The following is a 56497-nucleotide window of genomic DNA, read 5'->3' on the forward strand; positions in this document are numbered from 1 at the left end:
GTCGCCAGCGCCGACACCATCCTGGAACCGGATTCCGACACCATCGACGACCAGCTCGCCGACTTCCTCGACAGACCCGGCGAGAACGACACCACCATCATTTTCGTCGCCGGTCACGGCATCAACATCGACGAAGACTATTATTTCATCCCCACGGACGGCCGCAAACAGGATCCCGACCGCTGGAAGCGCTCCTCGCTGGTCGACTGGGGCGACATCCAGAAATCGGTTGAGCGGGCCAAGGGCATGCGCTTCATGCTGCTCGACACCTGCCACGCCGCCAACGCCTTCAACCCGCGCTTGGAAAAAGACGCGCAGGACGCACGCATCGTCGTCTTCTCGGCCACCGCTGCCAACAACACCGCCGCCGAACTGCCCGACCTCGGCCATGGCGTCTTCACCTATTCGATCCTCGAAGGCCTGCGCGGCCGGGCCAAGACCTCCGACGACGGCGTGACGCTGTTCGGCCTCGCCGACTACATCTCGCGCGAAGTGCTGCGGCTGACCGCGTCCAAGCAGAAGCCGTTCTACTATGTCGGCGGCGTGGAGAACATTGTGCTGGCTGAGCCGTGAGGGGTTTGCGCCAAGACACCCCCCTCTGCCCTGCCGGGCATCTCCCCCTCAAGGGGGGAGATTGGCAGCTTCTTTGGCGACGCCTTTTTCTTCACCGTTGGAGATTCGCGAAAACCGCAAAACAGCTAATCTCCCCCCTTGAGGGGGAGATGTCCGGCAGGACAGCGGGGGGTGCCTGGGCACGGACCAGCATTCTGATCTTTGCCACCGCCTTGCTTATCCTCTCAGTGCTTCAAGCGTCTGCCGCCCCCATCACCTGCCCGCCCGGCGACACAAACTTCCCGTCCTTCTACTCCGACCCCACACTCTTCACCGACGCCATCGCCGCCGTCGCCAGAATCGAGCCGTCCAACCAACGCCTCACCGGCATCACAGTCCCCCACCACCTGCTCGTCGCAGATCTCGTCGCACTCGGTTTCCACGCCGCGTCCGGCTTCCGCTACAAGCGCATCGTCATCCTGTCGCCGGACCATTTCCATAAGACGCAGAAACTCTTCGCCACCACGACGCGCGGCTTCGACACTGTGCTTGGCCCGGTCCTGGCCGACACGGCAGCCCTGCGCCTTATCCAGGCGAACAGCGACATGGTCGAGGACTCCTGCCTCTTCGCCAAGGAGCACGGCGTTCAAGCCATGCTGCCCTTCCTGCATCATTATTTTCCCGAGGCAACCATCGTGCCGGTGGCGATGTCGGTCAAGGCGAAGCGCGGCGACTGGGACCGGCTGGCGCAGGCGCTGAAAGCGATCGTCGACAAGGACACGCTGATCGTCGAATCCACCGATTTCTCACATTATCTGCCGCAGCACGAAGCCAGGCGTTTCGACCAGCAGACGCTGAACATGCTCGCCGCCGGTTCGCTCGACGGCATCGCGGCGCTGCGCCAGCCGGATCACGCCGATTCGGTCGGTGCGCTCTATATCCAGACCAGGCTGCAGCGCGAACTGTTCGGTGCTGCGCCGCTGGTCGTCGCCAACGAGAACTCGCAGGCGCATTCAAGCGACTATGTCGAGCGCACCACCAGCTATGTCGTGGCGCTGTTCGGCGCCTTCGGCCCCGGCTTCAATAATCCTGCCCGTCCCGACGACAAGCTCTACTATTTCGCGGGCGACGTGAATTTCGGCCGCGCCATGAAGAAGATCCTGGTCCGCGACGGTGTTGCCGAGAAGATCGTCGAAAGCGTGCTGGCCCTGACCCGCTCGCGGCCGCTGATCGTCAATCTCGAAGGCGTGATCCTGCCCAACGTCCCTGAAGCGATCGACGACATGACGCTGGCCATGCCCGCAGACCTCGCCATCGACATGCTCAAGAAATTGCATGTCGCCGCTGTCAGCCTGGCCAACAATCACGCCTACGACCTCGGCCCGTCAGGCTATGCCGAGACGCTGGCCGCACTCGATGCGGCCGGCATCGCCCATTTCGGGCAGGGCGAGACGCTGGCGCTTGCCGATCTCGACCTGGTCGGGCTGACCGACATCGATACCAACGGCTCCAGGAACACCGACCTTCTGACGCCTGCTTTGCTCGACCGGCTGCTGCACGACAATGCCGAGCGGCCGGTGATTGCCTTCGTCCATTGGGGCCGCGAGTACAAGACGGAGCCGTCGCCGCGCGAGGAGATGCTTGCCGACCAGATGCGGCTGCGCGGTGTCACGGCAATCGTCGGCGGTCATCCACATGTATCGAGCGAGGCGATCCTGCCGCTCGGCGGCGGCGATGTTGCGGAGATCTATTCGCTCGGCAATTTCCTGTTCGACCAGAAAGCCGAACGATCGTCCGGGTCGATGCTGGAACTCAGGGTGTTCAGCCAGGACACGATCTTTGCCCGGCTGATCCCGCTGCCCAATTTTTTCGAGATGGGCTCGAAATGACGCGATTCCCGAAAGGACGTGACAGGACCTCAACAGCCTTGCAGATCTTCCGGCAGATAGCAGACCGCCGGCTTGGTGCTGGTTTCGAACAGCGACTGCTTCGGCCTGAAATAGAAGAACGTGGCCGGCTTGCTCTCGCGTGTGCTGCCATCGGCGAAATGGGCGGCGATGCTGAAGCGATGGATCGACGACATTGACGACCACATTTTCAGCCGTGCCGTGTAGGCGCTGAGATTCTTGTTGCCGCGCACCGGCATGGGGATGCTGTAATCGGTCTTGCCGATCGGAAATTCGATGTTCTGGTAGCGCAGCGCTTCGGGCGACGCGCCGCCGCCATCGCCGCATTCGGCGAGCGATTCTGGGACCTCGATGCTGACCAGCGAGACGATGACGCGAAACGGCTCGCTCTGCTGGTAGACAGCGCCCTGATCGTCCGCCCAGGAATAATCGAGCTTGCCAATCCCGGTCACGCTCATTTTCTCGACGCTGCCGCTGATGTAATCGGCAACGTCGCCGAACTTGACCTTGTTGGCCACCTGGGCGCGGCAGACATCCAGGCTGTCCCTTGACGGGCAGGTGAAGCGCTCGGTCTCGAGCGTGGTTGTGTCGACGCCGGCTTCAATCAGCACGTCCTTGATCGAGACGTCCACGCCATCGCCGAAAGTGCCGATGTCCTTCGTGAACATGCGGCTCGGCTCGCCGGTCGCGTTGTCCTCCTCGTCGGTCCTGGTGAACTGGATCGACATCTTCATGTCTTTCACGTCGCCCCAGCCATTGTTGACGATCGAGAAGTCGGGGCGGAAGCCGACGCAGCCATAATGCTCGCTGATCGACAGCATCGGCTTGCGGTAGGCCTCGCTCGCGGCCACCTTCATTTCCAGGCTGTCGATCTTGACCCTCGACCGGTCGGTGGTCTTGAGGTCGACTTCGGCGAAGGCCGGCGCCGTCTCCCAGTCCATGCCTTCATAGACATTGCCGGTACGAATCTCTCCGGTGCCGTTCCAGGCATCGTTGTACTGGTCCGACACCGGATAGATCGCGATGTCTTCGTCGCGCACGAGATGCTGGTACTGCATGTCGGCCTGCTGCGTCATGCGCTGGTCGACGGCAATGCCGATCTCGACCTTGTCGGCGGAACCGCCGCCGGTCTGCGCCTTGAGCAACCCGCCCACTCGGGCATCGGCCAGCACATCGGGGCGCGCACCGCCGATCTCCTTGCCCATCGCCCATTGCGACCAGTAGACGGTGCCGCCGGCCAACCGGGTGCGGCCCTTGCCGTCCTTCAGCCCATCGGCAAAAGAGCCGACGAATATCTTGCCTGTCTTCGTCTCCAGCCTGCCCTCGCCATTCGGCACACCGGCCCTGAATTGCCCTTCATAGCGATTGCCGTCGGCATCGACATGGATCGCATGGCCGTCGAGCTGGCCGGCGACCCAACGGCCGTCGAGAATCTCGCCTGAACGCAGCTCCAGCCGGCCTTGTCCATCGGGGCGGCCATTCCTGATCTCGCCGAAATAGCTGGAATAGATCGTCTTGGGGTCGTAGCTCGCCGAGCCGCGTACGCGCCAGACCAGCCTGCCCTTGCCGTTGACGGTGCCGTCGGCTGCGACGGTGCGGTCCGGCGACACGCCGGCTGCCGGCTCCCAGGTGAAATCAAGACCCAATTCCGGGTGGGAATCCCAGACCCGTACATTCTTGCGCAGCACCGAACGTGTTTCGCTTTTATAGAGGATTTGCACCCGCTCGGCCCAGGCGCCATCGGGTGTGGCACCGCCTTGATCGGCCATAGCGGAAAAGCATGTCAGTGCGGCCAGCATGGATGCAGCCGCCATCGCTTTGACCCCGAAGATCATTCTTGCCCGCGCCATCTTACCCAACCCCTTGGATCGCCTAGCGTAAGCACCGCTGCAACACAGTGCAAGGGAGGTGTTTCGATACAAAAAACCGGCGGCAGGAACGTCCCGCCGCCGGTTTGCTAATGCTGGTTCTCGCCGCTGTTTGCCGGCGAAAGATCGGGCCTTATTTGTACAGGCTGTTGATCCACGCCACGTTGGCAGCGTTCAGGCGCACCGCAGTGTTGGCGTTGGGGCTTTCGGCCACGTTCACACCGGTGACGACGCGCTGCTTGGCGCCATTGTCATAGGCGTAGACCGAGCTGCCGCTCGACCCCGGATAGGTGTCGCAGTCGTACTGGAAATACTCCGCGCCGATGTTTTCGGCTTTCACTTCGCAGGTCGCCTTCCACATCGTACCCATCGGCTTGTCGCCGGGGTAGCCAACGATGTTGGCGGTGAAATCGCCGAGGTTCTCATAGTTGGCATAACCCAGCCAGCCGAGATTGGTGCCGACATCCTGCTTCAGCGTGATGATGCCGAGGTCCCACGGAATGACCGAGCCGTAGTAACCCTGATAATTGTCGATGAAGCCCTGCAGGATATAGACGCTCTCGTAGCTGAAAGCGCCAAACGGTGCATCGTCGGCGGTGTTGCCGTTGAGCGACGGCACGAAGATGACGTCGTCGAGCCAAGCCTTGTCTTCATTGCTGTAGAGGCAATGCGCGGCGGTGAGCACCGTGCGCGGACCGATCAGGGTTCCCGAGCAGCTGCCATAACCGCTCTTGGCTTTGCCTTCGATATAGCCGATCGCGGTGAACGGGTAGGTCTTGGTGTTCTTGATCTGCTCGCGATCGTCGGCCCCGAACACCTGGCGGCCGGCTTCGTCGCCGCCCGTCAATCCGGTCTTGTTGGCCGCTGGTGCGTTAGCGGGCGCGTTCAATTCCTTGATGACAAGGTCCTTCAGCGTCTCGCCTGCATCGATCTTGATGTCCTTGCCATCGGCGGAACGTCCGACGATGCCATAGGATTTGACCGCCGTGCCCTCGTCGGTCAGCGGCGCTGCCCGGCTGGCTTCATCTTCGGTCAGTTTCGGCGGAGCGATCGGCTTTGCACGGCCGGGCTGGTAGTCGCCCGTTCCGAGATCGCGCATGCTTTCGCCATTGCCGGCATTCGCTGAGCCGGGATCGGCGGCGAAGGCAGGCATCGTCCACAGTGCGGTGGATAGCAGTGCGGACGCAATGATAGTGCTTGTCAGTTTCGTCATGGTGAGACTCTCCCAAAAGTCAGCAAGGAGTGGAGCAAAATACAGAAATATTGTCGAGATCGTGGTGGAGTTAAAAAATTAGTTTGGTTACCCGCCCGTATCGGATCATCGGTCCGGGCGGCCTCGTTAAAGCCCTCCGCCAAACGCACCCGCGTCGATATACTGCCTAAAATAATCCAACATTGGCAATGACAAATCGCTTCCACGTAGCCCGTGGGGGGCTATAGGGTTTGGGTGGGCTCTGCCCGATGGGGCACGATTAGCAAAAGTGGTATTTCGGTTTTATGACCGCGCGGATGTCGTTCGTTCTGGCAGAAGGCGATCGAGGTACCGCTACCGCTTCTGTTGGTTATGCGTCATGGCGGCATGGCTCGGCAATTTTCATCTCAGGAGGGTTTCAAGGTGAACATTATCCATCGGTTCAGGCCGCTTGCCGCTGCATCGCTGCTCGGCATCGCGGCCGCTTTCCCCGCCGTCAACGCGCTCTATGCAGCCGACGACGCCGTCAGGCCGGAAGCGGCGGTCTCGCCGATGCAGCGCGTTGCCGAAGCCCGGGACAAGGCCAAGGCCGAGAACCCCGACGGCGCCGACCGCGTCTATGGCGGCAAGGAAGCCGACAAAGGGGCCTATCCGTTCCAGGTGGCGCTGCTGACCAGCGCCCGGCTGGATCCCAGCCCGGCCTCGCAGCCAAACGCGCAATTCTGCGGCGGCAGCCTGATCGCGCCGCAATGGGTGCTGACGGCGGCGCACTGCCTCAACGACAAGGGCCGACCGATTTCGCCCGATACGGTGACCGTGCTGACCGGCGCCACCGATCTTACCGAAGGCAAGCGCTACAAGGTGGTCGAGGTTATCGTCAACGAGGGCTACAGCGAACAGACGCTGGACAATGATCTCGGCCTGCTCCGGCTGGCGGAGCCCGCCGATGCGCCGGTCATCAAGATCACCAATGAGCCGACGCCAGACAGCGGCAAGACCACGGTCATCGGCTGGGGCAAGATGCAGGACGGCACCTTCCCGACCGCGCTGATGGTGGCCGATCTCGATCTCGAGCCGAGCGCTGCCTGCAACAGCGGCATCAAGTCGATCTATGCGCATGACCTGAAGGCGGCACTTGGAGATCTCTCCCACCGGATGCGTTATTCGGAAAAGGGCATCGATGCCGCCGCCAATGCGATCGCCGCCGATATGTCGGATCCGCTGACCAAGAACATGATCTGCGCCGGCACCGACAGCGGCGAACGCGACGCCTGCAACGGCGACAGCGGCGGTCCGCTGTTCATGACCGGCGCCAGCGGTCCGGTCCAGGTCGGCGTCGTCTCCTGGGGCGAAGGTCCGTCCGACGGCACCGCCGCTTGCGGCCACAAGAATGCCTATGGCATCTACACGCGATTGGCCAACTATACCGGTTGGATCGAAGCCAAGATGAAGACCCCGGCTCCGGCAGCCGCGGCGGCCCCCAAGGCCGGTCTCGGCACGGCCAAGAAGCCCTGAACGAGCCCGAAGCTTGATTAACGCAAAACGGCGGGATCTTTCCCGCCGTTTTGATTCATGTCCGGTGCCGGCTGTTCCGCTTACTTCCGTGGCGGTCCCTTGCGCTCGGCCGACGCCGCCCACAGATTGATGTCGGACTCGCGTGCGTAAGTGTCGATTTCGGCGAGCTCGGCATCGCTGAACTCGAGCACCTTGAGCGCGCCGACGCAGTCCTCGACCTGTTCGGGCCGGCTGGCGCCGATCAGCGCCGAGGTCACCCGGCCCTTGCGCAGCACCCAGGCCAGCGCCATCTGCGCCAGCGTCTGGCCACGCTTGCCGGCGATCGCGTTCAGCGCCTGGATGTTAGCGATGGTCTTTTCGTTGATGAAGGCGGGCCGCAGCGACTTGCCTTGGCTGGCGCGGCTACCCTCGGGGATGCCGCCGAGATATTTGTCGGTCAGCATGCCTTGCGCCAGCGGCGAGAACACGATCGATCCGACACCGAGCCCTTCCAGCGTATCGAGCAGTCCGTCCTCTTCGACCCAGCGGTTGAGCATCGAATAGCTCGGCTGATGGATGATGCAGGGCGTACCGAGCTGCTTCAATATGTCGGCGGCCTCGCGCGTGCGCTGCGAATTGTAGGACGAGATGCCGGCATAGAGCGCCTTGCCGGAACGCACCGCATGGTCGAGAGCGCCCATCGTTTCCTCAAGCGGCGTATCCGGATCGAAGCGGTGCGAATAGAAGATGTCGACATAGTCGAGCCCCATCCGCTTCAGGCTCTGGTCGAGGCTCGCCAGCACATATTTGCGGCTGCCCCATTCGCCATAAGGCCCTGCCCACATCTCATAGCCCGCCTTGGTCGAGATGATCAGCTCGTCCCGATAGCCGGCGAAGTCGGTGCGCAATATCTCGCCGAAGGCGATCTCGGCCGAGCCGGGCGGCGGGCCGTAATTGTTGGCGAGATCGAAATGGGTGATGCCGAGATCGAAGGCCTTGCGCGCGATCGCCTGCTTGGTGTTGTGCGGCGTGTCGTTGCCGAAATTGTGCCACAGGCCGAGCGAGATCGCCGGCAGTTTCAGGCCGGATCGCCCACATCTGTTGTAGAGCATTTTCTCATAGCGGTGTTCAGCCGGCTGCCAGCGCATGGGTACAGATCCTGGATTGTATGGGTGTCGGCGCGAGCGCGCCGCCACCCTTCTACCTCATTTCTGCTTCGCCAACAGTCCTTTTGCGTCCTTGACGCCGAGTGCAGCCGGCCGCTCGCAGCTGGTCTGCATGGCGACGAACTTGCCGGTCTCGCCCGACCGCAACAGGCCGGTCATGACATCGACGGCATGCAGCGCGAGCTCCATCGAGCAACGATGCGGCCGGCCCTCGGCGATCGCCAGCGCCATGTCGGCAAGGCCTGCGGTGCGGTAGTTGGCCATCATGCCCTGGCCGTGCATTTCGTTGGGCACGCCGAACGGATGCTGCCATTTCGGCAGTTTCTTCACCGGTTTTGCCGCCTTGGTTATGCGCACGTCGCCACCGAAGAAATTCGGATCCGGCACGAACACCGTGCCCGTCTCGCCATAGAGTTCCATCGGCGCGTGACCATGCGCCCAGACGTCCCAGCTGGTGTTGAGCGTGATCACGGCGCCGTTCTCGAACTCCAGCAGGCCGTGGATCGTCGTCGGCGTGTTCACCGGGATTTTTTCGCCCGCGCGCGGTTTCGACGAGATCGTGCGTTCCTTGGCAGGCGTCGTCGCGAAGGCCGCCACCTGCTTCACCGGCCCGATCAGCTGGATCAGGTTGGTGATGTAGTAGGGCCCGATGTCGAGCACCGGCCCGGCGCCCGGCTGGAAGAAGAAATCGGGATTGGGGTGCCAGTGCTCCATGCCGTGGCCCATCACATGACAGGTGCCGCTGGTGATCTTGCCGAGCGCGCCGGTGTCGATGAGGTTGCGCACCAGCTGGTGCGCGCCGCCGAGGAAAGTGTCCGGAGCCGAACCGATGCGCAGCCCTTTCTTCTCGGCCCGGCTCTTGAGGTCGAGGCCTTCCTTGACCGACAGCACGAACGGCTTTTCCGAATAGACGTGCTTGCCGGCATCGAGGATCTGCTTCGACACCCCGTAGTGCACCGCCGGGATGGTGAGGTTGACGACGATGTCGATCTCGTCATCCTTGAGCAGTTCTTCGACGGTCTCGGCGCGCAGCTTGAACTCCTTCGCCCGTGCCTTGGCCGCGTCCATGTTGATGTCGGCGCAGGCGCGCATCTCAATGCCGCGAAACAGCGGCGCCAGCGAGAAATACGCTTTCGAGATGTTGCCGCAGCCGATGACGCCGATACCCAGTTTCTTTGCCATGATGATTGTTCCTAGTAAGCCTTGACGGATGCGAGCGAGCGGCTGGCGAAGCGCTCGATATCGTTGGGGTTGTCCTGTTCCATGACGTAATATTTGGCCGCGCTCTTCGCCCGAAGTGTCTTGATCAGGCCGGCCCAGTCGATGGTGCCGTGGCCGACATCCGCCCAGCCGTCCTCGTCAAGGCCTTCGCCTGACTTGGCCATGTCCTTGACATGGACGGCGCTGATGCGCTTGCCGTGCTTTTCGATCCACGGCAGCGGATCAACGCCACCGCGGACTACCCAGGCGACGTCCATCTCCCAGCCGATGTCGGGCGCAGCCGACAGGATGTGATCCTGCGGCACCGAGCCGTCGGCGAGTGTCTTGAACTCGAAATCATGGTTGTGCCAGGCAAAGCCGTAGCCGGCTTTTTTTGCGGTCTCGCCGACCTTGGCCAGACGCTCGCCAAAGCCGCGCCAGCCGGCAGCGTCGGCCGGCCGCTGCTCGGCCAGCAGATAGGGACAGATGACGAGCGTGATGCCGAGTGCGTCGGCTGTTTTGCGTACCCCGTCGAAATCATTCTCCAGCGCATCGATCGAGAAATGTCCGGTCGGCATCGAAAGCCCGTTCTTGTCGAGTTCGGCGCGGAACGCCGTGGGGTCGTCATAGACGCCGCCGAAACCTTCGACTTCCTTGTAGCCGAGCTTGCCGAGCATTTTCAGGATGCCGTCCCACGGCTGGAAATTGCGGGCGCTGTAGAGTTGGAATGACCAGTTCATCGTCTCTGTCCGTTTCTTGGGTGGTTAAGGCTTGGGGATGTTTTCGGGGGATCGTTTCGGTCGTTCTTGGGAGGATGGTTTGCGGATGATTCTAGAGGGTCACAGGCGATTGCCGGTCGCAGCGTCGAACAGCGAGGCGCGCGCCGGATCGAAACCGAACTGGATCGGATCGCCGCTGCGCAGCGTCCGTTCCGCTTCGACGCGGAAGGAGAAGTTGCGGCCGGCAAGCTTGGTCCACACCAGCGTGTCGGAACCCATCGGCTCAACGATCTCGACCGAACCGCCGGCGGAAAACGGCATCGACTTTGCAGCGTCACCGAAAGCGATGTGTTCAGGCCGGATGCCCAGCACGCAAGCGCCGGCCGGGCGCTCCGTGCCGTCAAAGGTATAGCGGTCGAGCGGCACCGAAACACCGTCGGTCCTGAACGCCGGAGCAGCACCGGCTTCCAGCTCCCCTTCGAGGAAATTCATCGCCGGCGAGCCGAGGAAGCCCGCGACAAAACGGTTGACCGGCCGGTTGTAGATCGTCTGCGGCGCGTCGAGCTGCTGGATGACGCCGCCGCGCATGACCGCGATACGGTCGGCCAGCGTCATCGCCTCGATCTGGTCGTGGGTGACGTAGATCATGGTGTTCTGCAGCTTGCGATGCAGAAGCTTGATTTCGACGCGCAGTTCCGAGCGCAGCTTGGCGTCGAGATTGGATAGTGGCTCGTCGAACAGGAAGACATCGACGTCGCGCACCAGCGCCCGCCCGATCGCCACGCGCTGGCGTTGGCCGCCGGACAAGGCCGCGGGCTTGCGCTGCAAAAGCGGCTCGATCTGCAGGATCTCGGCGGCGCGTGCGATGCGCTTGGCGATCTCATCCCTGGGCACGCCGGCAACGCGCAGGCCGAACGACAGGTTCTTCTCCACCGTCATTTGCGGATAAAGCGCATAGGACTGGAACACCATGCCGATGCCGCGATCCTTGGGCTCCTCCCAGGTGACGTTCTTGCCCTTGATGAAGATGCGGCCTTCGGAAATATCGAGCAGCCCGGCGATGCAGTTGAGCAAGGTCGACTTGCCGCAGCCCGAGGGACCGAGCAGCACGATGAACTCGCCCTCTGCGACCTCGAGATTGAGGGTCTGCAGCACCGATACAGAGCCGAAATTTAGGGACAGGTCCTGGATCGAAACGCTGGTGCCGTTGGCTGCCGTCATCGCCATCACCCTTTCACCGCACCGGCGGCGATGCCGCGCACGAAAAGCTTGCCGGAAATGAAGTATACGATAAGTGGCACAAGGCCGGTCAGGATGGTGGCGGCCATGTTGACGTTGTACTCCTTCACGCCTTGCACCGAATTGACGATGTTGTTGAGCTGCACCGTCATCGGATAGGTGTCGGGGCGGGTGTAGACGACGCCGAACAGGAAGTCGTTCCAGATGCCGGTCACCTGCAGGATGATGGCGACGACGAAGATCGGCAGCGACATCGGCGCCATGATCCGCAGGAAGATGCCCCAGAAGCCGGCGCCGTCGACCCGTGCCGCCCTGAACAGCTCTTCCGGCATCGAGGCAAAATAGTTGCGGAACAAAAGCGTGAGGATCGGCATGCCGAATATGGAATGGACGATCACCAGGCCGCTGAGGCTGCCGTAGAGGCCGATCTCGCGCAGGATGATGACGATCGGATAGATCATCACCTGATAAGGGATGAAGGCGCCGACGATCAGGATGACGAAGAATGTGTCGGCGCCCTTGAAGCGCCAGTTGGCCAGCGCATAGCCGTTCACCGAGGCGATCGCGATCGACAGCAGCACTGACGGCACAGTGATGCGCACCGAATTCCAGAAGCCCCGCGAAAGCCCGTCGCAATTGAGGCCGGTGCAGGCCGTCGCCCACGCCTTCACCCACGGTTCGAACGTGATTTCGAGCGGCGGCGAGAAGATATTGCCCATCCGTATCTCGGGCATGCCCTTAAGCGAGGTGACCACCATCACGTAGAGCGGCAGCAGATAGTAGACCGCCACCACGATCAGCGTGCCATAGAGGAAGATATTGCGGCGCGAGAAGACATGCCGCGGCTTCGGCCCGCGCGGCCCGGAGGCTTCGCGCTCGGCGGCACCCGCGCTGGCGGGCAAAGGGACGGCCGGGTCAGCCACGCTTCCTGCCTCCAAATTCAAGGTAGGCCCACGGCACGACGACGATCACCACCGAGAGCAGCATCATGGTCGAGGCGGCAAAGCCCTGGCCAAGATTCTGTGCGAAGAACATGTAGTCATAGACATATTTGGCCGGCACTTCGGAGGCGATTCCGGGGCCGCCGCTGGTCTGGGCGACAACGAGGTCGTAGACCTTGACGATGCCCGACGCGATGATGACCAGCGTGGTGATGAAAACCGGCCGCATCATCGGGATGACGATGAACAGATAGGTCTTCCACATCGGGATCCCGTCTACCCGCGCTGCCTTCCAGATGTCCTCGTCGATGCCGCGCAGGCCGGCCAGCATCAGGCACATGATGAGCCCGGTGCCTTGCCACAGCGCCGCAATCGAAATGCCGTAGATGACGATGCTGGAATTGTAGAGCGGGTCGAAGTTGAAGCTCGTCCAGCCGAGGTCCCGCACCACATGCTGGATGCCGAAATCCGGATTGAGCAGCCACTGCCAGACCAGGCCGGTGACGATGAAGGAAAGCGCGAACGGATAGAGGAAGATGGTGCGGAACGTGTCCTCGAAACGGATCTTCTGGTCGAGAAGCGCTGCAAGCAGGAAGCCGATGACCAGTGAGAACACGAGCGAGATCGCGCCGTAGATCAAAAGGTTCTCGATCGAGATCAGCCAGCGCGGCGTCGCCCACAGCCGGTAATACTGATCGAGCCCGGCGAAATTCAGCCGTGGCAGCAGCTTCGAATTGGTAAAGGAATAGAACACCGTCCAGACGGTGCCGCCGACGAAAACCACCGACGCGGTGAGGATCATCGGGATCGAGGCGACCTTCGCATTGATGTTGCGGAACAGCGGGTTGGGGCGTTCGCTCTTGCTCATCTCGTCAGCCGGCTGGGTAAGGGCGGTGCGATCCCGGCCCTGCTTTCGCAAGGCCGGGAGCGAGGTGTATTGCCTCCAACGTCAGTCTGCCGAAGCGATGAGGTCGGCGAAGCGCTTCTGCGCGTCTTCGATGGTCAGGTCCGGCTTGGCGAAGAATTCGGCGAAGAGATCTTCCTTCTGCTTCTGGGTATCCTGCGAAAGCAGTTGGTCCGTCCACGGGATGACGGCGCCCTTGGCGAGGATGGCCAGACCCTTCTTCATGCAGTCGTTCGCCGCATTGAGATCGACGTCACCGCGCACCGGCAGCGAGCCCTTCTTGAGATTGAAGGCGACCTGAGTCTTAGGGTCGAGCAGCGTCTCTGCCAACACCTCCTGCGCCTTGGACTTGTCGGCATCCTTGAGCAGCGGGAAATAGAAGGCGTCGCCGCCGGTGGCGATAACTTCGTTCAGACCGAGGCCCGGCAGGCAGGCATAGTCCTTGCCGGCGACCTTGCCGGCAACCTGGAACTCGCCTTGCGCCCAGTCACCCATGATCTGGCCGCCGGCCTTGCCGGTGATGACCAGATTGGTCGCCTGGTTCCAGTCCTGCACATTGGTGTTCTTCGCCATCTTGCGGGCATCGTCGGCGGCCTTGAAGACCTTGGCGATCTCGGGCCCAGCGGCGAACTTGGCGTCCTTGTCCTTGTAGACCTTGAGGAATGCATCGGTGCCGCCGACCGCCGCCAGCAGCACATCGAAGGCGCCGGAAGATTGCCAGGCCTGTCCGCCGACAGCGAGCGGGATGATGCCCGCCTTTTCCAGGGCGGGCGCTGCCGCCACGAATTCATTCCAGTCCTTCGGCAGCGGCACGCCGGCCTTCTCGAAGGCTTCGTTCGACAGCCACAACCACTGCCAGGAGTGGATATTGACCGGCACGCAGTAGATCTTGCCGTCTATGGTGCAACTGTCGAGCAGGCTCTTCGGCCGCACGATTTCCGTCCACTTGCCCTTGGTGGCGACATCGGTGAGGTCGCGCATCAGGCCGGCCTGCACCAGTTCTTCGGCCTGCCGGCCGTGATTGAACTGGGTGGCGCCCATCGGATCGCCGCCGGTGATGCGGCTGATCATGATCGGCCGTGCCGTGCCGCCGGATCCGGCAATGGCGCCGTCGACCCAGTGATTGCCGGTCGCGTCGAAGGCCTTGGCGAATTCCGCAACCGCCGCCGCCTCGCCGCCCGACGTCCACCAATGGGTCACTTCCAGGTCGGTGGCGGCCGCCGGGTCGGCAAGCTGAAGCGCGGCCGTCGCGGCAAGGGCAGCGGTCAAAAGTCTATAGCGCATTTCGGTTCCTCCCAGAATCTGAAACGTTACAGATTTTCGATACGGCAATTATGCGGTGCGTGCAACCCCTGAGATAAACGCGCTCGAATGTTTTTTCGAGGCGCGAACAAATTCGTTGCGTGCAAACCGGCAAACTCCGCGCAAAACCGGGTGCTGCGCTGCAAAATCATGCTGCAGCGCAAGAAAACCGTCTCGAACCTGATTGTCGCGCAACGTTTCTGGCCGCCAAAACCCTGCCAAACCCATGGCTTGAGAGACCCACGCGCTGCGATGTTGGAAATCTGTAACGTTTCAGTATATTGAGGCCTGACGGCGAAGAACCGTGCCACATCGTCATCGAAGCGATTGTCGGCTGGTCCGGCGGCTGCTATGCGCCTGACGGGGCGGGACGAATGGACAGGGACCAGACGGAGAAGGACGACGAGGCGTCGGCGCATGAGCGGCCGACGCTGAAAACGCTTGCCTTCATGACCGGGCTCGGCGTCACCACCGTCTCGCGCGCGCTCAAGGATGCACCCGAGATCGGCGCCGAGACCAGGCGGCGGGTTCAACTCGTCGCCAGGCAGATCGGCTACCGGCCGAACCGCGCCGGCGTGCGCCTGCGGACTGGCAAGACCAATGTTATCAGCCTCGTGCTCAATACCGAGCGCGAGATCATGAGCTTTGTCTCGGACATCATCTACGGCGTCTCGGAGGTCATTGCCGACACACCCTATCACCTGATCGTCACGCCCTACTCGCGCTCGCAGGATCCGCTGGACCCGGTAAAGTATCTGGTCGAGTCCGGCTCGGCCGATGGCGTCATCATCTCACGCACGCAGCCCAACGATCCGCGCGCCCGCTACATGCTGGAGCGTGGCATACCCTTTGCCACGCATGGCCGCACCGATATGGGGCTTGTCCACCCCTATCACGACTTCGACAATTACGCCTTCGCCGCCGAAGCGGTGCGCCATCTGGCCAGCGTCGGCCGGCGCCGGCTGGCGCTGGTAGCGCCGCCGGTCGGGCTCACCTATTACGACCACACGGTCAATGGCTTTGCCGACGCACTGAGCGAGGTCGACGCCAGCGAAGTGCCGTTCAACGCTGTTTCGATCGACCAGTCGATCGATCAGATCAGGACGCGGACCGCGCAGTTGATGCGCCGCGACGTCAGGCCGGACGGTTTCGTCAGCAGCGCCGCCGCAGCAACGCTGGCCATCGTCGCCGGCATCGAGGATGCCGGCCTGAAACTCGGCCGCGACGTCGATGTCGTGTCCAAGCAATCGTCGGAACTGCTGCATCTGTTCCGCCGGGAGTTGCTGATCGTCAACGAAGACTTCCGCCTCGCCGGCACCGAGCTTGCCCGCGCCGTGCTGGGCTGGATAGGCGGCGCGGCACCTGGCTCTTTGCAGACTGTGGTCAAGCCAGGCGACGTCGTCGCGTATCAGGGCTGACTGGCACGACCTGAGAGGCCGCCTCACCTGACCCTAGGCGGCAGCGCCGCTGCCCCATGGGCCATGGAAAGCCCCCTGCTCGCCGATGCGCTCGAAACCATGCGCGCCGAAGAAATCGCGCTGCGCCTGGATCAGGTTCGAGGTGCCGCGGCCCTGGCGGTAGCTGTCGAAATAGGCAAGCGCCGACGCCAGCGCCGGCACGGGCGAACCGGCCTCCGACGCTCTTGCGACGATGCGCCGGAGCGACGGATGCGCCTCCTGCATCATGGTGGTGAAAGCCGGCGCCATCAAAAGGTTGGTGGACGCGCCGCCCGAGCCGAAGGCTTCCGCCATGGTGTCGAGCATCTGCGAGCGGATGATACAGCCGGCACGCCAGATCTTGGCGATGGTCGGCATCGGCAAGTTCCAGTTGAACTCCTTCGAGGCGGCGCTCATCACCGCGAAACCTTGTGCATAGGCGGCGATCTTGCCGGCGAGCAGCGCCAGCTCCAGGTCTTTCAGAAGTGCCGCCTTGTCGCCGGAGATCTTGGTGACGCCGATATTGCCATAGGCTTTTTCGGCCGCCTGCCGCTCATCCTTGATCGAGGACAGCACGCGGGCCGCCACCGCCGCCTCGATGGCCGTCGCCGGAATGCCGAGCTGCTGCGCCTCGATGACAGACCATTTGCCGGTGCCCTTCTGGCCGGCACGGTCGAGGATGATGTCGACCACCGGCTTGCCGGTCTTTGCATCGTCGGCGGCCAGCACCTTGGCGGTGATCTCGATCAGATACGAATCGAGCCGGCCCTTGTTCCAGTCCTCGAAGACCTTGCCGATCTCCTTCGGCCCCATGCCGAGACCGTCACGCAGGATGCCGTAGATCTCGGCGATCATCTGCATGTCGGCATATTCGATGCCGTTGTGGATGGTTTTCACGAAATGCCCGGCGCCGTCTGTGCCAAGCCAGGCAGCGCACGGTTCATCCTTGAACTTAGCCGAGATCGCGGTCAGCACGCGTTCGACGCGCTTCCAGGAGTCTTCGGTGCCGCCGACCATGATCGACGGTCCATGGCGCGCGCCTTCCTCGCCGCCCGATACGCCCATGCCGATGAAGGTGAGACCCGAGCCCGACAGTTCCGAAAAGCGCCGCATCGTATCGCGGAAATTGGCGTTGCCGGCATCGATGACGATATCGTTGTCAGACAACACGCCGCGCAGCGCTTCGATCTGTTCGTCGACCGGCTTGCCGGCCAGCACCATGATGATGACCGGGCGCGGCGGCTTGATCGCAGCTGCCAGTTCCTCCAGGCTGTAGCAGGGCACCACCATGTCCCTGAGCGAACCGGCGCCTTCGAGGAAGGCATCGGTGCGCGCCCTGGTGCGGTTGAAGACGGCGATGCGGTGCCCGTGCTCGGCAATGTTGAGCGCGAGGTTGGAGCCCATTGTGCCAAGGCCGATCAGGCCGATTTCGGCTTTTTCCATCGTTTCTTCCCTGCTTTCGGATTTTGTTGAGGCCGCGTTTTTCGGGATGCCCATTTTTCGGCGAGATGATTGACGGGCCTTTCGCGCCACGTCAACCGCCTCGCCGAATTGTGTTGCGTCTGCGTTGTGTCAGACCGAGTCAGGAAGGGTCAGTTGGTGACCAGGCGACGCCTTGCCGATCGAACATATGACGTTAGGTTGGACATATGGCAGTCAAACGGATGGACAATGTCGGAATCGTCGTCGATGACCTCGACGAGACGATTGCTTTCTTTTGCGAGCTCGGCCTCGAACTGGAAGGGCGGGCGACGATCGAAGGCGAGTGGGCCGGACGTGTCACCGGGCTCGGCGATCAGCACGTCGAGATTGCCATGATGCGCTCACCGGATGGCTATAGCCGGCTCGAGCTCTCCCGCTTCCTCACGCCGACTGTCGTCGCCGATCACCGCAACGCCCCGGTCAACGCCCTGGGCTACCTGCGCGTCATGTTTACCGTGGACGACATCGACGACACGCTGGAAAGGCTCCGCAAGCGTGGCGCGCAGCTGGCCGGTGAAGTCGTCCGTTACCAGGAGGTGTATCGGCTCTGCTACATCCGCGGGCCGGAAGGGCATCTCATCGGGTTAGCCCAGGAACTCGGCTGAGCGCCCTTCGCAGGCGGGCTGAATATCACTCGGCGCGGATATCGATCGGCGCTTCGATCTTTACCACTTCGAAATCCGAAACCAGAATATCGAGCCGCGCCGTCCAGCGGCCTGGAATCGGAATGACGAGATTATCGACGCGCCAGGTGCCGTCGCCTGGCTTGGTCGCCGGACGCTTGATCGGCTCGATCCCCGAATCGGGCTTGGACAGCACCAGCGTCACTTCCTTGGCGTCGAGCGGGCCGAAATCGCCATCCATGATGACGATGGAGGCGGTGACCTCCCCGGTATGGCCGGGCGTGATGTCGATGTCGGCCATCGCCTTCATAGTGTGGATATGGGTCGACGTCGGTTGTGCCGCGGCGATTGCCAGGGCCCGTGGCGGCGGCGTGAAGCGCCAGCCGGCGGCAACGCCGAAGATCAGGAGCACGATCAGCATTTCGACTGAGATCGAGCGGCTAAGCCGTCGCCGCACTTCCGTCGCTCCGGCCTCGGCCAAGGCGGTGAGCCGCCATCGATTGACCGCCGCCAGCGTGAACAGAAACACCAGCAGCGCCAGCTTGATCAGCAGCAGCCGGCCATAGGCGGTGTTGACCAGTGCCGCCGGTGTCTGCACCTGGATGATGGCGAGCACCACACCGGCGGCGGCAAGCACTACCACCACGGGCATGATCGCGCGCGAAAACCGCCGCAGGAACGCCCCGGCTTCCACCGATTGGCTGCTCAACGCCAGGCCGAGCGGCAGCAATGCTCCAGCCCAGAAAGCGATGCCGGCGCCATGCAGGAACACCATAGGCCGCGTCAGCCATTGCGGTTCGGCTGCACTGGCATGGCCGCTGGCGGCAAGGGCTGCACCCACACCGGCCAGCCCGGCGAGCGCCAACGGCCTGGCGCCAGCACGCGATCCGACCAACGACAGCAGGCCAAGCCCGAGCGCCGCCAGCGAAATCAGCACCGTCCAGCCGAAGCTGGTGCCAAGCGCCGTCCGCCAGACCACCGGTTGCGCCAGCCGGGCGAGTGGCGCGCCCAGCGCGTCCAGCCCCTGGAACCCGAGCGACAGGGGTGCTGCGACCAGCCCGCACAGGATGGCGGCAATGACGAAGCGCTGGCCTGAGCGCTGGCCTTGCGCCAGCCATGTCAGCGCGAAGGCGCCGCCAATGCCGAGGAAAAGCCCGATGTAGAGAAGAACCTTGCCGGTCCAGATCGCTGACCGCAAATCTATATCGACAGCTTCCCCCACCGCCGGCGCCGCACTTGGCGCGCCAACGGAAAACAGCACCGAGCCGCCGACCGGATGGCCATCGGCGGAAATCACCCGCCAGCTCAAGACATGGGTGCCCGGCCCGAGCTTTTGTGGATTGTCGATCTCAACCGTTTGGTCGCTCAACCGAAACGAGGTCAAAGCGACAGGCGTACCGTCGGGCCGCACCAAGGTCAGCACCAGCGGCGACACAGGCTCGCTGAAGGTCAGCGAAAATTGCGTCGGCGCTCGCTCCAGAACCGCGCCGTCGGCAGGCTCGGCCTTGATCAGCGCCGCATGGGCAAAGGCCTGGTTTGGCGTGGCAAGGACGGCAAGCAGCAGGATCGCGGCCAGCAGGCCGAAGCACCTGCCGGCTGTCCGTTCTATCCGCTGAAAACAGGCCACGTTCATGCCATCCACCAAAACAGTGGCGCGCCGCTTCGAGGCAGCGCGCCGCCAATGCATCATTTCTTGGGCAGCAGGTTGAGGCCGGGCGCCGGATCTTCCAGCGCATCCTCATCCTGACCAGCCGCCGGAATCTCTATCCAACGCGTGGTGGCGCCATCGCATTCCTGCACCACCGGAAAATAGAGTTTTTGCCCGGCCGGCAGATCGGCGGCCAACGTGCCGCGGAAGACGAACTCGTCATAAAATTCATCCGGCAGGCTGCCGCCGCTCCAGTCGACTTCCTTGACGCCCGAGGTCACCGCCTCGCCATAGAGCTGGTAGGATTTCTCGTACTTGCCTTTCTTGACCTGCAGCGTCCAGCCGGGCTTGGGCATCGGCTTCACTCCGATCACCCCTTCCGGGATCTGCACGCGCACGGCAATCGTCGCCTTGCCGTCGCAGCCATGCGGCACCCGCAGCACGGCCTTGTAGGTCGAACCGACCGGCGCTTCCTGGGTTTCGAGCGTGATATGGCCGAAGGCAGCGCTTGTCCCCAGGACGAGGAATGCAGCGGCCGGCAAATGATGCTTGTTCATGATGGGTCCCTCTCGAAAAAATTGATTGGCAATAATTGGTCAGTCGTTGTCTTCCAGGGGTGGCGCGCTGCCTATGGCTTGCACGGCAAACTCGACGGTCACGGTTCCGGCCCTCTCGAAAGTCAGCGTAGCGGCAAACATCTGGCCTTCTTTAGGGGGCTGCTTCAGATCCATGAACATCACGTGATAGGCGCCGGGACCCAGCGTGACCTTGCCGCCCGCCGGGATATCCAGGCCAGCACTGACCGGGCGCATGGTCATGACGCCATCCTTCACCCCCATTTCATGCAGTTCGGCCTTGCCCGAAATGTCGGAGGAAATCGATAGCAGCCGGTCTGGCGCGCTGCCCTTGTTGACGATGGTGAAATAGCCGCCGGCAACCTTGGCGCCGGCCGGCGTGGCGCGCGACCAGGGATGCTCGATCTCGATGTCACCGGCCTTGAATTCATGCGCAAGGACGGAATGGGAGCCGACGAACAACAGTGCAAAGGCGAACAGGGCGCTGCCGAGACGCTGCTCGATAGTGCTGAATAAACGGGTGCTGCGGTGCAACGCGCCGGCACGAAGAAAACGGAACATGGGTAGGCTCCATGAATATAAGGTCGCGCCGTTGTCGGGCTGCGAACGTGTTTGTCATTGGATGATTATCGCCTGCGCAGGTTACGCAAAGCGAGCGGCGGTTTTCAGCCCGCAAGCGGCGGCGCGCGCGGATTGGCCGGAGAGCGCTCGCGCGTGACGTCGGGATGCCTGACTGCCGGCGGGGCAAAAGCGACTGTTTCCAAGTACTGGCTGACCGGCGCCAGGCCGACGCCTGCCGGCGGCGCATAGGCGACGGAGGCCATGCTGCAGCCGAGCATGCAGCACGCCGGCATATGCTGCTGGTGCGGATCGCCGCCGGGAAGCTTGACCGCTCCCTCATGGCTGCAGATGACATTGCCGAAAGCGTCGAGTTGCGAGGCATCCGGCGCAATACCGAAGGCAAACACGCCGAGCGTCGACTGGAGCAGCAGCACACAGGCCGCGACAAAGGCGGCCGTCATGCTCCATCTCTTACGCCGGAAGTCCAAAGACCTGCCTCTTCACGCAGCAACGCGTGGATATCTAGCACGCGGCATGTCGGCGGAAAATCGCCAAATCATCGCTGCGGCAACGCGGCGCGTTCGATCCATGTCGCACAAAAGTGCGCAGCGGTTTGGGATAACGCATGAGGCAGAGATCTTGTGCGCATAACGTCCCTTCGGACGTCGCGCTCAGGAAGCCGGGCGGCCGCCGATTTCCGGGATCGACGTCAACAGCGTGTGGCGTGCCGACTTCAGATGCTTGCGGCAGGCGGCGTCGACCTTGCCGAGATCGCGCGATTTCAGCGCCGCGATGTAGGCGAGATGCTCGCCAACCGCGACTTCGTTGCGTTCGCGCTCCTGCGCCTTGTTCCACTGGTAGTGGTAGTGAAAGATCATGGCGATGACGTCGTAGAAATCGACGATGAAGCGGTTGTGCGACGCCCGGTGGATCAGCCGGTGGAAGCGCTCGTCTAGCTCCGAGAATTCGTTGAAGCGGATGGCGATTTCGCTGGCCAGAAGCCGGTGCTCGTCTTCCAGCCGGTCGAGATCCGCCCAGACCGGACTATCCCCAGGCAAGGCGGCAAAGGCCGCCGCCGAGCGTATCTCGAACATTTCGCGGATTTCAGTGAGTTCGAGCGCAAAGGCACGGGTAAATCCTTTCAGCACCCAGTGGCTGTTGCGCCGCTTCTCGATCAGGCCGAAGCGGGAGAAGCGGATCAGGAACTCGCGCACGCTGGTGGTGCCGACGCCGATCTCGCGCGCCAGTTCGAGCTCGTTGATCTGCATGCCGGCCTCGGCGCCGCCGGCCAGCAACCTGCGCATAAACGACCGCTCGATGATCTGGGCCAGTGTGTCTGTCTCCTCCTCGGGGAAGAAATCATCCGGCTTCGGCGCCCTGAGCACTGTCTTGCTGCGTTTGTTCCACGCGATCAGCCCGGTCTCTTCCATGCGCGCCAGAATGGTGCGCACGGTGGTACGGCTGACGCCAAGCAAAGTGCCCAGCTCCGGCTCCGACGGCAGGCTCTGCGTCTCATCGAGCAGCCGCAGACCCCTGTTGTAAGCGTCCTTGTAGACGTTGTTGCTCTTCGACATCCCTGCCCCGTTGCGCGCCGGCGCTTGCTGTGGCTGGCTTGAAGCGCGATATCACATATGTCCTGGCGCTGACCCGGCAAAGCAAAACGCTCTGCGTGTCAGACGCCGCTCCCCACAAGCCAAGCGTCCATCGGACGCATGGTCTCCTCCTGAAAAAACAATTGACGCACAAATGTTTTTTCACGATAAAAGACATTATATGTAAACAGACGCGTGTCAATCCGCGCATCCCCAGGAACAGACCCAGGAAACTGCCCGTGAACGCCTCGAACAGCATTCTTCTGTCCCCCGCCGACAATGTCGCGGTCGCCAATGGCCGCATCGAGATCGGCACCCCTCTGCCCGGCGGCGCCGTCGCCACGGCCTTGATCGAGCCCGGCCACAAGGTGGCGATCAAGCCTATCGCCGTCGGCGAGGCGGTGGTCAAGTATGCCCAGGCCATCGGCCGCGCCACCCAGGACATCGCGCCCGGCGACCACGTCCATTCGCACAATCTGGTCTTCGAGTCCGGCCGTCTGCCGGTCGTGCCGCCGAGCGAAGCGGAGCATGCCACCGAAGCCGACCGCGCCCGGACATTCATGGGCTATCGTCGCGCCGATGGCCGTGCCGGCACGCGCAACTTCATCGGCATCATCGCCAGCGTCAATTGCTCGGCCACCGTCTGCCACGCCATTGCCGACGAGGCCAACCGCGTGCTGTTGCCGAAATATCCGGGGATCGACGGCTTCGTCCCGATCGTCCATGGCCAGGGCTGCGGCATGAGCGGCACCGGCGACGGCATGATGGTACTGCACCGCACGCTCGCCGGTTACACCCGCCACCCGAATTTCGGCGGCGCGCTGATGGTCGGCCTCGGCTGCGAGGTCAACCAGCTTACCCTTTACGGCCAGAAAGGTGCGGCGGCGGGAAAACGCCATTTCAACATCCAGGACGCCGGCGGTTCGCGCAAATCGGTCGAAAAAGCGATGGGCGTGCTCGCCGAAATCGCCGAGGAAGTCGGCCAGTATCAGCGCGAGCCGATCCCGGTCTCGGAGATCGTCGTCGGCCTGCAATGCGGCGGTTCCGACGGCATGTCGGGCATCACCGCCAATCCCGCGCTGGGAGCGGCGGTCGACATCCTGGCCGGCGTCGGCGGCATCGGCATCCTGTCGGAGACGACGGAGATCTATGGCGCCGAACATCTGCTCGCCTATCGCGCGGCAACGCCGGAGATCGCCAAGAAGCTCGACGGTTTCGTCAAATGGTGGGAGGACCATGTCGCCAAGCACGGCGCCTCGATCGACAACAACCCCTCGCCCGGCAACAAGCGCGGTGGCCTGACCACCATCCTGGAAAAGTCGCTGGGCGCCGTGGCCAAAGGCGGCCAGACTCCGCTCAACGGCGTCTTCGGTTATGCCGAAAAGGTCACCGGCAGTGGCTTGGTGTTCATGGACACGCCCGGTTACGACCCGGTCTCGGCGACCGGTCAGGTGGCGGGCGGCGCCAACATCATCGTCTTCACCACCGGCCGCGGCTCCTGCTTCGGCTGCCGGCCCACGCCGTCGATCAAGGTCGCCACCAACTCGACCATGTACCACCAGATGGAAGAGGACATGGACGTCAATTGCGGCGTCATCGCTTCGGGTGAGAAGACCATCGCCGGCATGGGCCGGGAACTCTTCGAACTCATCGTCGAGACGGCATCGGGCCGCAAGACCAAGAGCGAGGCGTTCGGCTACGGCGACAACGAGTTCGTGCCGTGGCACCTCGGCGCGACGCTCTAACCACCGACGAAAAAAGCGGGCTGCAAAGACGGCTCACAAGGGGAGGCTGTGGATGGACAAACGCCGCATCGGCACGACTGCGCTCGAGGTAACCGAGATAAGCTTCGGCGGGGCGGCGATCGGCGGGCTCTACCGGGCCTGTCCGCGCGAAGCGGCGATGGAGACGCTGCAGACAGCCTGGGATGCCGGCCTGCGCTATTTCGACACCGCGCCCTTCTATGGCTTCGGCCTGTCGGAACGGCGGACCGGCGATTTCCTGCGCTACAAGCCGCGGGATTCCTATGTGCTGTCGACCAAGGTCGGACGGTTGTTCCGCCCGGTGCCGGAAGACCAGGTTCCCGATCATTCCTATGTCGACCCGCTGCCCTTCGCGCTCGACTACGACTACTCCTATGACGGCATCATGCGCTCGGTCGAGTTCTCCTATGCCCGGCTCGGGCTGAACCGGATAGACATCCTGTTTGTGCACGACATCGGCACCTACACACATGGCGTCGAGAAGACGAAGCTGCACTTTCGCCAGCTGATGGACGGCGGCTTGAAGGCGCTGGAAGAGCTTAAAACGTCCGGCGTGATTTCCGCCTATGGGCTCGGCGTCAACGAGGTGCAGATCTGCCTCGACGTGCTGCGCGAAGCGCCGCTCGACTGCATCCTGCTGGCCAGCCGCTATTCGCTGCTCGACCGCTCGGCTGAAGCCGAGTTGCTGCCGCTGTGTCGTGAGCGACAGACTTCGCTCATCATCGGCGGCGTTTTCAACTCCGGCATCCTGGCGACCGGGCCGGTGCACGGCGCGCATTTCGATTATCTGCCGGCGACGCAGGACATACTCGAGCGTGTTGGGGCGATGGAGAAAATCGCTGATGAGGGCGGATATCCGCTGGCGGCGGCTGCATTGCAGTTTCCGCTGCAGGAGCCTGTCGTGGCCAGCGTGCTGACCGGAACGGCCAAGCCCGCCAACCTGACGCGCAACCTCGACCTGTTCGACGTCCAGGTGCCGCAAGCGGAATTCGCCCGCTACGCTCCCTACACCATCGTGCAGGAGCTCGGCTGACGAAACGCCACGATCACGGTTCTCAAGAAGGAATGAACATTCCATATTGACTCGACGGTGGAATTAATATTCCATGATGCTCAAGGAGGATCGGGAGCGTCTGGACGTGGCACTGAGGATCGGCAGGGAGGTTTCCCCGCCAAGCCATGCGCAGGCCGATATGAAACACCGCTTGCGTCGGCCGGACCGATGCACTATCAAAAAGCGGCAACTGTTTTTTATTGATAAAGTTCTGTTTGGGCCGCGCCTATCCAAATGGAGCTTCCGTAACCTTCACCGGGCGATCTAGGGAGGATTCCTAATGAAATTCGTGACCAGCATTCTCAACCGCCGCTCACTGATGGCACTAGCTGCCGCCTCGATGCTTGCCGGCACGCTGCACACGGCGCCGGCTTCGGCGGCGGACGTGACCATTCCGATCATCGTCAAGGACACCACGTCCTTCTACTGGCAGATCGTCCTGGCCGGCGCCCGCAAGGCCGGCAAGGATCTCGGCGTCAACGTACCCGAACTCGGCGCCCAGGCTGAAACCGACGTCAACGGCCAGGTCTCGATCCTCGAGAATGCCGTCGCCGGCAACCCGGCCGCGATCGTCATCGCGCCGACCGAATTCAAGGCGCTCGGCAAGCCGATCGATGAAGCGGCCAGCAAGGTCAAGGTCATCGGCATCGACTCCGGCGCCGACTCCAAGGCGTTCACCTCGTTCCTGACCACCGACAATGTGCAGGGCGGACGCGTCGCCGCTGACGGTCTTGCAGCAGCCATCGGCGAAGCCAATGGCGGCAAGATCGAGGGCGACGTCGCCCTGATCACCAACGCGCCGGGCGCCGGTTCGCTGGAGCAGCGTAAGCAGGGCTTCACCGAGCAGCTGGCCGCGAAATATCCGGGGCTCAAGCTCGTCGCCGACAAATATGCCGACGGGCAGGCAACGACCGGTCTCAACATCGCCACCGACCTGATCACCGCCAACCCGAACCTCAAGGGCATCTTCGCGTCCAACCTGATCATGGCGCAGGGCGTCGGTCAGGCTGTCGCCGAGAATAACCTTGGCGGCAAGCTGGCGCTGGTCGGCTTTGACAGCGACGAGAAGCTGATCAAGTTCCTCAATGACGGCGTCATTTCCGCGCTCGTCGTCCAGGATCCGTACCGGATGGGCTATGACGGCATCAAGACCGCGCTCGCCGCCTCGAAGGGCGAGAAGGTCGAGGCCAATGTCGACACCGGCGCCAACCTGGTGACCAAGGCAAACATGAAAGACCCCAAGATCGACGCCCTGCTCAACCCGAAGCTCTGAGCCCGTCAACCAAAAATCCTTTCCGGGGCCTCGCGCCCCGGAAACACCGGATACAAGCTTGAATATCCACAGGCTTGAATCACCTCGACGATGCGGCTTGACTGCATCGCGACGTGCCAATCGTAAGGCCAATCTGGGAGGATTGTCATGACGCCCACGGCGCAGGAACTGCACCCGGCCCCAACGCTAGCGCCCGGCAGGACGATCCTCGAACTGCACGGGCTGGAAAAACGCTATCCCGGCACGCATGCGCTGAAGCCCGTTCACCTTGCCTTCAAGGCAGGTGAGATCCACGCCATCGTCGGCGAGAACGGCGCCGGCAAATCCACCTTGATCAAGCTTCTGACCGGCGTCATGCCGCGCACCTCCGGCGATGTCATCTGGGAGGGCAAGCCGGCAGCGCTGGCAACCCCACACGAGGCGATGGCGCTGGGCATCAACGCCGTGCATCAGGAGGTCGTGCTCTGCCGCCATCTCACCGTCGCCGCCAACATGTTCCTCGGCGAGGAGAATTCGCGCTTCGGCATCCTGCAGCAGCGGGCCATGGTGAAGGAAGCGCAGAAGATCATCGACGGTCTCGGCTTCGATCTGCCGGCGCATGTCATGCTGGGTGACCTCACCATCGGCCAGCAGCAGCTGATCGCCGCCGCCCGCGCCACCGTGCGCGGCACCAAGTTCCTGATTTTCGACGAGCCGACCGCCTATCTCACCCGCAAGGAAGCCGACCAGCTGTTCACGCTGATCCGCAGGCTCAAGGGCGAAGGCGTCACCATCATCTACATCAGCCATCGCATGGAAGAGGTGTTCGAACTCGCCGATCGCGTCTCGGTGCTGCGCGACGGCACGCTGGTCGGCACCCGCAACATTGCCGAGACCAATGACGCCGAGCTGGTCAAGATGATGATCAATCGCTCGATCGAGCAAGTCTACCACAAGGAGCATTTCACCCCCGGTGCCGTGATCGTTGAAGCGAAAAACCTGTCGGGCAAGGGCTTCGAAGACGTCTCGATGACAGTGCGTGCCGGCGAGATCGTCGGGCTCTATGGCCTGATCGGCGCCGGCCGCAGCGAGTTTGTCACCACGCTTTATGGCCGCCACAAGAAGTCGGCCGGCCAGATCCGCTGGCAAGGCAAACCGGTGCTGATCAATTCCGAGCACGACGCGATCAAGCTCGGCATGGCGCTGGCGCCGGAAAGCCGCCGCGACCAGGGCCTGTGCCTGAACCTGCCGGTCGGCCTCAACCTCAACCTGCCGATCTACAAGCGCATCTCCAACAACCTGCTGATTTCGAACACGAAGGAAAAGGCTGAAGCCGATCGCCAGATCGCCGGCCTCCGCATCAAAACGCAAACACGCGGCGCCCTGGCCTCCAGCCTGTCCGGCGGCAACCAGCAGAAGATCGTCATCGGCAAATGGCTGGCGCACGGCGCTAAGCTGTTCATCTTCGACGAGCCTACGGTCGGCGTCGATGTCGGTACCAAGGCCGAGATCTACCGCCTGTTCGGGGAACTGTTGTCCAAGGGCGCCGGCATCATCCTGATCTCGTCCTATCTGCCCGAGGTTTATGAGCTCGCCGATACGCTGCACGTGTTCCGGCGCGGCAAACTGGTCGCCAGCCATGGCTTTCGCGCCGCCAGCCACGAAGACGTGCTGACGCAGGCGATCGGCTGACAAAACAAGAAACGGGAGGAACCATGAGCATCGAAACCGTCGCGATCGAAAAACCGAAACGGAACTACAACGTCCTGTTCGGGCTGACGCTTCTGGCGTTGCTGGTTCTGCTCTGGATCGTGCTGTCGGTGGCGACGCCGAGCTTCGCCTCCTCCAACAACATCGCCAATCTTTTGCGGCAGGGCTCGATGATCGCCATCATGGCGGTCGGCCAGACCTTCGTCATCATCACCGGCGGCATTGACCTCTCGGTCGGCGCCGTGGTCGGCTTCGCCACCGTCATTGTCGCCATGATGATTAATGCCGGCTTCCCGATCTGGGTCGCCATTCTGGTGACGCTGCTGGTCGGTGTTGCCATCGGCCTGTTCCATGGCTTCGGCATCGTCAAGATGGGCCTGCCGCCCTTCATCATCACGCTGGCGACGCTGACCTCGTTGCGCGGCATCGGCCTGTTGATGACCAACGGCAACTCGATCAACATCAACAGCGACAGCTTCACCGCGTTCTCGCGCAGTTCCTTTGTCGGCATCCCCAATCTGTTCTGGATGGTGATCCTGGTCGGTATCCCGGCCTACATCTTCCTGCACCACAGCCGCTGGGGCCGCTATCTCTTCTCTGTGGGATCCAATGCCGAGGCCTCGCGCCTCTCGGGCGTCAATGTCCAGCGCACCATCTACATGGCCTACACGCTGTCGGGCCTATGCGCGGCCTTCGTCGGCGTGCTGCTGGCGGCGCGCATCGGCATCGGCAACCCGACCCAGGCCGAAGGTTGGGAGTTGCAGGCGATCGCCTCATCGGTGATCGGCGGCACCTCGCTGTTCGGCGCCGTCGGCTCGGTGCATGGCCCACTGCTCGGCGCCTTCATCCTGGCCACCATCAACAACGGCGCCAATCTGCTCAACGTCAACTCGTTCTGGCAGCGCATCATCACCGGCGCGCTGATCATAATCATCGTCTATTTCGACGGGCTGCGCCGTCGCGGCAAGTAATTCTCCCTGACCTTCTGCGCCGGCCTGCTTAACAACGGACCGGCGCCTTTTTTGAGAAACACTGGAATTGCCGAATGAAAGCTGTTGTCTGCCGCTCGCCCGGCGAGCTTGTCCTGGAAGACCGGCCGGCGCCAGGAGCGCCGCCTGCCGGCTGGGCGCTGGTCGCCGTCAGCCATGTCGGCATCTGCGGCACCGACTACCACATCTTCGAAGGCAAGCACCCGTTCCTTGCCTATCCCCGCATCATGGGCCATGAAGTGTCGGGCACCGTCGTCGAGACCGGCGAAGATGTCGACCTTGCCGTGGGCGAGCCCGTCATCATCAATCCCTATCTCGCTTGCGGAAAATGCATCGCCTGCCGGCACGGCAAGCCGAATTGCTGCGTCAGGATCGAAGTGCTTGGCGTCCATCGCGACGGCGCCATGGCCGAGCAGATCCTGGTGCCGGCGCAGAATCTTTATCCGGCAAACGGCTTGTCGCTGGCCGATGCGGCGGCGGTGGAATTCCTCGCCATCGGCGCGCATGGCGTGCGGCGCGCTCGCGCCGAACCAGGCGCCCGCACGCTGGTCATCGGCGCCGGGCCGATCGGCCTTGGCGCAGCGCTGTTTGCGCGCATCGCCGGGCTCGATGTCAGCCTGCTCGACATGAGCACGGAGCGGCTGGATTTTGCAAAAGGCGAACTCGGCTTCGCCACGCTCGACGGCTCACAAAAAGCGGCAGCCGAACTGGTGCGCGAGGCAACCGGCGGCGAAGGGTTCGACATCGTCTTCGACGCCACCGGCAACACCGCCTCGGTGCAGTCGGCCTTCGCCCATGTCGCGCATGGCGGCACGCTCGTGCTGGTCAGCGTCGTCAAGGATGACATCGTCTTTTCCGACCCGGAATTCCACAAGCGCGAAATGACATTGATCGGCAGCCGCAACGCGCTGAAAGTCGATTTCGACCACGTCGCCGCCTCGATCCGCAACGGCGCCGTGCCGCTGGCAAAACTCGTCACCCACCGCACCACGCTGGCCGGCACGCCGGATGATCTCACCCGCTGGGCGCATGAGAAATCGGGGTTGATCAAGGCTGTGATCGAGGTGGGGTAAGACATCCGAAAAATTTGGTGGAGCGATAAGTGCCGAGTTAAGGCAGATCGCATACCTCGGCGATTTGCGAAAAGGCCCGTCGCTTCCTCATCCACGGGCGGAGCAAGGAGCGAAGCGACGCGGCGCAGACCCGAGGTTTCATTCGGTGACGTCTGCGCTAGAATCCAGCGGTGCAAAAAGAGGCGTCCATTCGCATCTCCTACCTGCACCGCTGCGGCGCGCGACAGTCGCGGCATGGGTCCTCGAGTCTCCGCGTCCGCTGCGCCCGTGGATGAGGGAAGTGAGCGGCTAAGCCGCCCGCTTCCACCCATCCCTGATATGCCTGTATCCCTCGCGATAAACTGCCTCCGGCGTCTCGGAAAAATCCCGCCACACCTTGGTCGCCGCCGCCAGATCCTTCAGCGACCTGCCAAACGCCTCGATCGTCAGCCAGTCGTCATAGCCGCTCTTGCGGATGGCCGCGAAAGTCTCTTTCCACGGAATGTTCCCGCGCCCCGGCACGCCGCGATCGTTCTCCGAAATGTGGATGTGCACGACATTCCGCCGGTGCTTCATGTAGGCGCCGATCGGGTCGGCTTCCTCGATATTGGCGTGGAAGGTGTCGTACATCGCCTTGATGTGCGGCCGGTCGATGGCATCGACGTGCTCGGACAGATCGGCCATCGTGTTCAGCAGATAGCACTCGAAACGGTTGAGCGCCTCCAACCCGATGGTAACGTTCCGCTTGCCGGCATGATCGCCAATGGCGCGTTGCGAGGCGATCGAGCGCTTCTTCTCGGCAGCGGTCGGCCCGCTGCCGGAGAAGGCGCCGAGCGTCGAATGCAGCGGCCCGCTCAGCGTACTCGCGCCGAGCGCCTGGGCGCAATCGATCGCCCATTTCATGTAGCCGATGCCGGCCTTGCGGGTCGCGGCATCCGGCGAAATCAGATTCATCGCCGGGTCGCCCATCGCCGTAACAGCCGTGCGCTCCAACCCGATGCGGTCGAGCAAATCGCCAAGGTTCTTGTAGTCCTCTGGCGTGCCTGAGAAGATCGGTATCTCGACGCCGTCGAAGCCGGTCGCCTTGATGTCGCGCAGCAACGGCTCGTGTTTCTTAGACACGGAAGTCGTCCACAAAAACATGCACATGCCGATTTTCATCGACAGCCCCTCCCCGTTTGACGGCGCGCGCTGGTTTCTTTCGCACCTCGCACCATGCGCCCTCATTCGGCCGCTTCGCGGCCACCTTCTCCCCGAAGGGAGAAGAGACTTGGCGCCGGCGCTCCCTAAAGTTTCGTCCACGCCCCGTTCTTCTTCGATGACTTCACGCAGGCCTCGATGAACGCCATACCTTCGACGCCGTCCTGGATGGTCGGGAACACCACGTCCTTGCCCGGCTTGCCGCCCTTCTTGCGTGCCGCGCGGATCGCCCGCGCCGCCTCCTGGTAGATGTTGGCGAAGCCTTCGAGATAGCCTTCCGGATGGCCAGACGGAACGCGGCTGACGCGTCCCGCAACTGGCAGCGCGCCGGCGCCGTTGCGGGTGAGCAGCTGCTTGGGCTGGCCAAACGGCGTGTACCAGAGATAGTTCGGATCGGCCTGCACCCATTCCAGCCCGCCTTTAGAGCCATAGATGCGCAGCTTCAGCCCGTTCTCGTGGCCCGGCGCCACCTGGCTCGCCCAGATCATGCCCTTGGCCGGATGCACCTTGCCGACCGGCTTGAAGCGCAGCATGACATTGACATTGTCGTCGAGCAGTCGCCCCGGCACGAAAGCGTCGAGATCGGCCGACAGGGAATCGAGCTCCAGACCCGAGACGAAGCGCGCCAGATTGTAGGCATGCGTGCCGATGTCGCCGAGCGCGCCGCCCGCGCCCGCCTGCTTGGGGTCGGAGCGCCACGCCGCCTGCTTCTGGCCGGTGGCGGCAAGATCCTCGGTCAGCCAGTCCTGCGGGTACTCGGACTGAACGATGCGGATGTCGCCAAGCTGCCCCTTGGCCACCATCTCGCGCGCCTGCCGGATCATCGGATAGGCAGTGTAATTGTGCGTCAGCACGAACACCTTGCCGGTCTTTTCAACCACGGCCGCGAGCTTCTTGGCCTCGGCCAAAGTCGTCGCCAGCGGCTTGTCGCAGATGACGTGGATGCCCGCCTCGAGGAAGACCTTGGCCGCCGGCACGTGCACATTGTTGGGGGTGACGATCGCCACCGCCTCGATGCCGTCCGGGCGCTTGGCCTCGGCCTCGGCCATCTCGGCATAGGAGGCGTAGCTGCGCGCCGGGTCGAGACCGAGTTCGGCGGCGGAAGCCTTGGCGCGCTCGGGATTGGCCGACAGGGCGCCGGCCACCAGCACGAAGTCATTGTCCATGCGCGCCGCGATCCGGTGCACCGCGCCGATGAAGGCGCCTTGGCCGCCGCCGACCATACCATAGCGGATCGGGCCGCCCCCCGCTTCCGACTTCGATGCGCCGACCATGTCTTTCTCCTGCTTGTGTCAAATACCCATCATGGCGCGCAGCATCTTCTTGTCGGTGGTGCCGCCGGCGAAATCATCAAAGGCCTTTTCCGTCACCCGGATAATGTGGTGCTGGATGAAGGGCGCGCCTTCGGCCGCGCCGTCCTCCGGATGCTTGAGGCAACACTCCCATTCCAGCACCGCCCAGGAATCGTAGCCATACTGGGTAAGCTTGGAGAAGATGCCGCCGAAATCGACCTGCCCGTCGCCAAGCGAGCGGAAGCGGCCGGCGCGATTGGTCCAGCTCTGATAGCCGGAATAGACGCCTTGCCGCCCCGTCGGATTGAACTCGGCATCCTTGGCATGGAAGGCCTTGATCCGCTCGTGATAGATGTCGATGAATTCGAGATAGTCGAGCTGCTGCAAAAGGAAATGCGACGGGTCGTAGTTGATGTTGCAGCGCTTGTGACCGCCAACCGCATCTAGGAACATCTCGAAGGTTGCGCCGTCGAAGATGTCCTCGCCGGGATGGATCTCATAGCCGACGTCGACGCCGTTCTCGTCATAGACGTCGAGGATCGGCTTCCAGCGCTTGCCGAGTTCGGCAAAGGCCTCCTCGATCAGCCCGGCCGGCCGCTGTGGCCAGGGATAGAGATACGGGAAGGCCAGAGCGCCGGAAAACGTCACCGAGGTTTTCAGGCCAAGATTCTTCGAGGCCTTGGCGCCGAACTCCATCTGTTCGACCGCCCATTTCTGCCTGGCCTTGGGGTTGTTGTGCACCGCAGGCGGTGCAAAGCCGTCGAACTGGGCATCATAGGCCGGGTGCACCGCCACCAGCTGCCCTTGAAGATGCGTCGACAGCTCGGTGATCTCGACGCCGGCATCAGTGCAGACGCCTTTCACCTCGTCGCAATAGGTCTTGGAAGACGCCGCCTTCTTGAGGTCGAACAGGCGTGCATCCCAGGTCGGGATCTGCACGCCCTTGTAACCGAGACCGGCCGCCCATTTGGTGATCGAGGCCAGCGAATTGAACGGCGCGGTATCCCCCGCGAACTGCGCCAGAAACAGCCCCGGACCCTTCATTGTCGACGGCATCGGCATCCTCCCAATTCATTTTTCCAAGGACCAAGCATAGCGCCTGATGAAAGCAGGGCCAGCCTCTTTGGTCTCTTGTGATGTGCATTCTCGTATGGCATTCTGGTATTACCAAATACCGGAAATGGGTCAAGCCATTTGACTCACGCGCAAAGCTGCCGGGGCATTCCATTTTTGGCGATATATACCAGCATAATCAATACGGTACACAGATGCCGATATCGCATCGCGGCGGTTCTTGCCGCGCGACAAAAATTGCTGTAGACCTCCATTAGGGCCCAATTGGTCGAACCAGTTGCGCAAAAACGCTGGAGCGCCTTGGGGAGGAAACACGCGACGCGCCTTGTGGGGCGCATCGCAGGCGAACTGGCACAGACGAATTCTGGGAAGGATAGACCATGCATCTTTCGACGCACAACTGGATGCGCGCGGAACCGTTGGAGGTGACGCTGAAGCGCATCAAGAAATTCGGCTACGAGTCGATCGAGATTTCCGGCGAGCCCGAGCAATACAAGACCAAGGAGACCCGCGCGCTGCTGAAAGAATACGGCATCCGCTGCTGGGGGTCGGTGACGCTGATGCTGGGCGAACGCAACCTTGCCGCCAGGGACCAGGGCCAGCGCGAACGCTCGGTGCAGTACGTCAAGGACGTGCTGACCATGGTCAGCGAACTTGATGGCGAGATCATAACGCTGGTGCCCGCGACCGTCGGCAAAGTGGTGCCGGACGGCACCGAGGAAGAGGAATGGAAGTGGGTGGTCGACGCCACCCGCGAATGCTTCACCCATGCCAGGAAGGTCGGCGTCAAGATCGCGGTCGAGCCGCTCAACCGCTTCGAGACCTATCTGTTCAACCGCGGCGCGCAGGCGTTGGCCCTGGCCGATGCGGTCAGCCCCGAATGCGGCGTCTGCCTCGACGCCTATCACATCCATATGGAAGAATTTAACGTCCATGACGCGATCCGTCAGGTCGGCAAACGGCTGTTCGACTTCCACGTCGCCGACAACAACCGCTTTGCCGCCGGCCTTGGCCAGATTGATTGGCCACGGATCGTGCAGACGCTGAAGGAAGTCGGCTATGACGGCGCGCTGACGAACGAATTTGTCGCGCCAGTCGACCGCACACCCGCCGCGCCCTATCCCGACATGGTCGAGCGCAATCCGGTCGACATTTCTCCCGAACAGCTGAAGTTCATCCAGGATCACGGCTCCAGCGTGCTGACGGAGAAATTCTACACCGACCAGATGCGCATCACGGCCGAAACGCTGCTGCCGCTAATCAAGTAGCCGATCGGGATGCGCATCAAAACGGTCCAGGCGTGGTGGGTCCGCGTGCCGATTGAGGCCGCGAAGCAGCATCGCAGCGACTTTGGCCAGGTGACGACGTTCGACGCCGCCATCCTGCGCATTGAGACTGACGACGGGCTGATCGGCTGGGGCGAGGGCAAGAACGCCGCCGGCAGCGCCGGCAGCTATGGTGCGCTGGTCTACATGCTGAATCACGAGGTCGGGCCGCAGCTGATCGGCCGCGACCCCGCCGACATCGGCATGATCTGGGAGATGCTCTACAACGGCGTGCGCCATGACAGTGCCGCGCGCGCCGGCCATGCCATGCCGCAGCTGGCGCGGCGCGGCATGAGCATTGCGGCAATCAGCGCCGTCGATATCGCGCTCTGGGATATTCTGGGCAAGTCGTTGGGACAGCCGGTGTGGCGGCTCATCGGCGGCCGCAAGCTCGACCGCATGCCGGCCTACGCCTCCGGCGGCTGGGCTGCCGCCGACGCTATCGGCGAGCAGCTCAAATCCTACATCGCCAAAGGCGGCTTCAAGGCGCTGAAGATGCGCGTCGGCGCCATGGACGGCGCCCCGCACATTTCCGCCGCCCGCGTCCGCGCCGCACGGCAGGCGCTCGGTCCTGACGTCGAGTTGATGGTCGACGCGCACGGCACCTATACGGTGGCCGAGGCCAAGCGCTTCATCAGCCTGGCCAGCGATCTCGACCTCGCCTGGTTCGAGGAGCCTGTTATCGCCGACGACAAGGCTGGTATGGCCGAGGTGCGCGCCTCGGGTTCGATCCCGATCGCCACCGGCGAAAGCGAAGCGACGCGCTACGCCTTCCGCGATCTCGCGGTGCTGAAATCCGCCGACATCTTCCAGCCGGATCCGGCCTTTTGCGGCGGTATCAGCGAGGCGATGAAGATCGGCACCATCGCCAGTGCCTTCAATCTGCGCTTTGCCCCGCATCTGTGGGCCGGCGCGCCATGCTTCTTCGCCGGCCTGCATGTTTGTGCGGCCTCGCCTGCCAGTTTTACCGTCGAATATTCGCTCGGCGCCAACCCGATGATCCACGATCTTATCGAAGAGACTGTCGAAGCAAGGGACGGTATGATAGCGATCCCTGAAAAGCCGGGTCTGGGATTCACCATTTCGGAGCGGTTCCTGGAGGCGCACGCGCAACGCGGTTGACGATGAAAGAAAAGAACCTTCTCGCCGAACTCGCCGCCTATCTGTTCGCCCATTCGGACAAGGAGAGCGGCCGCACGCCCTCGGAGCGCGAGCTGGCGGAGCATTTCGGTGTCAGCCGCGGCCAGATCCGCGAGGCGCTGGCCATTCTGGAGGCCATGCGCATCGTCGAGCGCCGCGCCAAATCCGGCATCTATGTCGACACCAGGCAGGCCAGTGTAGAAGCCTTGGCTCTTTTCGCCCGCGCGGGCCTGCCGCTCGATCCGGTGCAGATCTACGAGACCGTCGAACTGCGCAAGATCCACGAGATCAAGGCCGCCGAACTTGCCTGTTCGCGTGCCACTGAAGAGAATTTCGAACGCCTGCGGGAGATCCTGAAAGCCTCGGAGGAGTGCATCGCCGCCGGCGAAGGCCTCGCCAAGGAAGACCGCGAATTCCACCTCGAAATCGTGCGGGCGACCAAGAACGGCGTCTTCCACAATATCTGCAGCGTCTATTACCTGATGGGCGAGCAGCGGCTGCCGATCTACTTCAACGATCCCGAGCGCTCAGTGCGCTCGCATGCCGAGCATATCCAGATCTACGAGGCGCTGCTGCGTCGCGACGGCAATCTCGCCCAGGCGCTGATGAGCGCCCACCTGCAAGGCGCGGAAAGCTACTGGAAGGGGATCATCGAGGGCCGCGAGGCGCAAGCGCAAAGCCTGGCATTTGAGAAAGCCTAGAGCAATTCCAGGAAAAGTGTGAAACGGTTTTCCCGGGAAGCGCGCAGCGCTTTCCCTTGCGACAAACACGAGAGCCCCATGCCCAGAATCCTGTCGACGCACACGCTGCATCCGCGTGCCTCCGCAATGCTGGCGGGCGCCGGTGAACTCGTCGTCGCCTCAGCGCTCGATGCGGCAACGCTGACCGCCGAGGCGAAGCATGCCGACGTCATCATCGTTCGCGCACCGCTGCCGCCGTCGCTGTTCGAAAACGCCACGAAACTCAGAGCCGCGGTCCGCCACGGCGCCGGGCTCGACATGGTGCCGATGGAGGCCGCGGCCGCGGCCGGCGTGCTGGTCGCCAACGTGCCGGCGGTCAATGCGCGTTCGGTCGCTGAATATGTGATGTTCGCGGCCCTTGCCCTGCTTCGGCGCTTCCGTTCGGTCGACCGCGACTTGCGCGCCAAGGGCTGGAATGCCGGCCGCGACCACGCCAGCCATGCCAGCGAGCTTGCCGGCAAGACCATCGGCATCATCGGCTTCGGCGCCATCGGTCAGGCAGTCGCCCATATCGCCGCGCACGGCTTTGGCCTCGACGTCGTGGCGACGACCCGCAGCATGCAGCCGGCACCCGACAGGATCGGCTTCCTGTCGATCGATGCGCTGATCGAACAGAGCGACATCATCGTGCTCTGCTGCCCGCTGACGCCGGAAACGCGCGGCCTGATCAGCCGCGAACGCATCGCCCGCATGAAGCCGGACGCGCTTTTGATCAACATTTCGCGCGGGCCGGTGATCGATGACGAGGCGCTGATCGAGGCCTTGCGCCAAGACCGGATCGGCGGCGCCGCACTCGACGTCTTTGCCACGCAGCCGCTGCCGGCAAACCATCCCTATTTCGGTTTCGACAATGTCATCGTCACCCCGCATATGGCGGGGATCACCGAGCAATCGATGATGCGCATGGGGGTGGGTGCTGCCGGCGAGACCTTGCTGGTGCTGGCCAACCGGCTGCCTGTCAATCTGCGCAATCCCGACGTGGTCGAGCATTACCGCCGGCGGTTTCCTGCCGACTGACGTTTCTGCGAGCCGCCTCAATTTTCGCGGATTTGCCGTCGACCTTCGCCGACATGGTCAAGAGCGTCGTGAGAGTTCTTCTTCTGATTGCCGGTACAAGCGTGCCGCCAGCCGAGGCTCAGGCCGAAAGCAGCTACGTGCCTTGCGACAACGGCCTGCGCTGCGTGATGGCGCCCTGCCCTTCTACCAGCGCGCTCGACCTCGCCACCGGAAAGGTCGTCAAGGGTGTGTGGGTCGACATCGACGGTTTGCCGCAGCAGGACAAGGCGCTTGACCTTTCCGACAAGCTCTATGCCGGCAAGCTCGTTGTCACAGGAACAATCGAGAACCGGCCACACAGCTTCAACGGCAAGCAGCACGACGTGCCGACATTGTTCGCGACGGGCATCCTGCGCACCGCCAAGGACAGCGAACGCAAGCACTGCTCGTCGGGTTGACTATTACCGACCAAGCAGCCGCTCGATTTCAGCCGCGATGCGCAGCAGATGGTGGTCATGGCCATTGCGCGCCACCAGCATCAGCCCGGCCGGCAGCGTCATGCCGGGCATCGGCAGCGAGATCGCGCAGAGGTCGAACTGGTTGGCGACCTGCGTGTTGCGCAGCAGCAGACCTTCGGTGCGTTCACGCAGAGCCGTATCCTCGGCCATCGAAACGATAGTCGGCGCTGTCACCGGCGTGGTCGGCAGAGCCAGCACATCGACCGAACCCAAGCGCTCGTCCATGGCTATGCACAGTGCCGCGCGACGACGCATTGCCCTGATATAAACCGGCGTCGGTATGGCCGCCGCCCGCGACAGCGGCCCGCTGACATGGGGATCGACCGGCACCGATGCGCCCGTCGCCAGCCAGTCGGCATGGATTTCAGCACCTTCCATGGCCGCGATCGAGCCGCGTTTGGTGGCCAGGCGCAGATCGGCAATGAGGTCGTCGATCGAAATGTCCGTCAGCCACGCGCCTGCCTGCTCGATCCCGGCAAGGCTGCGATCGAACGCGGCGGCAACCTCCGTTTCCGTGTCTTCGAAAAGCAGGCCGCGCGGAATGCCGACACGAAGCCCGGCAAGCGCTAACGGCAGGTGCAGTTGCGGCATCTGCTCGCCGGCCATCGCGGCGTCAGCAAGCGCACATTCGGCAACGCTGCGTGCCAGCGGCCCGATCGAATCCAGCGTCGCCGACAAGGGATAGGCGCCGGTCAAAGGCACGCGCCGCGCCGTCGGCTTGAAACCGACGACACCGTTCAGCGATGCCGGGATGCGCACCGAGCCGCCCGTGTCGGAGCCGATGGCGATGTCGCTCGTCCCCTCGCCCACGGACACACCGGCGCCGGACGACGAGCCGCCCGGGATGCGGCTGGCGTCGGCGGCATTGCCCGGTGTGCCGTAGTGCATGTTGTCGCCGATGGCGGTGAAGGCGAATTCGGTCATGTTGGTCATCCCGATGATGACCGTGCCAGCTTGGCGCAGACGGCTGACGATTGCCGCATCGTGTCGACGAGGCGCGGTGTTCCTCAGCATCAGCGAACCGGCCGTGGTCGGCTCGCCGGCGACATCGAACAGATCCTTGATCGAGACGATGGTGCCGTCGAGCGGCCCAAGCGACACGCCGGCCCGTTTGCGGGCGTCGCTGGCATCGGCCGCGGCGCGCGCGGCTTCGGCATAGAGTTTGGTGTAGACCTTCTCGTCCGCCTCACGATTGGCAAGACGTGACAGGATGATTTCGAGACGGTCGCGGATTGATTGCATGTCGATGTGGGATTCCGTCAAGGTGGAGCGTCTTTAAGGCAGGCGCCGGTTTGGCCTGCGAAAGGGATACCCCGGCCAGCGTGCCTTTGCACCTGCCAGCGATAGGAAGGGACTGATGCTATACAAAGGCAGCTGCCACTGCGGCAAGGTAGCGTTCGAATTCAAAGCCGAACTGACCGGCGCCGTGCGGTGCAATTGTTCGATGTGCAGGCGCAAGGGCGTGCTGTTATGCGCCATCCCGCATGACAGCCTGAAGGTGCTCGCATGGGGCGATGATCTCGGCACCTATACGTTCAACAATCACGTATTGGCGCATCGCTTCTGCCGGACCTGCGGCATCCATCCCTTCGCCGAGGATGTCAGTCAGGGCAACCAACGCAGCGCCTACGTCAACCTTAACTGCGTTGCGGATATTGATGCTGCCGGTCTGTCGATTTTCGACTTCGATGGCCGCTCGGTCTAAGCTTACCGGTAACCCGCGGCATCGGCAGGTTTGCCGGCGTTCTGTACCTCCGGAACATAGCGCCAGGCGTCCGGGCGTGAGCCGTCGAGATCGGTAAAACCATAAATCTGCGCCAACCCACCGCTGGACAGCGACTGGCCGTTCCAGCGCGCACGATCCGGATCCGCCGCAAGCGACGCGACCGCGCGGCCGACAAAGCGCGGCGTTTCGGAAATGACGAAATGCGGCACGTTGGCGGTGGCGTCGCGCCAATTGTCTTCAGTGACGCCAAACGCCTCCAGCATCATTTCGGAACGAAGCCAGCCGGGCGTCAGCGACACCGAGGTGGCGCCATGCGCAGCAAGATCTTTGGCGTGTGCCCATGCCATGCGGTTCACCGCGACCTTGGCGAGATCGTAGAACGGCGACAGCCGATAGTGATCGGCATTGTACTCGGCGGTGCCGTCAGTGACCTCGACCAGCAGCCCGCCCGGCCGCTCGATCATCAGCGGCAGCGCATGATGCGCGGTGATCAGATGCGTGTCGATGCCGAGCCGCAACAGGCGCAGGCCGTTTTCTAGATTGTGGTCCCAGACCGGCTTATTCCACTCGAACAGCTTTTCGCCGCCCCAGACATCGTTGACCAGAATGTCGAGCCGACCCTGTTCGGCCCGGATGCGCTCGACCAGACTGCGCACATCATCAGTCACCATATGATCGACTTGCACGGCAATGCCCTTGCCGCCATGCGAAGAAACCAGCTCCGCCGTCTCCTCGATGGTTTCGGGCCGGGCATAGTCGGATTGCTGGCTGCGTGTGGTGCGCCCCGTGACATAGACGGTGGCGCCGGCGGCACCGAGCTCAACCGCGATTCCCCGCCCTGCGCCACGCGTGGCGCCGGCGACCAAAGCGACTTTTCCCTGCAATGTCATGGTACGCTCCCAAACTAAACAATGATTAATCCAGCTGGCCTTCGCCGCTCACATCAGATATAAATGATCATTCGGTTATATCTGGATGTCAAGATGACGCGACCAAAAACCACATCCGACGAGCAGGTGCTGGAAGCCGCGCTGCGATTGATTCACGATCAAGGCCCCGAGGCGCTCACCTTCGAGCGGCTGGCAAAGGCCTGCGGCCTCTCGGGCGCGACACTGGTGCAGCGTTTCGGCAACAAGGCGCAGCTGAAGCAGCGCACCTTGCTGCAAGCGTGGGATGGCCTCGATGCCAAGACGAGGGAACTCGCAGCCACCGTTCCCAAAACGCCGGCCGGCGCGATCGAATTGCTGGTGGGGCTGTCGCAGGGCTACGGCGGCATCGAAGCCTACGCCGAGGGCCTGCTCGTCCTGCGCGAGGATCTGCGCGACCCCGTGCTCAGGGCGCGAGGCGCCGCCTGGAAAGCGTTCCTGAGCGAGGCCCTTGCGGCTTGCTTGGCCGGAACGCCCGACACCCCGCGCGACATCGGCCTGCTGATGGCATCGCATTGGCAGGGCTCACTGCTGTGGTGGAGTTTTGACCCGACGATCGAGGTGGCCACCTATGTCGAGGAAAGCCTCAAGTGCTTCGTTGCAGCCATCACCAAGACAGCGGCCCGAAAACCGTGATGGGCCGCTGCGCAAGCTGGGAGTGGATGTAGTCTAAATTAGCTGGCGTGCCGCAAGCTCACGCCGCTGCCCTTGTCGAACAGCACCACCTTGTCCTGATTCCAGGCAAAGCGCACCGGCTGCTCGATCTGGACATCGGTTCTGGCCGGCACCGTGGCGCGCAGCGTCGTGTCGCCGACCCGCAGAGTCAGGATCTTTTCCACGCCATGGTTCTCGACATCGTGGACGCGTGCCTCGACCGGCGCACCGCTTTCAAGATACACATCCTCAGGTCGAATACCGAAGACGAGCGGGCGACCGTCGGTCGCACCGCCCGCCTTGGCACCCCCAGAGAAAGGCAGTTCGAAATTCAGCGGCGCCATCACCGCGCGGCCGTTGACCAGCTTGCCATCGATCAGGTTCATCGGCGGCGAGCCGACGAAGCTCGCCACATAGGTATCGCGCGGATTGTTATAGATCTCGTGCGGCGTGCCGGTCTGGATGATGCGGCCATGGTTGAGCACGCCCACCTTGTCGCCCATCGACATCGCCTCGATCTGGTCGTGGGTGACGAACAGGAAGGTGGCGCCAAGCTGGATCTGCAGGTTCTTCAGTTCCGTGCGCAGCGCCTCGCGCAGTTTGGCGTCGAGCGCCGACAGCGGTTCATCCATCAGGAACACGCGCGGCTTGCGCACGATGGCGCGCCCGATCGAGACGCGCTGCATTTCGCCGCCTGAAAGGCGGTCAGTCTTTCTGTCGAGCAGATGCTCGATCCGCAGTGTCTTGGCCGCCCGCGCAACACGGTCCTTGATCTCGGCATCCGGCAGCCGACGTATCTTCGGCTTCAGGGGAAATTCGAGATTTTCGCGGACCGTATAGCGCGGATAGAGCGAATATTGCTGCAGCACGAGCGCCACGTCGCGCTCGGCCGCACCCCAGTCGGCGACGTCGACGCCGTCGATGAACACCTGACCCTCGGTCGGCTTTTCCAGACCCGCGATCATGCGCAGCGTCGTCGTCTTGCCGGCGCCGGTCTCGCCGAGCAGCACGAAGAACTCGCCATCGGCGATCTCGAGATCGAGCCCGGCCAGTGCGGTGTGGTTGCCGAAGCTCTTGGAAATATTCTTGAGCTGGATATGAGCCATCAGAGCCTCACCTCAAGCGACTTGCCGCTTGCCGTGTCGAAGAAATGTGCCTGCGTCGGATCGATCCTGGCGAAGACCTTTTCGCCCGGGCCGCCGACGAAGCCGCTCTTGGTGCGCGCGCGCAGCATCTTGGAGCCGACCTTGAGATCGACAATGTCGAACGAGCCGAGCGGCTCGACGATCTGTGTCTCGACCGGCAAGAAACCCTCCGCCGCTTCATGGCGCACCAGCACGCCTTCGGGCCGGATGCCGAGCGCCAGCTGGCCGCCGGCATGGCCGTTGAGCTTGGACAAAAGCGTGCGCGGAAATTCGAAGCCGGCGGCAGCGCCACCGACGGTGACCGAGGCCGCCGATGCGGTCTCGGCGATCGCCGCATCGGCGACGTTCATCACCGGGCTGCCGACGAACTGCGCCACGAACAGATTGGCCGGATGCGAATAGACCTCGTCGGGCGAACCGACCTGCTGCAGCACGCCCTCATGCATGATCACGATGCGGTCGGCGAGGCTCATCGCCTCGATCTGGTCGTGCGTGACATAGATGGTGGTCGAGCCCTGTTTGATGTGCAGCCGCTTGATCTCGGCCCGCATCTCTTCGCGCAGCTTGGCGTCGAGGGCGCCGATCGGCTCGTCCATCAGCATCGCCTTCGGCCGCCGCACCAGAGCCCGGCCGATGGCCACACGCTGCATGTCGCCGCCCGACAGCGCCGACGGCTTCTTGGCCAGCAGTTCCGTGATCTGCAGCGTCTTGGCGACCGAGCGCACCTCGCTATCGATCTCGGCCTTGCTCTTGCGCGTCGCGCGCAAGGGAAAAGCAATGTTCTCATAGACGCTCATATGCGGGTAGAGCGAGAACGACTGGAACACCATGGCGATGTCGCGGTCGGCGGCCTTGAGGTGTTGCACCGGCTTGCCGTCGATGAGGATGTCACCGCCGTCGATCGTCTCCAGCCCGGCAACCGCCCTCAATGTCGTCGTCTTGCCGCAACCCGACTGACCGAGCAGCACGATGAACTCGTTGTCGTCGATCTTGAGGTTGAGGTCCTTGATGACCTGGACCGCACCGAAGAATTTCTGGACGCCGCGAAGCTCAATCTGGGTCAATGCTCTGCTCCCGGATTGCGCACCTGGCCGGTACCGGCCTTCTCCGCCGGCGCGATCTTCGAGGTGATGTTGAAGCCGATCAAGCCGATCAGGATGATGGTCACGCCATAGCTGTGCAGCAGCAGGTTCCACGGCTGGCAAAGCGCGTTGATGCCGAGGACCATCAGCACCTGAGACCCCGGTTCGAGATATTTCTGGTTGATGGCTCGAAAGCTCATTTGCGGATCGCTCCGAAGGACATGCCGCGCAGCAAATGGTTGCGGAGCAGGAAGGTGAAGATTGCGACCGGCAGCAGGAACAGGAAGGTTCCGGCGGCGATCACCGTCCAGTCGGGCAGGCCGGCGCCGACCTGGCTGGGGATGAAGGGCGGCGCCGTCTGGGCGCGGCGGTTGGTCATGATCAGCGCGAAGGCATACTCGTTCCACGCCGTGATGAAGCAGAAAACCGCGGTCGCGGCGATGCCGGTGGCGGCCTCCGGCAGCACGATCTTGAAGAAGGCTTCCATGCGGGTGTAGCCGTCGACTAGCGCTGCCTCTTCATACTCCTTCGGGATCTCGTCCATGAACCCCTTCATCAGCCACACCGAAAAGGACAGGTTGAAGGCGGTATAAAGGATGATCAGCCCGATATGGGAATCGTTGAGGCCGACGGCCCGGTACATCAGGAACATCGGGATCGCGACCACCACCGGCGGCAGCATGCGCGTCGACAGGATGAAGAAGAGCAGATCCGCCTCCCCCTTCACCTTGAAGCGCGAGAAGCCGTAGGCGGTGAAGGTACCCATGCCGACAGCCAGCACCGTCGAGGTGATGGCGATGATCAGCGAGTTCATGAAGCGGCTCGGATAGCCGGACCATTGCACCTGGCCCTTGCCGTCGCGCACGATCTTTTCACCGCCGTCAAACACGACACGTTCCCACCAGGGTGCCGCCGCATACTCTTCCGGCGACGGCGGGTTGCGCATCTGCGAGCGCTTGGTGAACAGCTTGACGAACGGCGATATCTCGGGCTGGAACACCACCGTCGGCGGGATGGTCGTGGCAAGATTGCGCGGCTTGAACGCCGTCGAGGCGATCCAGTAGATCGGCGCCAGGAAGATGATCGTCACCAAAAGGACGGCGACGATGGCGACGCGATTGAAGCCTATTTCGGAAGAAGTGCGGACGGCGGCCATCTCAGCGCTCCTTCACCTTGTTGAGGTACTTGACGTAGATGTTGGTGATGGCCAGCACCATGATCAGCACGATGTAGGCGAGCGCGCAGGAGCGCCCGGTCTGCCATTCCTGGAACGCCATCTTGTACAGCCGGATAGAGATCAGCTCGGCCGTCGGCTGGCTGGTCAGGATATAGGCGAGGTCGAAGGTCTTGAACGCTTCCATGGTGCGGAAGATGACCGCGATCATCAGGATCGGCGCGACCAGCGGCAGCGTGATGCGGAAGAAGGTGTAGAACGGTCCGGCGCGGTCAATCGCCGCTGCTTCGTAGAGATGCTTCGGCACCGCCGAAAGGCCGGCCAGCGACAAAAGCATGACGAAGGGCGACCACATCCAGATGTCGGTCAGCGCAACCGCATAGAGCGCCATCTTGGGATCGGCCAGCCACTCGAAATTGCCGAGGCCAAGCGCATAGTTGATGACCCCCCATGACGGATCATAGAGCAGTTTCCAGAACAGACCGACGACGGCCATCGACAGCATCATCGGCAGCAGCAGCAGCGTTGTGATGAGACCCTTGAGGGGAATATCCCGGTTGAGCAGCATGGCCACGCCGAAGCCGACGAGCAGCTGACCCGCGACCGAGATGATGACGTACTTCGCGGTGATGGCGAAGTTGGACCAGACATAGGGATCGTTGAGCAGATCGCGATAATTCTGCAGCCCGACGAAATTCGCCGGCGCGTTGGTCGACGCGCGGAAATCGGTGAAGGAATAGCCCAGCGAATAGATCAGTGGGAAAATATTGAAGACGATCAGGAACAGGATCGTCGGGATTATGAAGAGGTTGCGGATCGACATGTCGCTCAAGCCGCGTGCAGCGGCCCGCGAGGAAGTGTCCAGCGTGGTGATCATCGTGGTCGCCAAGACCCTGCTCCCGTTTCGGAAAAAAAGAACGGAGGAGGCACGGATGCCTCCTCCGCGAGAAAAGCTGCTTATTGGCCGCGGCCGTATTTCTTGAACGTCGCGTTCCAGTCGCCTGCGAGCGCGTCCAGCGTTTCCTTGGCGGTGCCTTCGCCGCCGATCATGTAGGGATAGACGCGCTGGTTGAGCTGCTGCAGCAGCTCGGCATATTCCGGCACCGCCCAGAAGTCCTTCACCTTGAACATGGTCTCGTAGAAGGCCTTGTTGTACGGCGTGGCGTTCTGGAATTCGTCCGACTTGAGCACGGCGGCGCTGCAGGTGTAGCCGCCGAGCGCTGCCCACTTCTTCTGGGTCTCGTCCTTGATGAACCATTCAAGGAACTTCGTCGCCTCTTCCTGCTTCTTGGAGTAGGAGACGATGGAGATGCCCTGACCGCCGAGTGCGGCGAACTGATCGCCGTTCGGGCCTGGAGGATTGGCGAAGAAGCCGGTGTTCTTGGCGTTCGGGTTCGACGCCTCGTTGATCAGCGAGGGGAAGAACGCGAAGTAGTTCATGCTCATCGCGGCCAGGTTTTCGGTGATCGCCTGGTTGTCCTCGACGAAGAACGACTTGGCCCAGCCCGGAGGCGTGAACGTGTAGAGTTCCTTGTAGGCGTCGAGTGCGGCGATTGCCTTGTCGGAGTTGATGAAACCGTCGACCTTGTAGGTCTTGTAGTCACCCAGTTCGCCGCCGAAGGAGAACAGCGCGTTTTCGAAGCCCATCGCCATCGCGTCATAGGAATTGTCGGTGTAGATGGCGATGCCGTATCGCTTCTGATCCGGCCGATAGAAGAACTCCGCGATGTCGCGCAGCGCCTTGAAATCCTTCGGCACGTCGAGATCGTAGCCGTATTTGGCCTTGAAGGCTTCCTTTTCCTTCGGGTCCTCGAACCAGTCCTTGCGATAGGACCAGCCGACAGCGTCGCCTTCGAGCGGGATCGCCCAGTACTTGCTGCTGCCGCCCGGATACTCGGCGTAATATTTCACCGTTGCCGGCGCCATCACTTCGCCAAGCTTGTGCTTGTTGAAGAAGTCGGTCAGGTCGACATAGTGGCCGCCGGTCGAGCCGGCGCCGAGCCATTGCGAGTCGCCGACGACCATATCATAGGCGTCGCCATGGGCGTTGAACTCGGTGAAAGCCTTGGTCTGGAAGTCGGACCAGGGCGTGGTTTCCACCGTGATCTTGACGCCGGTTTCCTTCTCGTACTCGTTGCCGAGTTCCTGCAGGTAGTTGGCCGGATCCCATTCCGCCCAAAAGATGGTGAGCTCCTTGTCCTGCGCGTAGACGGACGTTCCGCAGGCAAGTACTAAGCCGATACCAGCAAGCAGGCTGGTCATTGTCTTGCGCATAATGATTTCCTCCCTTGTGCGCATTCTACCTTGTCATGAGAGCCGGCGGTGAAGCCGGCCCTGGTAGTTCCTCCCGAGATCGCACCTTTCCGGTTCCAAGCCTCCTCGCTTTGCCGGAAAATGGATCGCAGCTCTCACTTTCGATCCGCTTTTTCTGTCCTGATCTGGTATTACCAATTTTGGATAGCCGTCAAGCTCTTTCTTGGATCACCACCGGACCTTGTATAACCGGATTTTTCATGTATCCGACTGTTTTCCCTGAATTTTCCTACTCGTTGATATAGGAGAGCCTTGTTTCGGCACTGCCATCCCGGTTAACATCAATAGTGGGCATCCAAATCTGGTCGAACCAGATTGGCGCTATTTCGCCAATGCCGCCGTCGGGGCCGCATCGATTTCAGCCGTTGATTCCGCCACCGCGGCGCGCACAAGGGCGCCCGCCGCCCATTGCGCGACCGACCGCATGCCGCGGCTATCGAGCCCCCATATATCCTTCAGCACGATCAGCACTTCGACGCCGAACATCATCGACAGCGCCTGCGCCAGGCGCTTGAACTCGCGCGGCGGCAGCCGGCCCTTGAGCGGTGCGATGGCATCCTTCAGCAGCTGGACGCGATGTCCGCGCGTGAATTGCGGCTCGCCGCCCAGCGTGCCCGCCTGCCGCTGCGCCCATTGGTCGAGCGACAGTTTCAGCGCTGCCTTGAAAGTTGCCTCGAAAGCTTCGATGCGCGGCATGGCGGTATCGAACAATTCGGCAACGCGCCGCCCGGCATCGGTGGACGTCGATTGCCAGGTCAGGATCGGCCCAAGCCCCTCGTCGACCACCGCCTGCACCAGGGCTGCCTGGCTGGGGAAATAGCGATAGGCGGTGGCGCGCGACACTTGCGCCGCCTCCGCGACTTCGCTGACCGACGGGGTGACGCCCGCCTGCATCAGCCGCGTCGCCGTCTTCAGCATCAGCCGTTTTGTGCGGGCCCGTGGGCCGCGTTCTGCAGCCTCGTTGGCGTCGTCGTTCCCAGCGGCTTGTTGACGTGAGACTTCCATGTCAATACGATACGCGCGTCTCAAAAAATTGCAATGACCTTTGCCCACCGAAAGGCCGGCAAAGGGCGACAGGCGGCCCGGCGCCGGTCGGCCGGTGACGGGAGAAACGCGATGAAGCGCATCTACGTGGTGGGCACAGCCGACACCAAGGGCGAGGAACTTGCCTTCCTGGCCGATGCTATTGCCGCCACCGGCAGTTCGGTTGCCCGCGTCGACATCGGAACGCGCGGTGCCACGGTGCCGGTCGATATCCCGGCCAGCGAGGTCGCGGCGCATCATCCGGGTGGAGCCAGTGGCGTGCTCGGCATCGATGATCGCGGCACGGCAGTGGCCGGCATGAGCGCCGCCTTCACAAATTTCATTCAGTCGCGCGACGACATATCAGGCGTGATCGGCATTGGCGGCGGCGGCGGCACGTCGATCATCACTGCCGGCATGCGCGCGCTGCCGCTTGGGCTGCCCAAGATCATGGTCTCGACGCTCGCCTCCGGCGACACCGCGCCCTATGTCGACGTCTCCGACATCATCATGATGCCATCGGTCACCGATATGGCGGGACTGAACCGGCTGTCACGCGTCGTGCTGCACAATGCGGCGCAGGCAATCGCTGGCATGGCCGCCAGGCCGGCGCCGACTGCCACCGGCAAGCCGGCACTCGGGCTCACCATGTTCGGCGTCACCACGCCTTGCGTGACCGCCATCGCGGATCAGTTGCGCGCCAACTATGACTGCATGGTTTTCCACGCCACCGGCACCGGCGGCCGCTCGATGGAGAAGCTCGCGGACTCGGGCCTGCTCGCCGGCGTCATCGACATCACCACGACGGAAGTCTGCGACCTGCTGTTCGGCGGCGTGCTGCCGGCGACGGAGGACCGCTTCGGCGCCATCGCCCGCACCAAGCTGCCCTATGTAGGCTCGGTCGGCGCGCTGGACATGGTCAATTTCTGGGCGCCGCCGACCATTCCCGAGAAGTTTAGGGGCCGGCTGTTCTACGAGCACAATCCCAACGTCACACTGATGCGCACCACGGTGGACGAATGCCGCGGTATAGGCGAGTGGATCGGCACCAGGCTCGCTCGCTGCGAGGGCCCTGTGCATTTCCTGATCCCCGAAAAAGGTGTCTCGGCACTCGATATCGAGGGCGGCGCCTTCTTCGACCCCGAAGCCGACGCCGTGCTGTTCGGTGCCATCGAGCGCACCATCAGGCCGAGCGCCACACGCCGGGTCACACGCCTGCCGTTGCACATCAACGATCCGGAATTTGCCAAAGCCGCAACCGCGGCCTTCCTCGACATCGCCAGACAGTGAGAGCCAACAAATGCCCGCAATACCGCGCAAGGACATATTGAAGAAGTTCAAGGCGATGATCGCCGACGGCGTGCCCATCGTCGGGGGCGGCGCCGGCACCGGCCTGTCGGCCAAGGCCGAGGAAGCCGGCGGCATCGACCTCATCATCATCTACAATTCCGGCCGCTACCGCATGGCCGGGCGCGGCTCGGCTGCCGGCCTGCTCGCCTATGGCAACGCCAATGAGATCGTCAAGGAAATGGCCTATGAGGTGCTGCCGGTGGTCAAAAAGACGCCGGTGCTGGCCGGTGTCAACGGCACCGATCCCTTCGTCATCATGCCGTTGCTGCTTGCCGAGCTGAAGACGATGGGCTTTTCAGGCGTGCAGAATTTCCCGACCATCGGCCTGTTCGATGGCAGCATGCGCCAGAGTTTTGAGGAAACCGGCATGGGGTTCGGGCTGGAGGTCGACATGATCGCCGAGGCGCACAAGCTCGATCTTCTGACCACGCCCTATGTCTTCAACCCCGACGAGGCGCGCGCCATGACAAAAGCCGGCGCCGACATTGTCGTCGCCCATATGGGGGTGACGACAGGCGGCTCGATCGGCGCGACGTCGGCCAAGTCGCTCGACGACTGCGTGGTCGAGATCGACGCCATCGCCAACGCGGCGCGCTCGGTGCGCAAGGATGTCATCCTGCTTTGCCATGGCGGGCCGATCTCGATGCCGGATGATGCCCGCTACATCCTCGACCGCTGCAAGGGCCTGCACGGCTTTTATGGCGCGAGTTCGATGGAACGGCTGCCGGCTGAAGCCGCGATCGCCAGGCAGACGGCGGATTTCAAGGCCGTCATGCTGCACGACCAGAAGAAAAAGAAGGGGATGAGATCATGACCGACAAGAGCAAGGTATTCGTATACCCGAAGGACGTGAGCGCCTTCGGCTTTGACTGGGGCAAGCTGTCGCTGACGGTGGCGCCTGAAGTGAATGGCGCTGAGCGCTTTTCCGGCGGTGTCGTCGACCTGCCCTCAGGCAAGGGACACACGCGCCACAACCATCCCGGCGCGGAAGAGATCATCTTCGTTATGTCGGGCAATGGCGAGCAGATGGTCGAGGACGAGGAGGGCAATCCGGTCGTCGCCAAGGTCGGCCCCGGCTGCACCATCTATGTGCCGGAAAGCCGTTTCCATTCGACGCTGAACACGGGCGATGGGCCGATGCAGCTCTTCGTTGTCTATTCGCCGGCTGGACCCGAACTGGTGCTGCGGGAGCTGCCGGATTTCAGGCTGATCCCGGCGGGGAAGTAATCGCGAAAGGCCCCCTTCATCCGGCCGCTTCGCGGCCACCTTCTCCCCGAGGGGAGAAGAGGCAGAAGCCAGCGCCGGCGCAAACTCCTCTCCCCTCGGGGAGAGGTCGGATAGCCCCGAATTGCCCTTCGGAATTCGGATGGCAATCCGGGTGAGGGGGTAGCGCCGAGCTAGGCTATCCCACCTCTATTCCACCCCCGCGCCCGATCCCCAAACATCACATATCCCGTATCCGTCACCGCCAACGTGTCCTCCAACTTGATGAACCCCCGCGTCGGGTGAAGCATGGTCGTCTCCACCGACAGCACCATGTTTGTCTCCAGCGGCTTGGCGGCATAGGTGCCTTCATAGGTCACCGGATGGTTGGTCATCAGGAACGGAGCCTCATGCGTGATCAGCCCCATGCCGTGGGCGAAGAAATCCGTGTAGGGCGCGACCTTGGAGGCCTTCAGCACGCCCTCGGCATGCGAAATCATATCGCCGCCGACGGTGCCTGCGCTCACCTTCGAGAACGCCGCCTGCTGCACTGTCTCGACCTCGGCCAACAGATCTTCCAGTTCGGCATCCGGTTCGCCCAGAATGCCCATGCGGCAGAGGTCGCCAATATAGCCGTGATAATTGCCGCCGGAATCGATCGACAGCACGTCGCCCTTTTTCCAAGCCTGCGGTGACGCCGCGCGGTTGTGGCTGGCGCCCAACGTCAGCAGGCAATATTCGAAATGCGCGCCGCGATTGGTTTCTTCGCGCCGCAGATGCTCGATGATCTCCGCCTTGGTCGTGCCTTCATGCGCCCACTGGATGGTCGCCAGCATGGAATCCGTGATTAGCTCGGAGGCAATACGCAGCTTTTCCAGCTCGGCGTCCGTCTTGATGGCGCGCATGCTCTCCAGCATGCCGGTCGCGTCGATCAGCCTGGCATCCGGTAACGCCATGCGGATCAGCGCATAGGCGTCCGACGGCAGGAAGGCCGGCTCGATGCCGATGCGGGCGCCTGCCTTGCCGATTTTGCTGATGTGCTCAACCGCAAGATTGGCAGCATCGAGCGTGCCCCAGCAGGCGGCATGCAGCGTCGGCGTCCAGAATGGGTTGTTCTGGTGCTCGGCGCCTTCCATGCGGTTGCCGATATAGGCGGCATGATCGGGCCCGCCCTTTTCATAGACGACGACAGGCAGGTAACGGCTATGGCCGATCGCATCCATGGCGGCAAAGAAGATGAACTTGTAGCCGCCGAGCAGATACTGCGTGTTGTGCTTGGACGTCGCGAGCAGAACATCGATGCCGGCCTCTTCCATCAGCCGGTCGACCCTCGCCTGGTCGAACGGGATATTGCTGACGGCGCTCTTGCCCGGGGCAATGTTCATCTTTCTCTTCCTGATATCAGTGGGATCGCCGGCCGTACTGCGTCCAATCCCTTGGCTTCGATCAAATCTGCACCATTTCGTCAACTCTGGTCCAGCCAGAAACAGGTTTAGATTGCTTCGGCAGGCTGTCACCACTCGTCATTGCTGCACACTAAGGCAATCTGGTCCTACCAGAACACCAGAATGAAAGGGCCACCTCTAAACTGGTCCAGCGGACGAAAATTTCAAAGCCAAGCAAAGATGCGCCAATTCCGTCTCTGGCGAAACCCTTGGCAAGGGCCATAATCGCCGCGAGGATGCTGGCGGGTGCCGCCAGCTTCGAGGGGTGCGCCCATCTGGTCGCGGAGAGGACGGAGGTTGATCATGTCGGATATTTCCAGACGCACGCTGCTTGGCGGCTCAGTTTTACTGCTGGCCTCCACCGCCATGCCCACATTCAGCTGGGCGCAGACGCCGAAGAAGGGCGGCCGCCTCGTGCTTGCCGCCGATTCCGAGCCGCGCAACCTCAATCCGGCCATCGTCGCCTCCAACGGCGTCTTCTTCATCTCCAGCAAGATCGTCGAAACGCTGGCCGAAGCCTCGTTCGAAGGCAAGGACGGGCTCCAGCCGCGGCTGGCACTCAGCTGGGAGGGCGCGGCCGACGGCCTGTCGGTGACGTTCAAACTACGCGAGGGCGTCAAATGGCATGACGGCGAGCCGTTCACCTCGGCCGACGTCGCCTTCTCGGCGCTGCAGATCTGGAAACCGCTGCAAAATCTCGGCCGCACCGTGTTCAAGGATCTGGCCAGCGTCGACACCCCTGACGATCTGACCGCCGTGTTCAAATTCGCCAAGCCAACGCCGTTCCAGCTGATCCGCAACGCGCTGCCGGCGCTGTCAAGCGTGGTTCCGAAGCACATCTACGAGGTCGGCAAGATCGAGGAAAACCCGGCCAACAATGCACCCATCGGCACCGGGCCGTTCAAGTTCGGCGAATACAAGGCCGGCCAGTATTACAAGCTGACCAGGAATGCGGATTACTGGGCCAAGGACGAGCCGTATCTCGACGAGATCATCTACCAGGTGCTACCCGACCGCACGTCGGCTGCAGCGGCGCTCGAGGCCGAAGAGATCCAGCTCGCCGCCTTCTCCGCCGTGCCGCTGGCCGACCTCGACCGCATCTCCAAGGTGCCGGGCCTGAAGGTGATCTCCAAGGGCTATGAGGGGCTGACCTATCAGCTCGTCGTCGAGATCAACCATCGCCGCAAGGAACTGGCCGACGTGAAGGTCCGCCAAGCGATCGCGCATGCCATCGACAAGGACTTCGTCGTCAAGACGGTGTTCCTCGGCTATGCCGCCACCGCCACCGGCCCGGTGCCGAAGAACGATCCGCAATTCTACACTGCCGACGTGCCGATCTATCCATTCGACGTCGCCAAGGCCAACGCCTTGCTCGACGACGCGGGGTACAAGCGCGCCGATGACGGCAAGCGTTTTGCGCTGAAACTCCTGCCGGCACCTTATTTCAACGAGACCAAGCAGTTCGGCGACTATCTGCGCCAGGCGCTGGCGGCAATCGGCATCGACGCCGTGATCGTCAACAACGACTCGGCCGCGCACATCAAGGCCGTCTACACCGACCACGCCTTCGACCTCGCCGTCGGCCCGCCGGTGTTCCGCGGCGACCCGGCGATCTCGACCACCATCCTGGTGCAGAGCGGCATTCCCGACGGCGTGCCGTTCTCCAACCAGGGCGGCTACAAGAACGCCGCGCTCGACGCGCTGATCGCCAAGGCTTCGGAGACGCTGGATACGTCAGCGCGCACCGACCTCTACAAGGAATTCCAGAAACAGGTCGCGGCGGACCTGCCGCTGATCAACGTCGCCGAATGGAGCTTCATCAGCGTCGCGCGCGATACCGTGGGCAACATCGCCAACAACCCGCGATGGGCGGTGTCGAACTGGGCGGACACCTATCTGGCTGGCTAGCGATCAGCCCGGCATGCTTGCGCATCGGTTGGACGAATGCTCATCATCAGGGATGAGAGTTCCTTCACGCCTCTGTTCTGTCCTGCCGGATAGCGCCAACCTTCACCCTCCCCCTTGTGGGGAGGGTCGGCGAGCGGTTGCTGCGCAGCGGCAGCCGCTCGACGGGGTGGGGGTAGCGCCCTACGCGAAGCCGCCCCCCCCCCCCCCGGGGGGGGGGGGCCCCCGGCGCCCGCCCCCCCCCCCCCCCCCCCCCCCCCCCGGCGGGGGGGGGCCCACGCGCCCTACGAGAACCCCCACCCCGCTCCGCTTCGCGGATCGACCCTCCCCACAAGGGGGAGGGTAAGGCAGCCATGACCCGTGCCCTCACCCTCATTCGCCGTCGCCTCGTCGGCAGCATCTTCGTGCTGCTGATCGTCATCATCGGCACATTCCTCCTCCTGGAAGCCGCCCCCGGTGACGCGGTCGACGCCTACATCGTCTCGACCGGCGGCGACGCCGGCATGATCGAATTGCTGCGTCATCGCTGGGGCCTCGACCAGTCCGAGCTGACACGGCTCGCGAACTATCTCTGGGCGCTGCTGCATTTCGACCTCGGCCAGTCCGTTACCTTCTCGCGGCCAATTCGCGATGTCATCCTGGAACGCCTGCCGACGACACTGCTCTTGATGGTGACCGCCACCGCGCTCTCCTTCGGTTTGGGCTCGGCGCTCGGCATCTACGCCGGCGCCAGACCCGGCAGCTTTCGCGACTGCTTCCTGTCGATCGGCTCGCTGGCGCTTTATGCCGTGCCGGGTTTCTGGCTTGGCCTGGTGCTGATCGTCGTCTTTGCCGTCGACCTGCGCTGGCTGCCGATCGGCGGCATCGAGAGCCTGGCCTCGGACAAGACCGGTTTTGACCGCGCCACCGACATCGCCGTCCACCTCGTCCTGCCGGTTTCCGCGCTCGGCTTCATCTATCTCGCGCTCTATCTGCGCATGATGCGCGCCGGCATGGCCGAGGCGTGGCGGCAGGATTTTGTGCTCGCCGCCCGCGCCAGGGGGCTGTCACGCCGCCGCATCGTGCTCGCCCATGTCGCCCGCAACGCGCTCTTGCCGCTGGTCACCATGCTCGGCCTGCAATCGGCGCAGATGCTGGGCGGCAGCGTCGTCATCGAAAGCGTCTTTGCCGTGCCCGGGCTCGGCCGGCTGGCGCAGGAAGCGGTCGCTTCGCGCGACACGCCGCTGCTGCTCGGCATCATCCTCACCAGCGCCGTCCTCGTCATTGCCGTCAACCTTGCCGTCGACATCGCCTACGCCTTCCTCGACCCGCGCGTCGGCGCCGGCGAGGCCAGCGCGTGAGCGCGCTGCCGCGGTTCCTGCGCCGGCCGGAAGCGGTCGCCGGCGCGATCATCCTGGCGCTTCTGTTCGCCATGGCGCTGTTTGCGTCGCTGCTCTTCCCCGGCGACCCGCAGGCCATTGCCGGACCAGCACTGCTGCCGCCCTTCCAGGACTGGTCGCTGCCGCTCGGCACCGACCGGCTCGGCCGTGACGTGCTGGCCGAACTGTTCCACGGCGCCCGCACCTCGCTGGCGGTCGGCCTGGCGGCGGCAGCGGCGGCACTCTTCATCGGCGCGGTCGTCGGCACGCTGGCCGGCTTTGCCGGCGGCCTTGTGGACGAGGGGCTGATGCGCATCACCGATGCCTTCCAGACCGTGCCGAGTTTTCTCCTGGCGCTGGCCTTCGTCAGCGTCGTCGGGCCGTCGCTCGGCGTCGTCGTCACGGCAATAGCGCTTGGCGCCTGGACCGGACCGGCGCGTGTAGCGCGCGCCGAAGTGCTGTCGATCCGCGAGCGCGATTACGTCGCCGGCGCTCGCGTCATCGGCATGCATCCGCTTGAGATCGCTTTTCGCGAGGTGTTGCCCAACGCGTTGCCGCCGGTGCTGGCCTTGTCCTCGGTGATCGTGGCCGCCGCGATCCTCACCGAGGCAGCGCTGTCCTTCCTCGGTCTCGGCGACCCCAATCGCGTCACTTGGGGCGGCATGATCGCCGAGGGCCGCGCTGTGC

The 56497-nt window shown here is 63.0% G+C and carries 52 protein-coding genes (2 of these 52 running past the window's edge); 24 read left to right on the forward strand and 28 right to left on the reverse strand.

Translation table 11 applies throughout. The features are described 5' to 3' along the window. Both NKJ58_RS16180 and amrB read left to right on the forward strand, forming a co-directional pair. Positions 1-573 carry the 3' portion of a hypothetical protein gene (locus tag NKJ58_RS16180; RefSeq protein ID WP_352853442.1) on the forward strand. 2430 nt of this gene lie to the left of the window's left edge, so the window shows 573 of its 3003 coding nt (coding positions 2431-3003); the start codon falls outside the window, past its left edge; the stop codon is at positions 571-573. Between the two features lie 149 nt (positions 574-722). Continuing rightward, positions 723-2441 (forward strand): AmmeMemoRadiSam system protein B, encoded by a 1719-nt coding sequence (gene amrB, locus NKJ58_RS16185; RefSeq protein ID WP_352518461.1) that lies wholly within the window; start codon positions 723-725, stop codon positions 2439-2441. Between the two features lie 29 nt (positions 2442-2470). Here the strand turns inward: amrB and NKJ58_RS16190 are convergent, their stop codons facing one another. Together NKJ58_RS16190 and NKJ58_RS16195 are read right to left on the reverse strand one after the other, a co-directional pair. Beyond that, the gene (locus NKJ58_RS16190; RefSeq protein WP_023714129.1) at positions 2471-4309 is read right to left on the reverse strand and encodes an MORN repeat-containing protein; all 1839 of its coding nucleotides are present in this window, start codon (positions 4307-4309) and stop codon (positions 2471-2473) included. Between the two features lie 151 nt (positions 4310-4460). Further along, on the reverse strand, positions 4461-5540 hold the full coding sequence (locus NKJ58_RS16195) for a trypsin-like serine peptidase (RefSeq protein ID WP_023714130.1): 1080 nt from the start codon (positions 5538-5540) through the stop codon (positions 4461-4463). Positions 5541-5942: 402 nt separating this feature from the next. Between NKJ58_RS16195 and NKJ58_RS16200 the strand changes: the two genes are divergently transcribed. Further along, positions 5943-7034, forward strand: coding sequence for a S1 family serine peptidase (locus tag NKJ58_RS16200; RefSeq protein WP_023714131.1), 1092 nt, complete (start codon positions 5943-5945; stop codon positions 7032-7034). 80 nt (positions 7035-7114) lie between these two features. On the opposite strand, the gene mgrA is transcribed toward NKJ58_RS16200, so the two are convergent. The 7 genes from mgrA to NKJ58_RS16235 all read right to left on the reverse strand — a co-directional run bounded on the left by mgrA (position 7115) and on the right by NKJ58_RS16235 (position 14466). Beyond that, a complete protein-coding gene (mgrA, locus tag NKJ58_RS16205) occupies positions 7115-8161 on the reverse strand; it encodes an L-glyceraldehyde 3-phosphate reductase (RefSeq protein WP_023669798.1) in 1047 nt (348 codons plus the stop codon). Positions 8162-8218: 57 nt separating this feature from the next. Further along, complete coding sequence (locus NKJ58_RS16210) at positions 8219-9361, reverse strand: Gfo/Idh/MocA family protein (protein ID WP_023669799.1); 1143 nt, start codon at positions 9359-9361, stop codon at positions 8219-8221. Between the two features lie 11 nt (positions 9362-9372). Beyond that, positions 9373-10119: a sugar phosphate isomerase/epimerase family protein gene (locus NKJ58_RS16215; RefSeq protein WP_023669800.1), complete on the reverse strand. Its 747-nt coding sequence runs from the start codon at positions 10117-10119 to the stop codon at positions 9373-9375. Positions 10120-10218: 99 nt separating this feature from the next. Beyond that, positions 10219-11319: an ABC transporter ATP-binding protein gene (locus NKJ58_RS16220; protein WP_023686606.1), complete on the reverse strand. Its 1101-nt coding sequence runs from the start codon at positions 11317-11319 to the stop codon at positions 10219-10221. 5 nt (positions 11320-11324) lie between these two features. Next, positions 11325-12260, reverse strand: a complete 936-nt coding sequence (locus tag NKJ58_RS16225) for a carbohydrate ABC transporter permease (protein ID WP_023669802.1) — start codon at positions 12258-12260, stop codon at positions 11325-11327. Further along, positions 12253-13146, reverse strand: coding sequence for a carbohydrate ABC transporter permease (locus tag NKJ58_RS16230; protein WP_023683029.1), 894 nt, complete (start codon positions 13144-13146; stop codon positions 12253-12255). The genes NKJ58_RS16225 and NKJ58_RS16230 overlap by 8 nt, the downstream gene beginning before the upstream one ends. Positions 13147-13227: 81 nt before the next feature. Beyond that, the gene (locus tag NKJ58_RS16235; RefSeq protein ID WP_023804596.1) at positions 13228-14466 is read right to left on the reverse strand and encodes an ABC transporter substrate-binding protein; all 1239 of its coding nucleotides are present in this window, start codon (positions 14464-14466) and stop codon (positions 13228-13230) included. A 392-nt stretch (positions 14467-14858) separates the two neighbouring features. On the opposite strand from NKJ58_RS16235, the gene NKJ58_RS16240 reads away from it, so the two are divergent. Further along, positions 14859-15902, forward strand: coding sequence for a LacI family transcriptional regulator (locus NKJ58_RS16240; protein WP_023683027.1), 1044 nt, complete (start codon positions 14859-14861; stop codon positions 15900-15902). 33 nt (positions 15903-15935) lie between these two features. On the opposite strand, the gene gnd is transcribed toward NKJ58_RS16240, so the two are convergent. Continuing rightward, positions 15936-17363, reverse strand: a complete 1428-nt coding sequence (gnd, locus tag NKJ58_RS16245) for an NADP-dependent phosphogluconate dehydrogenase (protein WP_352853444.1) — start codon at positions 17361-17363, stop codon at positions 15936-15938. 206 nt (positions 17364-17569) lie between these two features. On the opposite strand from gnd, the gene NKJ58_RS16250 reads away from it, so the two are divergent. Then, positions 17570-18007, forward strand: coding sequence for a VOC family protein (locus NKJ58_RS16250; RefSeq protein WP_352463283.1), 438 nt, complete (start codon positions 17570-17572; stop codon positions 18005-18007). A 25-nt stretch (positions 18008-18032) separates the two neighbouring features. Here the strand turns inward: NKJ58_RS16250 and NKJ58_RS16255 are convergent, their stop codons facing one another. The 5 genes from NKJ58_RS16255 to NKJ58_RS16275 form a co-directional block, all read right to left on the reverse strand. Then, positions 18033-19658, reverse strand: coding sequence for a copper resistance CopC/CopD family protein (locus NKJ58_RS16255; RefSeq protein WP_023686611.1), 1626 nt, complete (start codon positions 19656-19658; stop codon positions 18033-18035). A gap of 53 nt (positions 19659-19711) precedes the next feature. Next, complete coding sequence (locus tag NKJ58_RS16260; RefSeq protein ID WP_352463284.1) at positions 19712-20230, reverse strand: YcnI family copper-binding membrane protein; 519 nt, start codon at positions 20228-20230, stop codon at positions 19712-19714. Positions 20231-20269: 39 nt separating this feature from the next. After that, positions 20270-20809: a copper chaperone PCu(A)C gene (locus NKJ58_RS16265; RefSeq protein ID WP_352463285.1), complete on the reverse strand. Its 540-nt coding sequence runs from the start codon at positions 20807-20809 to the stop codon at positions 20270-20272. 104 nt (positions 20810-20913) lie between these two features. Next, positions 20914-21270 (reverse strand): DUF2946 family protein, encoded by a 357-nt coding sequence (locus NKJ58_RS16270; RefSeq protein WP_023728562.1) that lies wholly within the window; start codon positions 21268-21270, stop codon positions 20914-20916. A gap of 210 nt (positions 21271-21480) precedes the next feature. After that, a complete protein-coding gene (locus NKJ58_RS16275) occupies positions 21481-22383 on the reverse strand; it encodes a GntR family transcriptional regulator (protein ID WP_352463286.1) in 903 nt (300 codons plus the stop codon). A gap of 257 nt (positions 22384-22640) precedes the next feature. Between NKJ58_RS16275 and NKJ58_RS16280 the strand changes: the two genes are divergently transcribed. The 6 genes from NKJ58_RS16280 to NKJ58_RS16305 all read left to right on the forward strand — a co-directional run bounded on the left by NKJ58_RS16280 (position 22641) and on the right by NKJ58_RS16305 (position 30242). Then, positions 22641-24146, forward strand: coding sequence for a UxaA family hydrolase (locus NKJ58_RS16280; RefSeq protein ID WP_352518463.1), 1506 nt, complete (start codon positions 22641-22643; stop codon positions 24144-24146). 52 nt (positions 24147-24198) lie between these two features. Continuing rightward, positions 24199-25197, forward strand: coding sequence for an aldo/keto reductase (locus NKJ58_RS16285; RefSeq protein WP_023714138.1), 999 nt, complete (start codon positions 24199-24201; stop codon positions 25195-25197). Positions 25198-25498: 301 nt separating this feature from the next. Continuing rightward, entirely contained in the window at positions 25499-26491 is a 993-nt protein-coding gene (locus NKJ58_RS16290; RefSeq protein WP_023669816.1) for an ABC transporter substrate-binding protein, read from the forward strand. Between the two features lie 147 nt (positions 26492-26638). Then, entirely contained in the window at positions 26639-28162 is a 1524-nt protein-coding gene (locus NKJ58_RS16295) for a sugar ABC transporter ATP-binding protein (protein ID WP_031197627.1), read from the forward strand. 23 nt (positions 28163-28185) lie between these two features. Continuing rightward, the gene (locus NKJ58_RS16300; RefSeq protein ID WP_023683015.1) at positions 28186-29151 is read left to right on the forward strand and encodes an ABC transporter permease; all 966 of its coding nucleotides are present in this window, start codon (positions 28186-28188) and stop codon (positions 29149-29151) included. Between the two features lie 74 nt (positions 29152-29225). Further along, positions 29226-30242 carry a zinc-binding alcohol dehydrogenase family protein gene (locus NKJ58_RS16305; RefSeq protein ID WP_023683014.1) on the forward strand — a complete coding sequence of 339 codons (1017 nt, stop codon included), beginning with the start codon at positions 29226-29228 and terminating at the stop codon, positions 30240-30242. Positions 30243-30530: 288 nt separating this feature from the next. On the opposite strand, the gene NKJ58_RS16310 is transcribed toward NKJ58_RS16305, so the two are convergent. The 3 genes from NKJ58_RS16310 to NKJ58_RS16320 all read right to left on the reverse strand — a co-directional run bounded on the left by NKJ58_RS16310 (position 30531) and on the right by NKJ58_RS16320 (position 33769). Further along, positions 30531-31382 carry a sugar phosphate isomerase/epimerase family protein gene (locus tag NKJ58_RS16310; RefSeq protein WP_023683013.1) on the reverse strand — a complete coding sequence of 284 codons (852 nt, stop codon included), beginning with the start codon at positions 31380-31382 and terminating at the stop codon, positions 30531-30533. Positions 31383-31507: 125 nt separating this feature from the next. Beyond that, positions 31508-32695, reverse strand: a complete 1188-nt coding sequence (locus NKJ58_RS16315) for a Gfo/Idh/MocA family protein (protein ID WP_352853448.1) — start codon at positions 32693-32695, stop codon at positions 31508-31510. An 18-nt stretch (positions 32696-32713) separates the two neighbouring features. Continuing rightward, complete coding sequence (locus tag NKJ58_RS16320; protein WP_023683011.1) at positions 32714-33769, reverse strand: sugar phosphate isomerase/epimerase family protein; 1056 nt, start codon at positions 33767-33769, stop codon at positions 32714-32716. Positions 33770-34167: 398 nt separating this feature from the next. Here NKJ58_RS16320 and NKJ58_RS16325 point away from each other — a divergent pair, with 398 nt between their 5' ends. From NKJ58_RS16325 to NKJ58_RS16345, 5 genes are all read left to right on the forward strand, one after another. Continuing rightward, positions 34168-35055: a sugar phosphate isomerase/epimerase family protein gene (locus NKJ58_RS16325; protein ID WP_023683010.1), complete on the forward strand. Its 888-nt coding sequence runs from the start codon at positions 34168-34170 to the stop codon at positions 35053-35055. A gap of 9 nt (positions 35056-35064) precedes the next feature. Further along, positions 35065-36234 carry a mandelate racemase/muconate lactonizing enzyme family protein gene (locus tag NKJ58_RS16330; RefSeq protein WP_023683009.1) on the forward strand — a complete coding sequence of 390 codons (1170 nt, stop codon included), beginning with the start codon at positions 35065-35067 and terminating at the stop codon, positions 36232-36234. 2 nt (positions 36235-36236) lie between these two features. After that, positions 36237-36953, forward strand: coding sequence for a FadR/GntR family transcriptional regulator (locus tag NKJ58_RS16335; protein WP_023683008.1), 717 nt, complete (start codon positions 36237-36239; stop codon positions 36951-36953). A 78-nt stretch (positions 36954-37031) separates the two neighbouring features. Continuing rightward, positions 37032-38009, forward strand: coding sequence for an NAD(P)-dependent oxidoreductase (locus tag NKJ58_RS16340; protein WP_023683007.1), 978 nt, complete (start codon positions 37032-37034; stop codon positions 38007-38009). Positions 38010-38077: 68 nt separating this feature from the next. Next, positions 38078-38446, forward strand: coding sequence for a PQQ-binding-like beta-propeller repeat protein (locus NKJ58_RS16345; protein ID WP_245263082.1), 369 nt, complete (start codon positions 38078-38080; stop codon positions 38444-38446). Positions 38447-38449: 3 nt separating this feature from the next. Here NKJ58_RS16345 and NKJ58_RS16350 read toward each other — a convergent pair whose 3' ends face one another. Continuing rightward, a complete protein-coding gene (locus NKJ58_RS16350) occupies positions 38450-39748 on the reverse strand; it encodes an amidase (protein ID WP_023714139.1) in 1299 nt (432 codons plus the stop codon). Between the two features lie 115 nt (positions 39749-39863). On the opposite strand from NKJ58_RS16350, the gene NKJ58_RS16355 reads away from it, so the two are divergent. After that, complete coding sequence (locus NKJ58_RS16355; RefSeq protein ID WP_023683004.1) at positions 39864-40211, forward strand: GFA family protein; 348 nt, start codon at positions 39864-39866, stop codon at positions 40209-40211. A gap of 2 nt (positions 40212-40213) precedes the next feature. Here NKJ58_RS16355 and NKJ58_RS16360 read toward each other — a convergent pair whose 3' ends face one another. After that, entirely contained in the window at positions 40214-41122 is a 909-nt protein-coding gene (locus tag NKJ58_RS16360; protein ID WP_023683003.1) for an SDR family oxidoreductase, read from the reverse strand. A gap of 93 nt (positions 41123-41215) precedes the next feature. On the opposite strand from NKJ58_RS16360, the gene NKJ58_RS16365 reads away from it, so the two are divergent. After that, on the forward strand, positions 41216-41794 hold the full coding sequence (locus NKJ58_RS16365; protein WP_023683002.1) for a TetR/AcrR family transcriptional regulator: 579 nt from the start codon (positions 41216-41218) through the stop codon (positions 41792-41794). Positions 41795-41832: 38 nt separating this feature from the next. Here NKJ58_RS16365 and NKJ58_RS16370 read toward each other — a convergent pair whose 3' ends face one another. The 7 genes from NKJ58_RS16370 to NKJ58_RS16400 all read right to left on the reverse strand — a co-directional run bounded on the left by NKJ58_RS16370 (position 41833) and on the right by NKJ58_RS16400 (position 48531). Then, complete coding sequence (locus NKJ58_RS16370) at positions 41833-42918, reverse strand: ABC transporter ATP-binding protein (protein WP_023683001.1); 1086 nt, start codon at positions 42916-42918, stop codon at positions 41833-41835. After that, positions 42918-44021 (reverse strand): ABC transporter ATP-binding protein, encoded by a 1104-nt coding sequence (locus NKJ58_RS16375; protein WP_023683000.1) that lies wholly within the window; start codon positions 44019-44021, stop codon positions 42918-42920. The genes NKJ58_RS16370 and NKJ58_RS16375 overlap by 1 nt, the downstream gene beginning before the upstream one ends. Beyond that, positions 44018-44239, reverse strand: a complete 222-nt coding sequence (locus tag NKJ58_RS16380; RefSeq protein ID WP_023682999.1) for a hypothetical protein — start codon at positions 44237-44239, stop codon at positions 44018-44020. Before NKJ58_RS16380 ends, NKJ58_RS16375 begins: the two co-directional genes overlap by 4 nt. Then, a complete protein-coding gene (locus NKJ58_RS16385) occupies positions 44236-45195 on the reverse strand; it encodes a carbohydrate ABC transporter permease (RefSeq protein ID WP_023682998.1) in 960 nt (319 codons plus the stop codon). Before NKJ58_RS16385 ends, NKJ58_RS16380 begins: the two co-directional genes overlap by 4 nt. Position 45196: 1 nt before the next feature. After that, positions 45197-46102 (reverse strand): carbohydrate ABC transporter permease, encoded by a 906-nt coding sequence (locus tag NKJ58_RS16390; protein ID WP_023682997.1) that lies wholly within the window; start codon positions 46100-46102, stop codon positions 45197-45199. Between the two features lie 68 nt (positions 46103-46170). Next, complete coding sequence (locus tag NKJ58_RS16395) at positions 46171-47487, reverse strand: ABC transporter substrate-binding protein (RefSeq protein WP_023682996.1); 1317 nt, start codon at positions 47485-47487, stop codon at positions 46171-46173. Positions 47488-47847: 360 nt separating this feature from the next. After that, positions 47848-48531, reverse strand: a complete 684-nt coding sequence (locus tag NKJ58_RS16400; RefSeq protein WP_023704248.1) for a TetR/AcrR family transcriptional regulator — start codon at positions 48529-48531, stop codon at positions 47848-47850. Positions 48532-48642: 111 nt separating this feature from the next. On the opposite strand from NKJ58_RS16400, the gene NKJ58_RS16405 reads away from it, so the two are divergent. Genes NKJ58_RS16405 through NKJ58_RS16415 form a run of 3 tightly spaced genes read left to right on the forward strand, consistent with a single transcriptional unit; the run spans position 48643 to position 51126 of the window. Then, on the forward strand, positions 48643-49839 hold the full coding sequence (locus tag NKJ58_RS16405; RefSeq protein WP_023754223.1) for a Tm-1-like ATP-binding domain-containing protein: 1197 nt from the start codon (positions 48643-48645) through the stop codon (positions 49837-49839). 10 nt (positions 49840-49849) lie between these two features. Continuing rightward, positions 49850-50713 (forward strand): phosphoenolpyruvate hydrolase family protein, encoded by an 864-nt coding sequence (locus NKJ58_RS16410; protein ID WP_023754222.1) that lies wholly within the window; start codon positions 49850-49852, stop codon positions 50711-50713. After that, positions 50710-51126 (forward strand): cupin domain-containing protein, encoded by a 417-nt coding sequence (locus tag NKJ58_RS16415; RefSeq protein WP_023737504.1) that lies wholly within the window; start codon positions 50710-50712, stop codon positions 51124-51126. Before NKJ58_RS16410 ends, NKJ58_RS16415 begins: the two co-directional genes overlap by 4 nt. A gap of 170 nt (positions 51127-51296) precedes the next feature. Here the strand turns inward: NKJ58_RS16415 and NKJ58_RS16420 are convergent, their stop codons facing one another. Further along, positions 51297-52487: a M24 family metallopeptidase gene (locus NKJ58_RS16420; protein ID WP_352666166.1), complete on the reverse strand. Its 1191-nt coding sequence runs from the start codon at positions 52485-52487 to the stop codon at positions 51297-51299. A gap of 363 nt (positions 52488-52850) precedes the next feature. Between NKJ58_RS16420 and NKJ58_RS16425 the strand changes: the two genes are divergently transcribed. The 3 genes from NKJ58_RS16425 to NKJ58_RS16435 form a co-directional block, all read left to right on the forward strand. Then, positions 52851-54455, forward strand: a complete 1605-nt coding sequence (locus NKJ58_RS16425; RefSeq protein WP_352666168.1) for an ABC transporter substrate-binding protein — start codon at positions 52851-52853, stop codon at positions 54453-54455. 350 nt (positions 54456-54805) lie between these two features. Next, positions 54806-55792: an ABC transporter permease gene (locus NKJ58_RS16430; RefSeq protein ID WP_023826307.1), complete on the forward strand. Its 987-nt coding sequence runs from the start codon at positions 54806-54808 to the stop codon at positions 55790-55792. Beyond that, positions 55789-56497, forward strand: partial view of an ABC transporter permease gene (locus tag NKJ58_RS16435; protein ID WP_352853454.1) — the 5' portion only. The gene runs 122 nt beyond the window's last position; only the first 709 of its 831 coding nucleotides appear in the window; the start codon lies at positions 55789-55791; its stop codon lies off the right edge, out of view. Before NKJ58_RS16430 ends, NKJ58_RS16435 begins: the two co-directional genes overlap by 4 nt.

It is taken from the genome of Mesorhizobium sp. M0139, from assembly GCF_040322455.1.
Lineage (GTDB): Bacteria > Pseudomonadota > Alphaproteobacteria > Rhizobiales > Rhizobiaceae > Mesorhizobium.

What these genes read in the sequence shown, in the direction of transcription:
- NKJ58_RS16370 (WP_023683001.1), bottom strand. Translation starts at nt 42,918, where the DNA reads ATGGCTCATATCCAGCTCAAGAATATTTCCAAGAGCTTCGGCAACCAC.
- NKJ58_RS16395 (WP_023682996.1), bottom strand. Translation starts at nt 47,487, where the DNA reads ATGCGCAAGACAATGACCAGCCTGCTTGCTGGTATCGGCTTAGTACTT.
- NKJ58_RS16350 (WP_023714139.1), bottom strand. Translation starts at nt 39,748, where the DNA reads ATGCAATCAATCCGCGACCGTCTCGAAATCATCCTGTCACGTCTTGCC.
- NKJ58_RS16420 (WP_352666166.1), bottom strand. Translation starts at nt 52,487, where the DNA reads ATGAACATTGCCCCGGGCAAGAGCGCCGTCAGCAATATCCCGTTCGAC.
- NKJ58_RS16295 (WP_031197627.1), top strand. Translation starts at nt 26,639, where the DNA reads ATGACGCCCACGGCGCAGGAACTGCACCCGGCCCCAACGCTAGCGCCC.
- NKJ58_RS16310 (WP_023683013.1), bottom strand. Translation starts at nt 31,382, where the DNA reads ATGAAAATCGGCATGTGCATGTTTTTGTGGACGACTTCCGTGTCTAAG.
- NKJ58_RS16315 (WP_352853448.1), bottom strand. Translation starts at nt 32,695, where the DNA reads ATGGTCGGCGCATCGAAGTCGGAAGCGGGGGGCGGCCCGATCCGCTAT.
- NKJ58_RS16240 (WP_023683027.1), top strand. Translation starts at nt 14,859, where the DNA reads ATGGACAGGGACCAGACGGAGAAGGACGACGAGGCGTCGGCGCATGAG.
- NKJ58_RS16335 (WP_023683008.1), top strand. Translation starts at nt 36,237, where the DNA reads ATGAAAGAAAAGAACCTTCTCGCCGAACTCGCCGCCTATCTGTTCGCC.
- NKJ58_RS16230 (WP_023683029.1), bottom strand. Translation starts at nt 13,146, where the DNA reads ATGAGCAAGAGCGAACGCCCCAACCCGCTGTTCCGCAACATCAATGCG.
- NKJ58_RS16355 (WP_023683004.1), top strand. Translation starts at nt 39,864, where the DNA reads ATGCTATACAAAGGCAGCTGCCACTGCGGCAAGGTAGCGTTCGAATTC.
- NKJ58_RS16215 (WP_023669800.1), bottom strand. Translation starts at nt 10,119, where the DNA reads ATGAACTGGTCATTCCAACTCTACAGCGCCCGCAATTTCCAGCCGTGG.
- NKJ58_RS16365 (WP_023683002.1), top strand. Translation starts at nt 41,216, where the DNA reads ATGACGCGACCAAAAACCACATCCGACGAGCAGGTGCTGGAAGCCGCG.
- NKJ58_RS16210 (WP_023669799.1), bottom strand. Translation starts at nt 9,361, where the DNA reads ATGGCAAAGAAACTGGGTATCGGCGTCATCGGCTGCGGCAACATCTCG.
- NKJ58_RS16195 (WP_023714130.1), bottom strand. Translation starts at nt 5,540, where the DNA reads ATGACGAAACTGACAAGCACTATCATTGCGTCCGCACTGCTATCCACC.
- NKJ58_RS16325 (WP_023683010.1), top strand. Translation starts at nt 34,168, where the DNA reads ATGCATCTTTCGACGCACAACTGGATGCGCGCGGAACCGTTGGAGGTG.
- NKJ58_RS16285 (WP_023714138.1), top strand. Translation starts at nt 24,199, where the DNA reads ATGGACAAACGCCGCATCGGCACGACTGCGCTCGAGGTAACCGAGATA.
- NKJ58_RS16410 (WP_023754222.1), top strand. Translation starts at nt 49,850, where the DNA reads ATGCCCGCAATACCGCGCAAGGACATATTGAAGAAGTTCAAGGCGATG.
- NKJ58_RS16425 (WP_352666168.1), top strand. Translation starts at nt 52,851, where the DNA reads ATGTCGGATATTTCCAGACGCACGCTGCTTGGCGGCTCAGTTTTACTG.
- NKJ58_RS16385 (WP_023682998.1), bottom strand. Translation starts at nt 45,195, where the DNA reads ATGGCCGCCGTCCGCACTTCTTCCGAAATAGGCTTCAATCGCGTCGCC.
- gnd (WP_352853444.1), bottom strand. Translation starts at nt 17,363, where the DNA reads ATGGAAAAAGCCGAAATCGGCCTGATCGGCCTTGGCACAATGGGCTCC.
- amrB (WP_352518461.1), top strand. Translation starts at nt 723, where the DNA reads ATGTCCGGCAGGACAGCGGGGGGTGCCTGGGCACGGACCAGCATTCTG.
- NKJ58_RS16330 (WP_023683009.1), top strand. Translation starts at nt 35,065, where the DNA reads ATGCGCATCAAAACGGTCCAGGCGTGGTGGGTCCGCGTGCCGATTGAG.
- NKJ58_RS16360 (WP_023683003.1), bottom strand. Translation starts at nt 41,122, where the DNA reads ATGACATTGCAGGGAAAAGTCGCTTTGGTCGCCGGCGCCACGCGTGGC.
- mgrA (WP_023669798.1), bottom strand. Translation starts at nt 8,161, where the DNA reads ATGCGCTGGCAGCCGGCTGAACACCGCTATGAGAAAATGCTCTACAAC.
- NKJ58_RS16305 (WP_023683014.1), top strand. Translation starts at nt 29,226, where the DNA reads ATGAAAGCTGTTGTCTGCCGCTCGCCCGGCGAGCTTGTCCTGGAAGAC.
- NKJ58_RS16190 (WP_023714129.1), bottom strand. Translation starts at nt 4,309, where the DNA reads ATGGCGCGGGCAAGAATGATCTTCGGGGTCAAAGCGATGGCGGCTGCA.
- NKJ58_RS16290 (WP_023669816.1), top strand. Translation starts at nt 25,499, where the DNA reads ATGAAATTCGTGACCAGCATTCTCAACCGCCGCTCACTGATGGCACTA.
- NKJ58_RS16415 (WP_023737504.1), top strand. Translation starts at nt 50,710, where the DNA reads ATGACCGACAAGAGCAAGGTATTCGTATACCCGAAGGACGTGAGCGCC.
- NKJ58_RS16265 (WP_352463285.1), bottom strand. Translation starts at nt 20,809, where the DNA reads ATGTTCCGTTTTCTTCGTGCCGGCGCGTTGCACCGCAGCACCCGTTTA.
- NKJ58_RS16270 (WP_023728562.1), bottom strand. Translation starts at nt 21,270, where the DNA reads ATGACGGCCGCCTTTGTCGCGGCCTGTGTGCTGCTGCTCCAGTCGACG.
- NKJ58_RS16250 (WP_352463283.1), top strand. Translation starts at nt 17,570, where the DNA reads ATGGCAGTCAAACGGATGGACAATGTCGGAATCGTCGTCGATGACCTC.
- NKJ58_RS16255 (WP_023686611.1), bottom strand. Translation starts at nt 19,658, where the DNA reads ATGAACGTGGCCTGTTTTCAGCGGATAGAACGGACAGCCGGCAGGTGC.
- NKJ58_RS16260 (WP_352463284.1), bottom strand. Translation starts at nt 20,230, where the DNA reads ATGAACAAGCATCATTTGCCGGCCGCTGCATTCCTCGTCCTGGGGACA.
- NKJ58_RS16405 (WP_023754223.1), top strand. Translation starts at nt 48,643, where the DNA reads ATGAAGCGCATCTACGTGGTGGGCACAGCCGACACCAAGGGCGAGGAA.
- NKJ58_RS16430 (WP_023826307.1), top strand. Translation starts at nt 54,806, where the DNA reads ATGACCCGTGCCCTCACCCTCATTCGCCGTCGCCTCGTCGGCAGCATC.
- NKJ58_RS16235 (WP_023804596.1), bottom strand. Translation starts at nt 14,466, where the DNA reads ATGCGCTATAGACTTTTGACCGCTGCCCTTGCCGCGACGGCCGCGCTT.
- NKJ58_RS16400 (WP_023704248.1), bottom strand. Translation starts at nt 48,531, where the DNA reads ATGGAAGTCTCACGTCAACAAGCCGCTGGGAACGACGACGCCAACGAG.
- NKJ58_RS16220 (WP_023686606.1), bottom strand. Translation starts at nt 11,319, where the DNA reads ATGACGGCAGCCAACGGCACCAGCGTTTCGATCCAGGACCTGTCCCTA.
- NKJ58_RS16320 (WP_023683011.1), bottom strand. Translation starts at nt 33,769, where the DNA reads ATGCCGTCGACAATGAAGGGTCCGGGGCTGTTTCTGGCGCAGTTCGCG.
- NKJ58_RS16300 (WP_023683015.1), top strand. Translation starts at nt 28,186, where the DNA reads ATGAGCATCGAAACCGTCGCGATCGAAAAACCGAAACGGAACTACAAC.
- NKJ58_RS16275 (WP_352463286.1), bottom strand. Translation starts at nt 22,383, where the DNA reads ATGTCGAAGAGCAACAACGTCTACAAGGACGCTTACAACAGGGGTCTG.
- NKJ58_RS16380 (WP_023682999.1), bottom strand. Translation starts at nt 44,239, where the DNA reads ATGAGCTTTCGAGCCATCAACCAGAAATATCTCGAACCGGGGTCTCAG.
- NKJ58_RS16340 (WP_023683007.1), top strand. Translation starts at nt 37,032, where the DNA reads ATGCCCAGAATCCTGTCGACGCACACGCTGCATCCGCGTGCCTCCGCA.